This is a genomic window from Priestia sp. TRM10, from assembly GCF_057808375.1.
This window is the reverse complement of record NZ_JBJZOT010000013.1, coordinates 633,605-691,275: the sequence shown is the minus strand read 5'-3', so window position 1 is coordinate 691,275 and position 57,671 is coordinate 633,605. Positions and strand designations below refer to the sequence as shown.

Here is a 57,671-nt window from a genome sequence, read left to right as displayed (position 1 = left end):
AGCAGGTTTAAATTCTTCCGCTGCTTCAATTTTAATTCCTTCCACCCCATAAGCCTTTGCGATAGCTGCATAGTCAGGAGAGTAAGGGTTTCCATCTCTTTCAAACAACGTACCAAGAGTTGTTCCATAATGGGCTTTTTGCAATCCTGCAATCGTACCAAACGCATAATTATTCATGATAATCCACACAACTGGGATATTTTCTTCAGCCGCTGTTGCAAGTAAGGCAGGATTCTGTCCAAAACCGCCGTCGCCTACCAACGAAACAACTACTTTGTCCGGTTGAGCAATTTTTGCTCCTAGAGCCGCTGGAGCACCAAACCCCATTGTAGCGAAACCTCCAGGTGTTAAAATACTGCCTGCTTCATATATTGGAAACTGCTGTCCTACTCCATTTTTATTCCAGCCTACATCTGTTGTAATGTACGCATCTTTCGGAAGGACTTCGCGAACTTCTTCTAAGATGCGCTGAGGCTGCATTGGAAAAGAATTATCTGTAATAAATTTTTGATTACTTTTTTTGAATTCTTCTCGATAAGAAGCAATTTCTTGTTTAAGCTCCTCATTTTGTAATCCTTGTGGAACTAATTCTTTTGCCACACGATTTAGCACAGTTAACGCTTGTTTTAAATCTGCTACCGCTCCAATTTCTACTGGGTAGTTCCGGCCAATTTCGCTTGGATCAATGTCAATTTGAATCAATTTCGTAGGCGGGAAATTAAAGGTATATTCTGATTCCCATGAACTGCTATCCGCTTCAGCAAAACGAGTTCCTAAGGCAAAAATATAATCCGCTTCTTTACATTTATCATTAATAAACTTCGTTCCCCAGAAGCCTGTCATCCCTAATGTAAATGGATGGTCATCGGAAACAGCGCCTTTACCCATAAGAGAATGAGCAACTGGAATATTCAAATGGTCGACTAGTTCTCTCAGTTCCTGAGCTGCATCTGCTAGCAAAATCCCTCCACCAACATACAAGAGAGGATTTTGGGCATTTACAAGAGTTTCGATGATCTTTCTCGCTGTAACCTCATCAATTGAAGGCTTATTAAGCATTTTCGTATTATGGTTTAACTTCTCAAATAACGCCGGATCCACTTCTTTCGAGAAAATATCCATTGGTACTGATACTAAGACAGGACCCGGATTTCCGCTTTCCGCCAATTGAAAAGCCTTCTCCATAATTTCAGGAAATAAATCAGGACGATCTACACGCCATGCACGCTTAACAAACGGACGATAAATTTCATATTGTGAAGCATCAGCATGTAAGTTAACTTCCTGATGAGGATGTTTACCATAGTAGTGACTTGGAACATCTCCGGCGATCACGACCATTGGAATCGAATCTAAAGCTGCGTTAGCAACTCCTGTAGCAGCATTCGTTAAGCCAGGTCCTAAATGGCTTAATAAAACAGCCGCTTGTTTTTTTACTCTCGCATACCCATCAGCCATATGAGCAGATATTTGTTCATGTCTAACATTGACGAATTTGATTGAACTATTTTCCAAAGCTGTTAAAACCGCGATATTTGTATGTCCGCAAAGACCAAAGATATGTTCGACTCCTCTATCTTCTAAATACTTGACTAATTGATGAGAGATGAGATTGTTCATTGTTTTGGTTCCCCCTTAAAATTCATAATCATTTTTCCATGTTTTTCTGAAACAGCCTCTTCAAAGGCCTGTTTATACTCCGTGAAAGGAAGAATCATAGAAGCAATTAATTACTGACGCCCTTCATTATCCTTCCCCTACCCTTGTTAACGCTTACAACACACTACCTAATGTTTACTATTCGTTAATAGGAAGCTGTAATACTATCATTTTTGTTTCTGTCATATCCTCAATTGCGTAACGAGGACCTTCACGCCCGATTCCACTATTCTTCACACCGCCATAAGGCCAATGATCTAGTCTGAAATTTGACGTCCCATTAATCACGACACCACCAACTTCTAGTGAGTGGGCAACTTTATAAGCCAAATCCATTTTATTTGTAAACAGTCCTGTCTGGAGTCCAAAGGAGGAATCATTAGTCTCTGCAATGGCATCTTCAATAGTTTCGTAAGGAATAATACTTACTATCGGTCCAAACACTTCCTGACAAACGACTTTACTATGTTTAGGAGGATTTAATAAAATCGTTGGTTCTACTGTTGCACCATGTTGTTTGCCTCCGCATACAACAGTCGCTCCTAGCTGAACAGATTCATTGATCCAATTCATCACCCGTTTCGCTGCATTTTCATCAACTAAGCAGCCAACATCTGTATCTGGTAATGAAGGATCTCCAATTTTAAGTTTTAATACCTCTTCTTTTAACAGGTCCGTAAATGTTGGAATAATTGATTGATGTACATAAATTCGTTGGACAGAAATACAGCTTTGTCCTGAATTACTGAAACCTGTTCTTGCGCACAAAGTGGCAGCACGCTTTAAATCCGCATCTTCATGGACAATAGTAGAAGCGTTTCCACCAAGCTCAAGAAGTACTTTTTTCATATTAGCTAATTCACATATATTCCTAGCAGCCACTACCCCGCCTGTAAAAGAAATCACATTAATGCGGTCATCTTTTACAACTTGTTGTCCAATTTCCACTCCGCCAAGCACCATATTGATAGCGTTTTTAGGAAACCCAGCCTCTAATAATAACTTTAATAATTCAGTCGCGATCAGCGCTGTTTGAGGAGCCGGCTTCAAAATCACACTATTTCCTGCTGCAAATGCTGGGCCAACCTTATGGCAAACAAGATTTAGAGGAGCATTAAATGGTGTAATAGCAGCAACGACCCCAACAGGTACCCGAAAAGTAGAAGCAATCGCTTTTGTTCCTCTTTCAGAAGCATCACCAGGCAATGTTTCTCCTATTAAACGTTTCGCCTCTTCACCTGATAATTCTAATGTTTCAATAGAACGAGATACTTCATCAAGCGTGTTTTTTAAAGGTTTTCCTAATTCAAGAGAAATAAGTTCAGCAAATCTCTTTTTCTCTTGTTCTAGTAAGCTAGCTGCCCGCTTTAAAATTTTGGATCGTTCATGAGAAGGAATATTAGCAATTTGTTTTTTTGATGCGTAAGCAGAGGCCAAAGCATTCTCTACATCTTCCTGTGTTGCGAGTACTTGCTCACCAACTACGTCTCCGGAGTAAGGACTTTTAATTAAAACACTTTCACGATTTGTTTCAACCCATTTCCCGTTAATATAAGGATGTGCTTTTTTTACAGTCGTTTTTATCATCTTTTATCACCTATCTTTCTAAATGATAGTTTGTCAATTATTTTGGATTTAAATAAAAACAGTATAAACGCTTTCATTTTTGTTTTTTTTCGACAACTAATTACAGATAATTGATGGTCTCCCCTTTTTTGTTTATTTATACTCATCAAACTTCGCATCAAAATTCCACTGAGTGGAATTTGATTACACTGTATGAAACTTTAAAGTGATTGTATATCAATTTTTTTATTTTTTCAATAGTTTATTAATATAAAATTTTCAAAAAATTATCTATAAAGTTCTTAATTATTGAGTTATAGTCACTTTTAATGGGGAAAGGGATGACACCTAAAAAAACTTGATTGCAAATAAAATTCAGTGTAGGATGTAAACAAGTTCCAACTAGTGGAATTCATTTTAATCAACAAACCATTTTATTAAACATAAAAGGATGATGAAAAGATGCCATTAGAAAAAGAAAATGGAGGACAAGGAATACGAACCGTTCAAAGAGCGTTGGATATTCTCGCTTGCTTTGATGAAGAACAACCCCAATTAAATTTAACTCAAATTTCAGAAAAGATAGGATTAGCTAAATCTACCACAACTAGACTTTTGGCAACCCTAGAACAAAATGGATATGTAGAAAAAGATTTATCAACACTTAAATATAAACTTGGTAAACAAATTTATTATTTAGGTCATATAGCTGGTAAATCCATTGAGTTAAAAACTATTGCAAAACCTATTATGGAAAAATTACGAGATGAAACAAAAGAAACCATTAACTTACATACTTTAGAAGGAATCTATAGAGTATGTATTGAGCAATCTCTAGGCCTTAATACTATAAGTCATAGTATTAAAATTGGAGTAAAGCACCCTTTATGGGCAGGTGCTGGAGGAAAGGCAATACTTGCTTTTCAAAATGAGGAGTTCACCCAAACGGTTTTAGAAACTGCAGTTAATCCTAGACCACAGTTAATGAGCGAATTGGAAGAAATAAAAACAGTCTATTTTTGTAGTAGTATTGATGAAGAAGAAGTCGGCTCTTCAGCTGTTTCAGCACCCATTTTTGATATAAACGGAGTGGTCAAGGCCTCTCTTTCGATTTCTGGACCAACAAGTAGATTTTCTCAGGAAAACATAACAAATTACCAAAAACTCGTTAAAGATGCTGCTTTTTTAATTTCTTCTAAAATGGGTTACATTCATCAAGAAAAAGTCCTATAAGTGTATTCTAAAAAACTTCTTAACCAATCGTTATTTTCTAGAAAATCTACATCTAAATGACCTGCCAAATTACAGATAATAATAGGACCACGTTGACAATCCCACAGCTTTGAGCAGTGGGGTTATTTTCCATAAATTTATAATGTTTATCTTTTACAAGAAAGTGACTATATTTTAGATGTACCTTATTTAATAAGAAAATGGAGAAGGCTATATGTATTAAATAAACACCCTTAAAATAAAAAGGTATTAAAAATGGACATATGTTTACTCCTAGGTACAATTAACTAAAGATGATATTTATTTAATATAAGGATCCTTTAGAACATAGGAAAGACTTTAGACTCTCATAAATAATAGTCATGGCCATAGCAAAAGCCGCCTCATATCCATTGGTATATAAGGCGGTCTTACGTATATATGATTTATAGCTAATTAGTCGTTTACATAAAACGCATAGCTTATCTGTTCTAAATTTTCTCTTATACATTAATATAAATAGGTTCTCTCTAATATGTATGAAAGGTAGGTAGCTACCTTATTACTTATTAAGGGAGGAAAACAATGAATAGTAGTTATACTCAAAATGCAATTTTTGAACATACATTTTGGATTCAAGTTTTAAAAGACCATTCACAATTTATCTTAGATTCTTTAGCAGAAAAAGAGAAGGAAGAAATACAAATAGCTAAAACGTTCATTCAATCGTTTAGTACTTTGTTAGACAGCGTCAAGAGTCCACCTCATCATATAGAAAAGCTTACAATGGAGGCTAAAGCCCAAGCATTAGCACTTAAAGAATTTAAATTATCCTTATTAAAAAAGCACTTAACAACTGACTTTACTATTCATCTTACACCTACTTTCCTAAACCATATGGTCAATGAACTTAATGAGTATTTATTAATTCTTAGCTACTTAGAAAAGAAACAAGTTCCACCTATATTTCATGAACTTCACCATCATTTACTATGGACTTTAGATGCTGCAGGGCATGCTGGAGCTATTTCCGATAGTCTTGACGCAGTAGAAAAGAAGCTAAAGCAAAAGAGTATGCAGTTCTCTACCCACTTTGAACATTTTTATCTGAAAGCTGTAGAGTTGACCGGATATTTAAGAACAAATCTCGAATCCTTTCCCGCATTAAAGAAAATGAACAAAGACGTTAGGTTAGAAATAGAATTATTTCAAGTATTTCTTCATGAGATCGAAGAATTGGAACTATCAAACGAAATGCTCAGTACATTTTCTGCTCTAATGGCAGATCACATGATGAGAGAAGAATGCTACTATTTAACGAAATTAGCTCAATCAACGAATACAGAAAATCCATCTTGTAGCCCTACCTCCTCTAACTATAAGTAGGTATGAACTTTCTCCTTTGCATTTCTAAGATTTTAAGTAACCTATAATTATACAAATAACATTAAGATAAAACTTTATTTGTTAAATAATCTAATCTATTCCGTTATATAGAAGAAACGATAAATATCGTATGGTGTTTTAGTCACCATAATGTAGGTTATCGGTATATGAATTAAAGAAAGCCACGTCCTATCATAAGTAGGACATGGCTTTTACACTATATTGAATCATTATCTGTATCGTCTAAATGAGAAAAACTGAATGATATGAACTTATCATACATAGTCCCATCCTAAAGACAAAGAATAAACGATAACGCTAGAAGTTAATTTTTCACCGGATTCTCTATAATCATAAAGAATTGCCTAACTATCATATTAAAAAATAATACAAAACATAACGTGACATATTTTGAGAAGGAGATAGTAGAATGAACAAAAATCAACAAAGAAAATCATCAAAATCTGTTCATCCTAAATTGAATACCATTCATACAACGTTTAAACAAGCTTTTATAATAAAAAAGAACCCTTTCCCCTGGATAAAAGCTTTAAATGCTGGAGTAGCTGCTGCTTTACCTATAGTTATTGGATTTTCTTTGGGATATCTAGAGTATGGTTTGCTAGCTAGTATTGGAGCGTTCACCTATCTTTATGTATTTAACCAACCCTATGCACAAAGAGCTAAAAGGATTTTTTGTGTAACGCTAGGGATGTCTTTATCTATGGTCCTTGGCTCCCTTTTAGCTCCCTATCCGCTCGGAACTGCTATAGTTATGGGACTCATTGGAGCCATAGCCATATTTATTTTTGGGGCTTTAAAGATTACCGGGCCCTCTGCTCTATTTTTTGTCTTAAGTTTTGCAATGGCTACTGGTATGCCTAACGATCCATCACTTGCTCTTTTGCGTGGGGGATTTGTCTTTTTAGGAGGTGGACTATCTTGGATAATTTGTATGGCGGGTTGGTTTATATCTCCTCATGGACCTGAGACAGCTGCCATAAAAAGAGTATACGTAGAATTAGCCTATTTCTTAGATTCAATTGATAAAGCAAATTTTAATACTGCAAGACATCAAACAGTTTTAGTGATGAAACAAGCAGAAAATATGCTATTAGCAGGTTATTCTTCTAAAAGAAAGACAGACACATTTACAAAGTTGTTTCTGTTAAATGAACAGGCTAACCGAATATTTTTAGAGGCTCTCGATTTATCCGTGGTGAAAAATCTCACAATCCCGCCTGAATTAGCACAATCCCTCCGAAATTTAGCTCACGCTATCGAATCTAAAAAGCAAAAGACAGTTAACATTTCAAAGTTACATGGAGTGGATAAAGAAATAGAAAACTTGTCCGTGAAAATTTATAATGTCAGCAGGATACTAAATGAACCTATTGATAAAATACAACAAGAAGTAAGAATTTCAAAGCCTTCTCTCAAAACCATTTTTCTAAATGCTTTTGATAAAAATTCAATCGTGTTTCTCTCTGCTATAAAATTTGGAATCATCCTTATGCTTACTGCTATTATTGCCTATTCGCTCGGTTTTGATCGCTCATACTGGGTCCCTTTATCTTGTGCTGCGGTCATGTCTGGACCAACAGTTATAGCAACATTTCACCGTGCTGTTCAACGAACTTTTGGAACCATTATTGGCGTACTATTAGCAAGTGTAATTCTTGTATCCGTACACAATGGATACATGGTTGCTTTTATTATTTTGTGTTTAACGTTTCTTACAGAGCTTTTTATTGTTCGAAATTATGGAATAGCTGCTATGTTTTTTACTCCATCAGCTTTGGTTATGGCAGAATACTCAACTAAAGTATATGATTTCTCCTTCTTTGCTACTGTAAGAATTACAGATATTATAGTAGGTATTATTATTGGACTTATTGGCATATTTTTATTTGGAAGAAAATCAGCTTCTAGTGTGCTTAATCATTTTACTGCTGCTACAATTCGAAGCCAAGGACAGTTTTTATTGAGTTTATTCTCAAAAAATAATCAAAGTCTACATTTGGAAGAGTACAGAGAAAGAGACAGAATGCAAACAAATTTAGTTAATTTATTAACAATCTATGATACAGCTTTAGGTGAACTATTTAGTAATAAGGCCAAATTAGAATCGCTATGGCCTGTTATATTTTCAGTAAACCAAATAGGATATTATCTTGAATCTAGCTTCAAATATTATGAGAGACCAACTCTTCCAGATAAGGACCTTGCTCAATTGCTTTATGTTTTTGAAACAATGGCTCTTGCTGTAGAGAACAATCAATACCCAACTGAGAAACATGTACCTGAAATAGAAGGATTCTCAAATATTCAAAATCAAATCCTCAATCTTCAGAAAGCTCTTCGATTTGAGAAATCGTTTTAATTGATGAATGAACTTCACTTAATTTTGGACAAACTGGTTCTTAAAACCTGTTGTGCTTTTGTAAGAATATGTATCGTTTCTATTCCCGAAATAAAAGAGAGAGATTAGTTCCTCTACCTTTGATCATCTAATTTAAAATCATGTAAAGGATCAACATATGGGGCTATATAATTTGCCACTTTGTTAGGAGTGACTATGAAAGATTAAAGTTCATTTACTTCATTCTTTTATATATCATACTCTAAATCCAAAGAAGTGAAAAAAAGCGCAAATTCATTGAACAGCAATGAGTTTGCGCTTTTCCTTTCCTTTCAAGTATACTTAATAGCCCAGCGATAGGGTTTCTATCATAGACCGCAAAGTAACAGTATGATGTAAATGATTCTCCTAATTTGAATAATCTTTTCCTCTAATCCGAATCAAAAATATTGATTCGGATTGGAGGAAAAACTTATGAAGCAAAATTGGAATCCAGATGAGTTTTGGGATTAGTTCCAGTTGAAAAACACCTTATTGGAAATGAAACAGGATCAAGTCAATTAGAGATGTATTCAGCAATTACAATATTTCGATATAGCCATCTGTTCCATTTATTCGAATACGTTGCCCATCTTTTATCAGCTTGGTGGCATTTTCAACACCGACAACAGCTGGCAAGCCATATTCACGTGCAATAACCGTTCCATGGGTCATCAGTCCGCCAACTTCGGTGACGAGACCTTTTATCGATACAAACAATGGTGTCCAGCTAGGGTCAGTAAAGGTAGTGACTAAGATATCTCCATCTTCTAGATCAGCATCTTCCATGTTTAAGATGACACGCGCTTTTCCTTCGATAACTCCGGAAGAAACCGGTAGACCTACAATAGCTTCGGATGGGAGATTTTCTCGTTTGTACTCACCTATAATGATTTCACCATCAGACGTGATCACACGTGGGAGAGTTAGTTTTTCATATAATTTGTACTCGTCTTTTCGTTTGCTGATGATTCCATAATCTAGTTTATTTGTGCGTACGACTTCGTGAAATTCTTCAAAAGTGAGATAGTATATATCTTCTTTTTTATGAATAACGCCCTCTTGTACGAGTTGTTCGGCTTCTTTCAGTAAAGCCTGCTTATAAACGAAGTAGCGATTAACCATACCGTATTTTGGATATTCTCGATATCCGATGAAATTCCGGATTAGATCAATCATTCGTTTTGTTTCTTTAGCTTTTTGTTCACCATCCGGTAATTGCTTCAATTGATCTAATAACTCTTGTTCTTTTTTAAAAGCAACACGCCGCCCTTGCTCAAATTTCCTATAGCTAGCATTAGGCTCAAAGTTTTTAATATTATTGAGAATCATGGGGACAAGTGTAATTGGTTTTTCACTCCAACGAGTTTTAGTAATATCGATTTCTCCAGCACATCGCATTCCGTATTTGTTGAGATAAGCCATTATTGCGTCTTGGGTTTCCTGTCCCCCATCAATCTTAACCAATTTATCCAAAAAGTTATCATCTTTTACATGTTGTAAATAATCTATTACTTCTGGATAAGGACGAATCACATCTGCAACATCCAATAGCGCTAGACCCATTTCTGAAGTAATATTATTTGGCACAGATTGAGAAAGCGTATCTGCTACGTTTTTTTCACCTAACCACTCATTCATTTTTTCATTGATCCATGATGAAGCATCCATAGCAGCCCTAAAAACACTCGAACTTTGTGGATTAAATAAAATCTTTTTTAATTCCTGGATATCTTCTAGAATAAAATTAAATAAATCCGGTCCTGATTTCATTTGGATGTTTTGTCTTAACATTTCTATCGATGTTTCGCTACTCTTAATCAAATCAGAAACAATTGTCGGATTGTTTTCGATTTGTGCTTGAAAATCCGCTGTCGGCATACCTTTTTTACTTATACTGGAACTCTGTTCTTTCTCATCATTTGATAACGGTTTTATGAAATCCCTTCGCTCTATTATGGTCATTAATGCATTTTTTAAGAGTGGATCGTGTTTTTCCATGCCATTTAATAAAATTTCTCTGCTGGCAGGTGAAGTCAGATTTTGTGTAACATCAACAAACAACCTTCCACCAGCTTTACGCATGGGGGCAGGAGTCGTTAACAGCCAAAAAGATAATCCCAATGGTTTCATGGGGTCAGTCATCATTTGTTGATGACCGACAGATACGTAAACGTGATTTTCTTCATCATTTGCTTCAGGTATCGGATATAAAGTCGTGATTGGCCGACTTTGGACAATATAAAATGTATCATCAACCAAACACCATTCGATATCTTGTGGGTAACCAAAATAAGCTTCGATCTGTCTTCCTATGCGTGCTAGTTGTAAAATTTGTTGTTCAGTAAGCGTTTGAGTCTTTTGCTGATCAGGATCAATCTGCTTTGTCTCTGTTCCGCCTTTTTTCCGTCCATAGATAGCCAATTTTTTGGTTGCTATCCTCTTATCGACAATTTCTTCTTCCTGCACTTTGTAACAATCGGCAGATACCAGGCCAGAGACTAGTGCTTCTCCAAGTCCAAAACTGGCATCGATTGATAGCAACTTTCGATTGGAAGTAATCGGATCTGCGGTAAATAAAATTCCTGAAGCCTGTGGGAACACCATCCTTTGGATGACAACGGATAAATACACTTGGCTGTGATCAAATCCATTTTGCATACGGTAGATTACCGCACGATCCGTAAATAGGGAAGCCCAACATTTGCTGATATGCTGCAAAATGGCTTCTTTTCCGATGATATTTAAATAGGTGTCTTGTTGACCGGCAAAAGAGGCATGTGGTAAATCTTCAGCTGTGGCACTAGAACGCACTGCATAAGCATGTTCATCGCCAAACTGGGAGAGATAGTGAGCAACAGCTTTCACAACGTCGGAAGGAATCTCTACTTCCATAATGATTTTCCGAATCTTCCTGCTGATTTCACGAACTTGAACTCGATCCTCTACTTTTAGCAGTGTTAATTGATCCAACAATGCGTGAAACGCTTCGTTTTGTTCGAGGGCTTTTTGATAGGCTTCTGTTGTAACACAAAAGCCTTCTGGTACTTGTATTCTATGAACCTGCGATAGTTTCCCTAAATTTAACCCTTTTCCTCCGACAAGTAAAAGCTGTGTTTTATCAATCTCCTGAAAATTGAGAACATAAGAACCCATTTCAACTCTCCCCTTCTTTTAAACTTTATATGTCACAATCCCACCTTTGATAATTTGGAGCATACCTCTAATTTTATGGAGTGTGTCTTCATTAGAGTTGGTTCGATACCTTTGCAAGTTGCAAAGCCTATGCATAAATCAGATCAATGACATATGTATAAATTCTAGAACTTAACTCTAAACATAAACAGTCTATATTTTATCTTATTTATGTTTTATAATTAAACTGGGAGAGATATATTTATTTTCGTTTTCTAGGTTTTTATTGTTGAAGGAGAGGAAAAACTCTGCATCAACCTTTAGTACACAAATAAAAAAACAAGTGCATCAAGTATAGAGTTTTCAGTTTTAAAAACCCTATATATCAACGTTTTTCATATATATTATAAATGTTGTAACATAACATCCTTCTGGTACTTGTAGGCTCCTGTATTCCTTGAATTTTTAATAATCCCTAATCCCTCTAAATTTAACTCTTTTCCACCAGCGAGCAAAAACTGTGTTTTTTCCGTCATGTTTTCTTATTGATGAATATCATAGCTAAAATGGTTAAAAAATTTACTGAATCTCTAATTAAACTCTGCTTTTTCATTTAAAATTCCCAGTCCTCTTAACCGCTCTTCTACATCTAACCTAACCCTTTACTTCAAAAAAGCCTCCTCCATCTTGAAGAACACTTTTACACCTTATTATAGAAATATATGTTACATACTCTTTAAAACATCGTGTAACTCCTCAGCAAATTTCTTATGTTTCCATAACACAAATTATTATCACTAGCATTTTAAAAGGTAAAAACAATATAGTTAATATTGAAAAAACATTGTTATGATATAGATCTTCATTATGAATGATCTTGTTGATTTTCACCTACTTTTCATTTTTTTTAGATAGAGTATAAATTAAAGCAAGTTTATCGTTTTAACTAACTTAATCTTTATTTATATTGGAGGAAATTTTATTATGACAAGTGCAATTGTGTTAGCAGCTGGAAAAGGCACAAGAATGAAATCAGAACTACCAAAAGTTCTCCACCCTGTTTGCGAAAAACCTATGATTATGCATATACTCGAAAAGCTAGAGAGATCTAGAATTCAGGATAAGATAGTTGTAATTGGGCATAAAGGTGAAATGGTAAGAGAAACAATAGGAAATGGTGTCAAATATGCGTATCAATTGGAGCAAAAAGGAACTGGTCATGCGGTAATGCAAGCAATTCCTCAACTTAGAGATGAAGGCAATACGTTGATTATCACAGGTGATACCCCTCTTATTCAAAAAAAAACGATATTATCTTTATTAGAAAAACACCAACAAGCTAATAATGAGGGGACAGTATTAATCACAAAATTTGAAGATCCTACAGGTTACGGCCGAATTATTCGTAACAGAGATGGAGAAGTAATTGATATAATCGAGGAAAAAGACGCCAATCATGAACAGAGGAAAATTCAAGAAGTGAATACAGGAATTTTTGTTTTTAAAAATAAAGCGTTAATAGAAGGTCTACCACTTGTTGAAAATAATAATGTACAAAATGAATACTATTTAACTGATATGGTATCTATTTTAAATAAACAAAACAAAAAGTTTGGCTCCTATTTATTGTTTGATAACGCACAAGTGCTGGGTATTAATGATCGAAAACAGTTAGAGCAAGCAGAGGGTATTATGAGGAAGTACAATAATAGATTGGGGAGCAAAAAATAATTGTCTAGAAACAGACAAGTTGATTTAACTTTTATTTTCTAATTTATGAAGTGATTTCAAATAGTTGATGTATAAATTCTATTTTATTTTGTATAGACTTCACTTCTTAGCGAGCTTATTTCTTTTTAAACATATACATTGCTTCTATGGCTACAGAGTAAGCTGGATTCTTATCGACTTTCGTGAACTAATATAAAAAAATACATTTTTTACGGACAAATAAGCCTCCCATGTTTAGAGATAAATATGGGAGGTTTATTATCTTAAATCATAATGAACATAACACGACTTCTTGGCGATAAAAAGAGTATCGAATGGAATAATGAAATGTCCTTTAATTTCCTCTCTATCTAATTTTCATCATTTTTTCACCATTGGATAGTAACATAGCAAAGGTAAGGGATATCCATTGGATTTGGTCCCCTACTAATCCAATGAAGGAGGAATGAGTAGAATGAAGAAAAAGAAGTTAGTAGGATATATCATGACCGGAGCTTTATCTGTAGGAGTGATAGGCGGGGCAGGAATGTCAGCTTTCGCAGCAAGTGATACAACCGAATCAACTACACAAAGTACTACTGCCCTACCAGGAGGAGGTTTTCCTCAATCGGAACCCAAAGATTCTATCCTTGACGTGCTTAATCAAGTAACAGAAAGTAAGGGAACACAACAAGGAGCAAACGAGGTGAAATTGGCCAATAAATTTTTATCAACTTTGACAGAGGAGCAAAAAAGTACCGTTCAATATGAATTTACAGAAGAAAATGCTGAACATTGGACAAACTTACCTGCAAATTCACAAAATCGAAATGGAGTAGCACTAGGTGATTTATCTGATGAAAGTGTAGAGGCTGCTTTAAAACTCGCAAAGGCTTCTCTGAGTAAGCAAGGATATGAGACATTAACTGAAATTATTAAGGCAGATGAGTTTCTAACAACCGATACAGGTCGAACAGAGTGGGGATCAGGTTTGTATTATATTGCAATATTAGGTACACCTTCTGAAAATGGTGAATGGATGTTGCAAATTAGTGGCCATCATTTAGCTGAAAATATCGTATTTAAGGGGAAAGAAGAAGTAAGTGCTACGCCTCAATTTACAGGTTCTGAACCTCAAACTTTTGAATTAGATGGCACAACTTATTCTCCTATTGAAACACGTCGAGATGGAATGTACTCTATCCTCGAATCACTTACAACAAATCAGCTTAATGAAGCAAAAATTTCAGAAACATTTCGAGATGTAGTAGTAGGAGCAGACAAAGATGGACAGTTCCCAGAAGAAAGCGAAGGGATTTTATATACAGATTTAACTAAAAATCAACAAAAATTAGTTCAAAAAGCTATTAAAGCTTGGGTAAAAGATGCAGACTCCAAAACAGCTAATAAACTTTTAAAAGCTTATTTATCTAAAGAGGCATTGGCTAAAACTTATATTGGATGGTCAGGATCAACAGACTACAATGAAGTGGGTTCATATGTACGAATTGATGGGCCTCGTCTATGGTTAGAAATAGCTTCCCAAGAAGGTGTTGCCTACCAAGATGATGTTTCAGATGATGCTCATTTCCACACTGTATGGCGTGATAAACTAATGGATTATGCTGGAGAATTTACAGAGTAAACAATTAAACATTAGATTTTGCATTAAAAGCTATTGAAATTTTTAATTTCAATAGCTTTTTTCAATTTGTTGAGAAACTACATCCTAGCAGCCCGCTCCATTCTATCAATATTACATTTGTGTTCCTATCTTATAAAAAATGTGGTTTGTTAACCTACAATAAATAATGCTATGTAGTATATCCTATATAAACTATAATTTATAGTTCACATAATGAGCATTCTAGGTCATAAAATGAAAAGAAATATGATTATGTAAAATTCAATACTTCCTACGTTAAATAATGAATAAAATGAATTTAGATGATGAGATCAGTGACTGTTCTCCATAAAAATAAGCTTTTTTCACTCCCTGTTTATTAATTATTTAGAATGGTAATATAATATGGAACAGATTCAGCAGCTATCTCTACACCCCTTTCTAACTCATAAAATTCTTATATGGAAATCATCTTTTACATCGTTACTAATCCCCCACCATCAATTTACCATTTATTTAAACTTGCTTTATTAACCATAATTCGTCAAAATTAATAATAATCTTAATATATAGTATTTTTAGTTATATTTAACAAAATAGATAGTAATTTTCATCTTATAGTAGTCCTAAGATTATTAGAGTTTTTCCTGAGAATATTCACTTGATGACTAATTTAAAAAAATTTTAAACTGTAAAAGATCAATCATTTATTTCCGAAGAGAAAGGACGACGAGATCATTTATGTATAGGAGTAAATGGAGAAAAAAATTTTTCAAACAGCTAGCATCATTCATGGACTATCACCAACTTCACTGGATTCTAACTCATGACTATCCCCAATGGGAAAAAGAGATAGTGAAACAACAATTAGAAAAAAGATTCCATGAGAAGGTTTCCTAGAGCTATTCATTCTACAAGGAAATCGCAATGTATGAAGATTTAAGGTTTTCTAATCAAAAAAACTAGGACAGTAAAACCGTTTTAAAAACGATTTTACTGTCCTAGTTCATTTTACATACATTTAAATATCTTTTTATTTTTCCGATGATACATTTAATGACTGTTCAAAATAATCCCATGTTTGAGCAGTTTCCTTACCTAAATTCCATATTCCTGCACCTTTTAAGTTGTATTTTTGGATTAATTGAAGCTTTGCTTTAATAGATTGTTCATTTTCATACCAAAGTGTATAAGTTCCAGGCGTAAGTTTTGTTCCATTTATCGTACTTGGCTCATCAGTTGATTTAACTGTAAAGGTAGCCTTAACTGACTGATACTCTTCATCATAAACAATCTCTCCATCATACCTTTCGATAAGAGCATCTACGTTTTTCATTGGAATATCGATTCCGAGAATTGTTCCATCATCATTCCAAATCCTTCCATAAAAAGGTATTCCTAAAACAATTTTCTCAGATGGCACGTTCTGTGATAAAGCATATTTGATTGTTTTTTCTACAAAAGAAAAACTTGCTACTGGTCCAGAAGTCTCGTGATCAACCGAATGCTCATCATATGCCATCAACATTAGATAATCACTGTATTGAGCTAATGTAGAATAATCATAAGCTCCTTGCCACCCTGTATTCCACCCATTAGGATTTGCTGCCACTGCGACTGAAACCGTCTTTTCGTCAGGCAGTTTCTCCTTTAGAAGTTTTACAAACTCGCTATAATCTTCCCTTTCTTCTGCTGTAACATTCTCGATATCAACATTGATTCCATCAAGGTTATATTGTTCGATTGTACTAGCAATCTGAGAAGTTAACTCTTCTTTATTTTCTAGGGCAGCTTTAGCCTTATCCTCGTCCCAATGATCACTCAAAAATGGGACAACCGCAACCGATTGTTCATGCATTTCTTCTATGAATGAGGAGTTAATACTTTTGGTTTCCTGAAGTGTGCCATCATCATTCAAGTTAAAGTAGGGAGGGGAGACATCGTCTAAAGCCCCCTGTGTCCTTTTAACATTTTGAAGATAGTCACTCGTATTTCCTTCATATAGGTAAGACATGATAAACTTTTTATCCTTATCCTCATCCGGAGCTGCATTTACTTCGTAAAAAATAAAGGCACCTACTGCAATGACTATAAGTAAAAGATATACTTTTATTTTCCGCATTTGATTTTTTCCTCATCTCCTGACTAACTTCCAAAAATATATGTCGTAATGATTTATCTTTACGCTCCTTTCTCTATCTCTTTGTCAGGCAACTTAACATTTCCTGAACGTTTTAGCTTATTCCAGCCTACTATAATCCCTTTGAAAGCAGATATAATGGATTTCCAGACTGTATAAGTTAAGAAGTAACGATAAACAATACGCTGGACAAACAATAATAAAAGAGGTTTCACATTTGCTTTTTCTAATCTAAACGAATAGAGCGAAGCTAAGAGATCAACAACTAGAAATCCAGCATAGAAAGTAAGAATTTTAGTTGTGTCTCCAAACAAGCCAACCACAAAAATTAAGTCAGCTAAAGGTGCCAATGCTTGTAGAACATACTGTAACCACATATTTGGAAGGCCAACAAATCCTAACGTTTTTTGTTTTGGATTAAATAAAGCTCCTCGATGTTTCCATAAACATTGCAAGATGCCATAAGACCATCTGACACGTTGTTTTATAAAGCTTTTTAGATTTTCCGGTGCTTCAGTATAAGCATAAGCATTCGGTTCATAAGTGATCCGATATCCTTTACGCAACAGTTTTAAGGTAACATCTGTATCTTCTGCTAATGTATCGTCTTCAAAACACCCTACCTCGACAACAGCTTTTTTACGCCAAGCTCCGATAGCACCCGGTACAACCGTGATGCAATTCAGTTCATCAAAAGAACGCCTTTCAAGGTTACAACCTGTTACATACTCAACATGTTGCCATAAGGTTAAGAGATTTCGGACATTTCCTATTTTGACGTTACCTGCGACAGCTGCGATTTGCTCATCACTAAAATTATCAACTAGTAATGATATAGCATTATGGGCAATGGAAGTATCAGCATCAAAAATAACGATGATTTCTCCATTAGAGTCGTTAAATCCTCTATTAATAGCTGATGATTTCCCACCATTTTTTTTCGTAATAAGACGCACTCTTTCATCATGGTGAAATCGATCAGAAACGATCTTAGCTGTCTGATCAGTAGAACCATCATCTACAACAATAAGCTCGAAATTAGAGTAGTCACTTTTTAGAATAGAATGAATCGTATTTTCGATTACATTTTCCTCATTGTAAGCTGGTAAAATAACACTGACAGATGGATTAAACCCTTCTTTTCTTTGTCTATTCCTATAATTCTTTTTATGTTTAAAACTAAAGAACACTAAGAATAACAAACGAGTAATCCCAATAATAATAGCGAGCGCGAAGAATAAAGTTCCAAACTTTGATAAGAAGATATATACAGTATCCGCTATTTTATAAAACACCATATATAAATTTGAACTTTCCTCCACTGTAGGCATGACATCGTTACGATCTTTCCCTATTAACTCATTAGGTGTAACAAATGTGTAGCCCTTCTCACGCAAAGTATCTATGATTTCAGGAAGAGCCTCGATAGTAGTAGAACGGTCTCCTCCAGCATCATGGAGAAGGATGATATTACCGTTACCGAGATTTGTCTCTGTTACTCGTTTGACAATCTCATCACTCGATTCAGATTCCCAGTCCCTACTGTCAATTAAAGACCCAACCATGGTATAACCCATTTCTTGAAACTCAAATACAGACGGAAGTTCATCTACCGAATAATCAGCATCTGTCGTATAAGGCGGACGTAACAGATTTGTAGAATGACCTGTGATTTGTTCGATAAGTCGTTGAGTAGAATTTAATTCTGCTTTTAATGTCAAAGAACTATCTTCTGTTATATCTGAGTGACTAAACGTATGACTTCCTATTGTGTGCCCCTCTCTATATATTCGTTCTACTACTTCAGGATAAAGGGCGGCCTGTTTTCCTAAAACAAAAAACGTCCCTTTTACATTTTTTTCACTTAAAATATCAAGTATTTGTGGTGTGAAAGTTGAATCAGGTCCATCATCAAAGGTCAAAGCTACCTTTTTGCTTTCCGTACCTCCAAACCGTTCAATATAATAAGGAACAGGGTATTTTTTATACGTTTCGAGACTAATAAGCCCCTCTCTATCTAATTTAATACTCCTTAATCCTTCCTCAGAATCTGAAGAAATTTTGATAATATCCCCATCTCCTGTGAATTGGATCGGTGTTACATTTTCTATCGTTTTCAGCTTACTAACATTATCCTCTATAGAAGTTGTGTCATCTAAAATATCCCAAAAACTACTCTCCTCATAACCAAGGTTTTGGATAGCAACTCCTTTTATCCCATGTTCCATAGCTAATTTTAATTGGTTATAGGATGTTACTGCATCTAAAAACCAAATGATATGCTCTTGATAATCTTCTGTATATCTTACGTAAGGCGTTCTACTGTCTTGATCCCACTGGACTTTCAAGTCTGAATCAGATACTTTTTCCATAATTTCTGAATATGTTAAATATTCCCCTTGTTTTTCACTATCTACAGTCCAATCATATCCGAAGTTCGCTAAGGAAACGATTAGCTTATCGGAGGAAACAGGGAACTCATCCAATATTTGTTGAGACCAATTAGCAGAAGCTACAGATCCTGGCTCACTTGCTTCGTAATGTTCATCAAAAAGCATCAAAATCATACGATCTACGGTTTCTGAAAGGGAAGAATAATCATAGGCTCCATCATCTGGTGGCACAGTTAAGATAACCTGTAGATTATGGCTATGAAATAGATCATACAACTCAGACATAAACGTTGTAAAAAGTTCTCTATCATCCTCATTCAACCCTGTAAAATCAATATTAATTCCAGCGTACTTATCCTCTTTCACTTGTTCGTATAAAGAGTTAATGAATGCTGTACGTGATTTAGATGAATGAAGTAACTCATGTAATGTTTCTTGATCTGATGTACTTTCTAAACTTAGTCGAGGTATTACTTTTACATTATTTTTTTTAGCTAACGCATCAATTTCGTCTTCTATGGATTTTGTAATTGTTTGATTAGAGGTTAAATTATACCAGTCAGGCATGACGACGCCGAGGGACTCAATATTTTCTACTAACGAAGATTTACTAGTATCATCGTCTTTTTGATAGAAAGCATATATTTCATCTTCACTTACTTCAGAAACAGCGTTTTGATTATTCAAACTTACTTGGAATGAATCCTCACTTGAAGATGTAATTGATTCATTAATTGATGTAATATTGCTTTCCTCTTCTAATTCTAATGCCGATAAATTTGGATTTTTGAACAAACTTACACCAATCACTGAACTAACGACAACAGTAAATAGCATAAGTATAATTGTTGCTATCCTAATTGTTGACCATCGTTTTCCAGATAAATCCTGAAAGATAAAACTTGTTCCCTCTGTTTTTTTCGATTTTCTTGACAATCTATAGTCACGCAACTTCAAAAGAATTTTCTTAAACAGAATTACCACTCCTTGATTCTATAAACAAAACAGTTTCAACTTTTAAATATATCTACAAATCTCTTAAGAAGTTTTAGTACAGATATGTAGACTACAATCTACAGTCAATTAAGGACTTATTCTCTATAAACGGTACCTATCTAACTTGTCCATGTTCATCAAGTCATCGTTTAAAGTGAAATAGTCATCTATATGACAAATTGTAAAAGTTCTATGCTTCTAGTCATCTTTTTTATAGTTTAATTAGCAATTTTTTATTTTTAACTTCCATTTTATGACTTCGGTACTTTTATTCCTAACATGTTCATAACTGCAAAGTCTGATCCAGTTTCTTGATATAACGTATCTATTAATTCTTTAAGTTCTAAAGGCGCTTTATCATAAAGTGCAGCTATATCTGTTGCCGCTTCAACGGAATAAGACTTGATAAAATGTTTATAGTCATCCTCCTCAGCATTTTTATTTAAATATTTGAATAAAGTTTTTATATCCTGCCTTTCGGTTTGTTGGTTTGCAGAGTAGTCATATATTATTCCTAAACGTGCAGATGAATCTCTGGACATTACATAGCCAAATATTTTTTTCTTTATCATATGAAGACCTCCTAAGGTGAAATATTAATTGTTGTGAGTTATACATGTAACTTTACTTCTTAAAAGTGAAAAAACGGTGAAAACAAAATAGTTTTTAGCAAAATAAAAAAGCTCAGATTTTACCAATCTGAGCTTTCTATACTTTCTAACAGTAAAGACATATATTCATTTTCTTTCTTATATTAATACTTGATTTACGGAACAAGTTTTTTTGCTACAGGAATTTTTTTCATAATGAAAACGGTGATGGAACTAATACATACTACGATTAATATACTGATAGGTATTGCAATGAAAGCATGTAAATTCAAGAATAACTTCATAATGACAGAATCATAGAGAACTCTTATTACCAGAATGTGAATTAAGTAGATTCCAAAACTTGATGTATTTATAAGTTGAGCAAGATAAGGAATCTTCATCTCTCTGTTTGTAAGTTGATATCTAAAGAAGATAAATAAACCAATGGATACTAAAAGCACATTAGGAGATTGATCCTCATACCAAAATTCATTCAAAACTCCTTTGGTTTGCATAGTAGCAAAATAAGTCCCAACGAATGTAGTAAATACCCCAATCACTATCCCGATATAACTAATCCTTCTCCACTTTATTGGAATCTCATAATGTGATAAATAATAGCCTAGAATAAAGTATCCTATATAATTTGCGGTATAGTTAAGCTCAATGTAGAAACTAAGTTCAAAGTATTGATTTAAAGTTCTAAGCAGTACGGCTACAAGGAACCATAATGATAAACAATATAGTATATCTTTCTTAGAAGCATGCTTTACAAAAATCTTTACTAGGGGGGTAACGATGTACATGGCCAATATCATATACATAAACCAAAGATGAACACTAATGCTATTCGATAAGATTAATTCGCTAAACGCAGATATCGAAAGTTGAAAATTCCCCTCATAAACTTCGTATACATAATAAATAGTACTCCACCCTATAAAAGGAATGAGTACTTTATTAAAACGCCTCTGAAAAAAGAATTTATACGTTAACTCCCTCTTATCGTTTAATAATAAAGCACCACTAATCATTACAAAAATAGGAACAGCAAAACGAGACATTGAATCAAATAAATTTCCAGTTAACCAATTGGATAAAGGCTGATTATGCAAATTAACAGCTAAAGTTTCATAAGCTAGATGAATCGTAACAACGGCTATCGTAGCAAGAATACGAAGCCAGTCTATGTATAATGATCGGTTCATTCTATCTCTCCTAATTATTTCTATTATTAAATATCGTATTTTTAAGGTTCTCTTTCCTTTCTTTCAATCTCATTCTAAAAGAGAATGGTGAAAGAATAGTGAAAATCAAAGCAGGTGTTAAATTAAAATAGATGCTACATAAAATATCAGTTTATACGTTTTTTTATCAAACTTTATTTTAAAATCATAATAACCCCACCCAAAGCTTAAGGTTAATGAATCTTACCTTCTGCTTTTGGGTGAGGTTTAACTGAAAAAGGAATTTGGACTTTAAAAGTACTCCCTTTATTTAGTTCACTCGAAACAGCAATTGTTCCTTGATGCACGTCTACAATTAATTTTGCAATCGAGAGACCTAGACCATGTCCAGTAATTTGTTTTGAACGTGCTTTATCCTCTCTGTAAAAGCGTGCAAATATTAGTTCATAACTTTCGGGGGCAATACCGATGCCTGTATCTTGAACAATCATTTGAAATATTTGAGGACTAGAGGATTCAATGGATAAAGTCAGGTAAACCTCTCCTCCGTTCGGTGTATACTTCACTGCATTATCCAGTAAAATGTATAACAATTGAGTTAGTCTTTCTGAATCTCCCCGTATCAGCAACTGATTAGGAGCTTGTAAATGAAGCTTGATTTGCTTTCTTTTTGCTAACGTTTCAATAGAATGGACCGTATTTTCAACAGCAGGACGAAAGTCAAATATCTCATCTGTCCGCTCTATTAGGCCTGAATCTGAACGAGCTAATGTCAGTAAAGCACTCACTAGTTTCGTCATCCTTTTGACTTCTTCTTTCATCGTGCCTAATAATTTTTGAGCATAGTCCTTTTCATTTAGGGTTTCGAGCATTTCAATGGCATTAATTGAAGAAAGGAGTACACTTAAAGGGGTTCGCAACTCATGAGAAGCATCAGCCGCAAACTCTTTTTGTCGAGAAAAAGCTCGCGTAATTGGAATCATCGCTTTCTTTGACATTAAGTAGCTAATATATACTGCCACACCAGCGAACAAAATAATGATCCCGATTAAAAGAAGCGGCAACCGTTTAAATGAATCATAAACAAAGGAAATATTTTTTCCCATATACAGCATTCCAATTAATTGATCCTGATAATAAATCGGTTGACCGGTGATCATAAGACGGACTTCTTGAACATTCGTAAAATCAGGCGGTGTATTCTTCAGGATTTCTTTATCTCTCATATCTTTCACCTGAACGACTGCTTGACGTATTTCATTATGTTTTGGAGTCCAATTTTTCACTAAGTCTGTTAATTGATTACGGAGTGGAGGAACCATTTCATCTCCTACAAGTAAATTCCCCTGAGGATCTGTTATATAATAAAAAAACCGATCATAATCCGCAACAATGAGATCTTGACTTTCCCTCTTTTGAAAAGCTTCTCTTCCATTTTCTCTTAAATAATCTTCTACAAGACTTGTTTCTCGTCTAACTAATATTCCAAGTTCGTGTTTTTGACCATTTAAATTAACTGTGTAAAATACTAAATAAACAATTGTCACAATAGCAATAAGAAACAGGATAAGCAGTCCACTGTACAAAAGTGTTAAGCGTGCTTGAGTGCTTTTAAAAAGGTCCCTTTCCCGCCGTTTCCTTACATTGCGTATACGTGAAAGAAAATTAATTTTCACACTTATACCCCACCCCTCTTATACTTTGGATCATATCATGCTTCCCAAATTGACCGAGTTTCTTTCTTAATAGCTTAACTGTTGCATCAATCGTTTTAATAGACACATCTGTATCATATCCCCAAATTCGATCAAGAATGAGTTCACGAGGTAATACTTGTCCCCTATTTTGCAGTAATAAGTCTAACAATTGAAATTCACGCGGACTTAACTGAATCTCTTGGTCATCTTGAAGAACTGTCTGACTTGTGCGATTTAGTACCATATCAAGGAGATGAATTTCTTCTTCCTTGATAGGAGCATAATTTCGACGCGAAAGAGCACGCAACCGAGCAAGTAACTCTTCAATTTCAAATGGTTTAATAAGATAGTCGTCTGCTCCTGAATCAAGTCCTTCTATCCGGTTTTGGACAGTATCCTTTGCTGTTAACATTAAAATCGCTCCAGAATATCCCTTTTTTCTTAAACGACGGCATATTTCTACTCCATCTCCGTTTGGCATCATCCAGTCTAGTATTAAAATTTCATAGTGAGCAGCAAGAGCATAATCATAGGCATCTGCTCCTTCCATTACCCAATCTACTTTATACCCCTCTTTCTTTTTAAGCATAAAACTTATTAATTCACCAAGTTGCAAGTCATCTTCTGCTAAGAGGATATTCATTATTAACAAACTCCTTTTTATTATTTATCTAGTAGTAAATTATTAAAACTCTCGTACTTTTTAAATGGTTCTTATATATATTCAGCACTCTCACGGTCATTTCCAATCCTTATGTCTTATACAACTATTTGAAATAGTTGAGGACTAGAGGATTCAATGAACAAAACCAAGTAAAACTCACCTCCGGTTTAGTATATATTTCACTGTATTGGCTAGTAAATGGTATAACAATTGGGTTAGTCTTTCTTGATCTCCTCGTATGAGCAGCTGACTTGGTCTTGTAAATGAGGCTTAATTTGTTTTTTTGTTGCTGAATTTTCAATAGAATGAACGTTTTTCTTGGCAGAAGGGCGGAAATCGAATCTTTTATCCGGTGGTTCTATTATGCCCGAATCTGAACGTGCTAATGTCAGTAAAGTGCTTACTGATTTCGTCATTTTCTTGACTTCTTTTTTCATCGTTTCTAATAATTTTGAATCATATTCTTTTCTACTTGAATTTTCGTTCATCTCCATCGAATTAATGGAAGATAACAGTATACTTAGAGGAGTTTGCAGTTCACGAGACACATCACCAACAAACTCCTTTTGCCGAGAAAAGGCTTGCGTAATCGGTATCATCGCTTTTTTTGACATTAAGTGGCTAATATATACTGCCACACCACCAAATAAAATAATGATTCCAATTAAAAAAAGCGGCAGCCGTTTAAATGAATCATAAACAAAGGAGATATTCTTTCCCATATAAAGCGTTCCAATTAATTGATCTTGATAATAAATCGATTGACCTGCAATCATAAGCCGTACTTCCTGAACATTTGTAAAATCAGATGATGTATCCTTTAGGATTTCTTTATCTCTCATATCCTTTACCTGAACGACGGCTTGATGTATTTCATTATGTTTTGGAGTCCAATTCTTCACTAAATTTGTTAATTGATTACGCAGTGGAGGAACCATTTCATCTCCTACAAGTAAATTACCTTGAGGATTGGTTATATAGTAAAAAAAGTGATCATGATTCGCGGCAATGAGGCCTTGACTTTCCTCCTCTTGAAAAGTTTCTCCGTCATTCTCTATTAAATAATTTTCTACAAGATTTGCCTCCCGCTTAATTGTAGATTCTAATTCACGTTCTTGGTTATTAAAAATGTTGATGTAAAGTAATAAATAAATCCCTACGATAAAGAGAATAAGAAATAGTACAAGAATCGCACTAAATAAAAAAGTCAAGCTAGTTTGAGTGCTTCTAACTATATCTTTTCTCTTTTTATTTCGTGATTTACGAATATTCAACAAAAAATTAAGCCTCAAATTCATAGCTCCCCCATCTTATATTTCCATGAATTTATTATCTTCTAATACTAACTAAATTGTTTAAAATTGGAGATTATTTCTGACTAACTCCTCTATCTTACTTATTCCATATTATTATTCTTTTTTATATAATCTCGGTTTTATAAAGAAAATAACAAAGATCTTTTAGAAGAAATCGAAAAAAGTTTTAAAAAATTATTTGAGTATCAAGATATTTATACAATAGGTAAGAACAACTTAAACATAAAATATGAATTCCTTAGAAGTGAAAGTGGTTTGGATTTTACAAAGCAAGGAAATTCAAGTTTTTGAGACTCTACAACCCCTCAAATGAGATTGTTTATTATAATTAATTCTCATTTCACTTTCCTACTGCATAAGTAAGGTTATTCATAAAGAAAAATCCAAACAAAAAAGCAGATTTTCATAATATTTAATGAAAAATGATAAATTTAATCAAAAGAGGCTAGGCACATGAAAGATGCCCAACCTCTTTTGTTAGCCGATTTATTCTAATCAATCTTTTTCTGATTCAGAGCTTTCTTTTCCATCCCTCCTCCTTTATAGAAAAATTGAATACATTCTTCTATTGCAGCTGTTCGGCTACACTTCATGTTTCTTGCTAATTCATTTAGTTGTCTCATGGACTCCTGCTTAATTTTCAATGTCATTCTCTGGCGATTATATGATACACGGCATGAATTCATAGATTGATTCATCTTTCTCCTTCTTTCCTATGATTCCACATTCAAAGGAAGAATTTCCTTTTTCTATATTTAAAGTTTGAGATGTTGTTGGATTTCTATCTTGAGAGTACTAAGTGTTTTTCCATCTACTTTAAGACCTAACTTCTTCGCTTGTTTATGAAGATTTTGATATTCTTCAATTTCTTTCTTTAGAGTATCAGGTGTTTTTCCATCTGGCTCAAGACCTAACTTCTTCGCTTGTTTATGGAGGTTTTGACACTCTTCAATTTCTTTCTTTAGAGTATCAGGTGTTTTTCCATCTGGCTCAAGACCTAATTTCTTCGCTTGCTTATGGAGATTTTGACATTCTTCAATTTCTTTCTTTAAAACATCTGCTTTTTTCCCATCCACTTTAATGTTAAGTTTCTTTGCCTCAGTTTGTAGTTTTTTCAACTCTATGTTTACTGTAGTCTTATCATGAGATACAGAAGCTTCCACTCGAGTTGATGAATGGGTTTTACTTGAGCTTTCCTTTTCGGCTGCAAACGTAGAAGTTGCTCCTAACATGTTCAAACCTAAAGCTCCAACCATCACATATCCCAATACCTTTTTCTTATTTATCATTATATTTTTCCTCCTCTATATTTTAACTTAGGGGTCTTCTCGAATGCCTTCTCTTCCTTAAAAGTTGAATCTAGTGCCACTCAATCCATAAAAGGTTCAAGAACTAAGAAGATAGATTAAAAATTGCACCTCCCCTTTCACAATTTATACTCTATCAAGGAAAAGTGAAAATTAAATGAAAACGAATAAGGTTATGTTTAAATATCTTGATAAAGAATCAATTTCATGTCTTTCATACCAATATACAAGGATAGAATGCCTCGATATCTTCGCGATCTTACCTTTTATTAACTTAGTTAATGACGAATATTTGAAACTAGAAGAATTTAAAATTTCTTAGACTAAGTAAACAATCTGATTTATGAGGATATCATTGAACTTCTTTCTTTTATCAATTAAAATCCATTAAAGGTTATATTATGAGGTATGTTATAAATAGTGATGTTGATTAAAGCACGATGTCTTTATCCCTCCAATATTCTCAATAAGTGAAATACCTATAAAAAAATGAATATGGTTATGAACGTATGTCATACCCATATAAATCGGTTAACTCTACAAAACTTTTGTAAGAATACGTAATAGCCACTGGCGTTCCTACTTGAACTTGATCAAAGAGCTTCTCAATAGCTGTATTATCCATTCTAATGCAACCTTGGCTCACGTATTTTCCGATAGAATTCGGATTGTTGTTCCCATGGATAGCATACGTATCACCAGAAGTACCATTCGCATTTATTCCTAACCAACGCTTGCCCAATGGATTTCTTGAATCTCCTCCAGAGATATTACCTGTATAATAGGGGCGGTTTTTAATTTTGTTTACAATTTTAAAAAAACCTACCGGTGTTTTATCCCAACTCATTCCTGTAGCTACAGGTTCCAGCATCTCCAAGTAACCGTTGCGGAAATAAGCAATTTTGTTGTAATACTTATTAACAATAATGAGATCTTGGTCATCTGTTGGGCTAGCTTCTGTTTGTTCACCTGTAACTCCACATAACGAGACCATGAGTAAAGTAAGAATAGTCATTGATTTTAGTAACATGTGTTTCATAATGTATACTCCCCTTTTATTCTTCTACATGAAACCGAAAAAGCACCTAACAAAGTAGGTGCTTCTTTAGTAATCTATACTTTATCTAGAAAAAGTGAAAATTAAGTGAAAATCAATAAAATTATTAATAATTGATACGGATAACATAAAAGTCTGTACAAAACATCCATCACCATAAAAGGCATTATTTTCACATCTGCTATATTTTACAACCCTAATTTTTCACATAACACCCTTATCTATAATAAAAACGCTTAGATAATTAATTATCTAAACGTTTTTAACTAGCAGTATTCTTCTATAGATGATTTTAATTATTTTCTGTTTATCCTTTATTTTAAATAGGCCGCTATATCCTCTATTTTTCATTCTGTCATTAAGTTGTACTTTTTTAAGATATTCAATGTGATATTTTTAGCTTTTGTCCCCGAATCATCAACATTTGTTATGAAGACATAGGAATGATTGTCTACTTTTATAAAACCAACATACCATCCTAGTCCCATATCAGACAGCCTTGTTCCCGTTTTCCCATAAAGTGTATAGTGATCTCCTTCCTCTTGAATCATCATTCGTTTGACCGTTTTCATAACTGGTTTATCAAAGGGAAGCTCTTCTTTGTACAATTTTTCTATAAAGTTAGCTTGTTCAAGGGCACTAATTTTTAGAGAGCTATTTAACCAAAACTGATCAATTCCTCCACTAATATCTTCGTTTCCGTATGAAATGTTCTGTACCCACTCTTTCATACGCGGCTCTCCAATATCTCTAGCCATCTCTTGATAATACCAAATGGCTGATTCACGCATAGCTGATCCAAGAGTATGATCGCGGTTCCAGGTCTCAAATTCCCTCTCTACTCCATCCCAACGTTTTACATCATATTCATCTCGAACAGCTTTAACTTGTAATCCAATTAACGCATTAGGAACCTTAAATGTAGATTCTGGTGTGAGCCTTGTAGTTGCTCTCTTCTTATTATAGACAAAGGTTTTTCCTGTTTTAACATCACTTAATAAAAAAGTTCCATTCTCATTAGCGAAAAATTCATTAACATCTAGTCTGTTAATATGAAGTCTTTCTTTAGAAGCATGTTCTTTAGTTGGTGTTTGAGCTTGAGCTGTATAACTTAAAATTCCTGTAAACAACAAAAAAATAAAAAGGTAAATCAACTTTTTCAATTTCAACACCTCATTTAATTATTTAACAGATATATTCTATTAATATATTTCAGAAAATTCAATTTATATTTTTAAATTTTTTATTGGATACATTATACAAAATCACTATAGTTTCCATTATCAGAACAAAAAAAGAAGTTGGGTACCTAAAGAATGCCCAACCTCTGATGTTTCTAGGAAATAGTTTCTGCACTAGAACCTCCTTCATTAGAAACATTTCCTTTTGAAGATTTAACCGAAGTTTTGGTTCTGGCGCAAAGGTTATATTCATTTTTAAAAAGCATATAGATTCCTAACTGCATCTGTTCTCAAGTAGCAACTCCAAATATTTTACTGAGATAAAAATCAATTGTATTTCCTTCAGAATCCACAGCACGATACAGGTACATCCATTGGCCCTTTGACTTTCACATAGTCCTCATCGACTCGCCAGGAATCATTGGTTGGGTTAAGATGGCGCCGTACTCGCACATCTAACTCGGAACCATATTGATGAACCCAGCGCATAATCGTTGTATGAACCATACATAATCCATGTTCCTCCATTATCTCTACCAAGTCACGAAAACTTAAATTGTACCGTAGATACCATCTAACGGTTAGCAAAATGATATAATGTTGATAATGTTTCCACTTAAATAAGTTTTGCTTTTCCATACTGATCACGACCTTCTTTTAGAATACTAGTATCAGTATGTCCAAAATCGTCAATGAGAAGGTCTGGTCAAAATGAGGTTAAATTCATTCATAAGTTATTCGGAGTAGCTGCTCAACCTCAAAATTAACAGGGTGTCACCCTATATTTCTATTGCATTATTTTCACACCGGAACCTCAATTTCTTTGTCTCTTTTATCGTAAAATTCTTGTAAAGCAAATTTTTCATAACAATTTCCTGCCCATAATAAAAGATCCTCCCTATAATAATCTGCAATAAATTGCATTCCTATTGGAATTCCCTCACTCGTAAGACCTCCAGGAACTGACAATGCTGGATGACCAGTGATATTAAATAAACTTACGTAGCGAATCATACAATCTCCAATAGATTCTGTTTTTCCATTAATCGTCACGTAATCTGCTTTCACATCAGGAGTAGTTATAGGAGTAGTAGGTGTCACCATTATATCTACTTCGCTAAATATATTAGTTAACTTTTTTCTTAACTCCTCTCTTTTTTTTAACGCAGCTATATAGTCCAAAGCACTTATATTTTTACTCCTTGTAAATGTATCTCTTGCATCCTGGCTATACATATTAAGAGAAGCGCTTATACAATCCTTATGAACATATGATGATTCTGATGTACCAAAGACCTTCGCTAGACCAGTGATATCTTCTAAAAACTCTGTATCTACCTCTTTTACAATAGCCCCTAAGCTTGATAGCTGCTGTAAACATTTCTCATAAAGTTTTTTCACTTCATAATCCATATTCTCATTAAGATAATGCTTAGGTAACCCAACTCTTAGCCCTGTTAATTTATTTGCAGAAGTTAAATCATAATGTTTCTTTGTAATCGCTCCCATAATTAAAGCTGTATCCTCAATATTTCTAGCAATGGGCCCTACATGATCAAGAGTCCAAGATAAAGGTGTTATACCATTTATACTAATTAAATCATACGTAGGTTTTAAGCCTACAACTCCACAACAAGCAGCTGGTACGCGGATTGAGCCTCCAGCATCCGTACCGATAGAACCTATAGTAAGATTAGCAGCAACAGCTGCTGCTGAACCACTACTGGATCCTCCTGCCGTTTTATTTACTTTCCAAGGATTAATCACATCACCGAAAAAGGTGTTTTCAGAAGTAATGCCAAATCCATATTCAAACATATTATTTTTGCCCAAGTTAATACTGCCGGCTTCCTCCAATATATTAACTATTTCCGCGTTACTATTAGGAATACGATCCTTATCAACTGCCGATCCACCTGTTGTTAGAATACCCTTCGTATCAATCGAGTCTTTAAAAGAGAGAGGTATACCAATTAAATTATTTGGTACATCAGAGTTTATTTTTTCCTCTGCCTTTTTCGCCTGTTCAATTGCTAGTTTCTCAGTTACAGTAATGTATGAATTAATTTGGGGATCTAACTTTTTAATCCGTTCCATATACCACTTTGTTATTTCAACTGGCGAAAACTCCTTATTTCTATAACCATCTATAAGTTTTCTTATTGTTAAAGTCATCCCATTTCCCCCCTTATGTGCTTATTCCTTATCCATCTTTTAAGATATAATTAATTAACTCTTATCTTTCAATACTCATGTGGAGATAAGACTAACACTACGTATAGACTTCTATAAAATTATATTTATTCTATTTATGTTGCATATTGATAGGGCTACCAAGTTCATGGTCACCATTAATATCATCTATTAGATTAGGATTCTCCTTCGTTTTAATAAAAATTTTCATTAATATACCTGAAATGGCTGAAAGCACACCAATTACTAAAAAGCTAAGGCTTCTTGAAAAGATCTCTGTCAATATGCCCATTAAAACAGGACCAAAGAACATTCCAAACGAAAATAGACTTTGAAAAAGGCCCATTCTTGTAGACTGCTTATGTTCTGGGACATTCATAATACTTAGTGAAAGTAAAACTGTAAAATTTAAAGAAAAGGCAATCCCAGAAAGAGCTTGTAAACAAAACAGGATTATTAGATTGGGAGCAAATGGAGTAAGAATTGCAATAACAAACTGTAGGGAAGCTCCTATAATAGCCGTATTTATCAAACCTATTTTTTTATAAAAGAGGATTCCAGATAAACAAGTTGCTATTCCACCTGCAATTAAAAAAACATTTGATAACCAACTTAGGGTAATTGCATCAGCACCTAAATCACTTGCTATAAGAGGTGTAAATGTAACTCTCATACCAAAAGAGGCCATAAGGGCGATTATAGCCATTAAGGATAAAAACCATAAATTTCTATCCGTAATTTGCTCCAAAATAGTCTTTTTCATTTCATGTTTTACCCTCTGTTTCTCAACCTTTTTCTCTTTTAAGAAGAAAGTTAAAACAAGAGCGATGGAAGCAGCGAAAACCGCCACAAGGAATGAATATGAGTATCCATAGTTATTTGCAACAATTCCTCCTATAAGAGAACCCATTAAGGCCCCAACGTAATCAGCCAAAGCTAAAAAGGCTACAGCCTTGGCGGAATTATCAATACTGAAATAAGAGGCAAACATTACAGTATAAAGAACCCATGTAGCTCCCGTAATCCCATCTAGAAATTTGGCTAAATACAAAGTAGTAGCATTTGGATTAATAAAAGCAATGATCCAACCAACAACTGTAACTAAAAGACCTATTTGAATAAATAGCATTCTTTTATTTAGAAGATCAGAGAATATACCAACCGGAAACCTAATAAACATAGAGGCTAATCCGGTGACCCCCATAATATTTCCTATTACTAAGGGAGAAATTCCTAAGTCTCTGGCATATGAAGAGATAAATGGATCAAAGGCTGAAATGCTGATAAAGAAAAGTACAGTCATTATAAAAAACAATACTATATTTAATCTAAATTGCACATTGCTCACTAGTTCACCTCTTTAATAGTCATAAGATATAAGACATAAGCTTTATACTATCAACGAAATTTTCAACATTAAGAAACAATAATTTACTCAGAAGTTTATTTTCTTTCTATTCCGAAAACTATATTCGTTTTAATTCAGTTACAGATGCATTTGTAATTGATAATTTTTATTATCATTAGTTCCTCTTATAAGAACCTACATAATGAACTTTCTTCTAAGGGTTCTGATGCAAATACCTGAAGAAAATATAATAAAGGAATATATCCCCAGTTATTCTTATACAACTAGCTCAAACAGTTGATGGATAAATTCTTTTCGATTTCGGACAGACTTATGAGTCTGTCCTTTTTTAATCATGTGTATTGTTTAGATTAGTTTCATAAGTCAGTGATTTAAAAGAAATTGACACTTTATGTTTCTAAAAAGTAGTTTTTACACTAGAACCTCGTTCATTGGAAACATTTCCTTTTGAAGATTTAACAGAAGTTTTAATAAGAATAGTAGATACAATTGATAAAGCTCCCATAATTAGGAACCCTGTTGATTTTGAGAACATTTCAATTAAAATCCCAATAAGAACTGGTCCCAAAAACATTCCAGCAGAATATAAACTTTGGAACAATCCCATTCTGGTAGATTGTTTAATTTCAGGTATATTTTCAACAGCCCAGGAAGTGACCACTGTGAAGATTAAACCATATCCAAAACCTTGAATGGCTTGTAAAAGAAAAAGCACTGTTAGACTTTTAGCATAAGGAATAAAGATAATAATAATCCCTTGTAAAATTGCCCCCAAAATCGCTGTATTCACTAAACCGAGCTTTTTATAAAAAAAGCCTCCACATAATGCCGCAGCTAAACCATATATAATGAGGTGCGTATTTGCTAACATACCAATCATTAGTGGATTTGCTCCTAAATCATTAGCAACTAAGGGAGTAAACGTATCTCTTGTCCCAATTGTAACCATCAATGCAATTGTTGCTAAAATAGAAATGACCCATATTTTTTTATCTGTAATTTGTTCTACAAGTATTTTCTTATCATATTTCACTTTGATACTTTTAACACTTAGATCTTTCGTAAAAAATGTTAAAACAAATGCAAGAATGGCCGCGATAACAGCTACTAAAAAACTATACCGATAACCATAACTATTGGCCACTATTCCACCAATGGTTGTTCCAAGTATTGAGCCAAGTGGCGATGCGACACCTAAAATCGCTACAGCTTTTGCTGCTTCTCTTACACCAAAATATGAAGCGAACATAACATTGTAAATCACCCATGTAGAACCAGTTAACCCATCTGAAATTTTCCCAAGATATAAAGTTGTTGCATTCGGTATCAAGAAGGCTAGCGTCCACATGACAATAGTAATAAGCAACCCGAATTGAATAAATAACCTTCGTTTATGCAACATATCTGAAAATACTCCCAATGGAAGTCGTGTAAATAAGGCAACAATCCCTGAAATTCCGATGATACTACCAATTACAACTGAATCAAATCCAAGATCTTTAGCATAGGAGGAGATAAACGGATCAAATGCTGTAATGGTAACAAAGAACAACAAGCTAATAATAAAGAATAAAATAACCTCTTTTTTATTAGTAATTTTATTAGTTTGGTTCACATACTCCACCCTTTCGTTCCCCTCCCTTTCATCCTTAATAGACAGAAAGGTGACGGTATGGACGTTCACTTCATAAAAACGCTTTCATTCCCAAACTCAATAACTTTTCAGATGGACCCATGCTAATAAAGTCTACTAGCTCCCCTATTGATAACCCAGAATATCCTGTTCCTTCATATATGTGTTGTAGTTTCACTCTTCCATCAATATCCATACATTGTGAGCTATATCATTCAATTTTGTTATTACTTACACTTTTAAACCCTCTATTGCTGCCTAAAGGACAGGTAGATTAAAAGAGGCCTAACTTTGCTATATGGTAGATATTAAATCTGCTTTGCATATAAGACCTAACAGGGAGATGATGCTCATTTTTTATGTAGATTCATCAAATCCCATAAACACAGCCCCTGATAAAAAGTAAAAATTAGGTCTTTATTTTATTCTAACTGTTGCAGATAATTTATGTCCCTCTAATCCTTCAATTTCAGATTGATCTTCTGCATGTGACGCTAGAAATTGAATTCCTTGCCCCGTAATCTCCTGGTGGGTCAAAACCTTTACATAACTCCCTACCCATAATCCTCCCGTATACCTCGCCGCTTTTTGAGTTGGCAGCGTATGATTTGTTCCCGAGACTTTATCAGAGAAAACAACAGAACTGCCTTCATCAAGAAACAGTGATCCATAATTGTATAACTTGTCCATTAATTTACGGCTATTTTGGATATGCAAATGCAAATGTTCAATAGCATAATCATTGCAAATATCCAGTCCTTCTTGTAACGTATCCGCATAAATAACTTCTCCTCTTGCTTTCCAGGACTCGTGTGCAGGAGAGGAAGCTGAAAAGGATGCTAAAAAATTTTCCACCTCTTGTAGAGCGGTCTCAGCAACCGTTCGAGAAGTTGTGACAAGAACTGCACGTGCGTATGGATCGTGTTCCGCTTGAGCAAGTAAATCAGCAGCAATTTTCCTTGGTGATGCCGAATCATCAGCAAAAATCATCACCTCACTAGGTCCAGCAATGAGATCAATGCCCACTTTACCGAATACTTGACGTTTTGCTTCTGCTACAAACCGATTTCCTGGTCCTGCAATAACATCTACTTCAGGAATCGATTCAGTCCCATATGCCATTGCAGCAATTGCCTGCGCCCCTCCAATTGCAAAAATATCTGTAGCACCTGAACGAACTAATCCATATAATACTGCTGGATGGATACCACCTTTATAATTGGCTGGGCTGCAAGCAACAATTTGTTTTGCTCCAGCAACCTTTGCTGGGGCAACGACCATAGGTCCTGATGATAATAAAGGGAATCTCCCACCTGGTACATAAGCACCAATCTTTTCAATCGGGATAATTCGGTGACCCATTCTGATACCCTCACCAAAATCTTTTTCAAATGGAGTCAAACAACTCAACTGTGCTTTAGCAAACTCAGATACTCGTTCTACGACACGATCAATTAGTACTTTTACTTCTTTAGGTAGTGTTCTTATACAATATTCAATTTCTTCTTCACTAACCCGTACCGGACGATCAGAATTGCCGAATTTTTTTTCGTATTCCTGTACAGCAATATCACCGCCCGATTTTACAGTAGCAATAATGGACTTTACCGTTTGTTCTACTTCATTTGAAGTAGTCTGTTCATATACGTCTGCTTTCTTTATATATTCCATCTTATTTCCCCCTAATAGTGTTAGTAAATAATCCGCAACTAGCACATCCGTTCCTCTACTTGTTTATGAAACACCGGTAAAATTTCCATCATCAATTAAAGATTCATCATCTTGTTCTAATTCGTTTTCATCAGGTAAGTGTATTTGGCGTAATACTTCCATTCCATCAAATAATAGCCATTCTTCTGAAATTTTCTCATTAACAATTTTATAGTGACTAATTCCCGCAATATCAATGGCTTTACCGCTAGGATTACCAAAGTATCCGGATCCTTCGTGCATCCCTTGAATTCTCCAACGGACAGCCACATCCCAGTCACTGTCAGATCCACGCCTATTACAAGTTACCCGTTCAAGAATAACCTTGGCATTCGGAACAGATGAGAAAAGGCTAATGAACATTCCTTGAATTTCGCTTACTCCAATAACATCCTTATTGCACACATAATGAACAACTGCATTTTCCTCATAATACTCTTTAACGAAATTGAAAGAGCGACGCGCCCAAACTCGATTGAAGACCAGCTGCATAAATTCTCCAATTTCAAACTCATCAGAAGATGGAGTGAAGAGTTTAGGAGGAAGCCCGGTTTCTGCTGTCTCATTTAAACCGAATCGGATGGAGGGAGCGAGCTTTTGAGTACTTTTTGCAATCTTCTTCGCTATAACAACCGGATCCAATCCCAATTGCTGCACAAGATGATAAGTATCCATTACTAGCCATTCCTCATAAATTTTATTATTTAAAATCATACAATCAGCGCTTGTCCTGAAGACCACTTTCTTTCCAGTAGCCGGACCATACAAACTGCTATCTCCTAGATGAGTTGCAACAGAACGCCCCCGATGGGATGTAAAAAAGCCTGTTTCATCGTCCCCGGACCAGATTACACTCCAGCCCAGCCCCTTTCTGTCAGGAAAAGCATGCAGCGTTTGTAACGTACCTGAGATGACTTCATTAATCCCATGACTATTAATCAAACCTTTATGAACAGAAATACTGGTACTATACGTATCATAAATAAGACCTATGTCTTTCTCCTTCCAAATTTGACGTGTGATTTTCACAATATAATCAACGATATTATTGTAAATAGGATCAAACCCATTCATTCTCTGTTTCTTTTGCTTCGTTTCTTCTATATTCATATAATCATAATCATCTTTTGTATCAAGCATATTTACATCATCCGCGTCAGCATAGTAAATGAAGTTTGCTGATTTTTTGATTGGCTGAGTCGTTATTTTAGAATCTATCTTTTTTTCTCTTGAAATAACTTCGACTGAATCTGTCTTTTTTTCTACCATAATAACCATCCTTTTTCGTTTAGAGTAATTATTTTTATAGATGTCTATCCATTTAGCTGTTGTTTACTTAAAAGTTATATTTTCCATCCATCACCTTTTTATCTTCTCTCATAATACTGAACTTCTTGTGAAATCATTTAGAAGATTGAATGGTTTTACTTGCTGAGACAACGTCAGTTAATGTGGATGTAATTAAACTATTTAACACGATACCTACGTATTGGGCTCCTTTGTTAAAAGCACCATTAGCAGCAGCAATATTACCAGCAACTGTACCAATGGGGACAGTTCGCTCTTTCCCTTTAATAAAAAGTTCGTCTATAACCTTTTGCACTTCAGGATGACTTGCCCCCTCTAATGAATATCCCATGCTAACGGATAAATCTGTTGAACCAACAAATGCTAAATCAATCCCGGGAACAGTGGCAATATCTTCAAAATTGTTAGCTGCTTCAGGTGTTTCAATATGAACAATTATCATAATATTTTCATTACATTGATCTAAATAGGGCTTTCCGCTATCTTTTCCATAACGAGCCGGTCTAATCGAATACGAGACCCCTCTATCACCATATGGTGGGAATTTTGCACGTCTAACTACTTCTAGGGCGTCTTCTTTTGTATTGACCATTGGCACCTGTACACCTTTTGCTCCACGATCTAAAGCCTTTTGAATACTAGAACGATCATATGAAACTCGAACAATTGGGACAAGACCAACTGAATCTGCCGTTCGAATAATATTTTCAAGTTCTGAAGGACTAAAAGCACCATGCTCGTCATCAATTACAACAAAATCAAAGCCTGCATAACCGAGCATTTCGACTAAAGGTGCTGAATTTATTCCTAAAAATACACCGAGAACTTGTTCCCCATGTTTTATTTTTTCTTTTACAGCATTCTTCATCGGCTTCACTCTCTTTCTACCATAAAGACTATATTCTCGCTTTCATTGTTTATCTACATTAAGAATTCAACCATCCCCTTAATAAAGCGCTTACTTTTTCAGGCTGTTCTAACGTAATTAAATGACCCGAATAATCTACAATTTCAAGCCTCGCTGTTGGGATGCTTTCTGTTAAAAATTTAGACATATGAACAGGGCATACCATATCTTCCTTTCCTACTAACACAATAGTTGGACATGCAATAGTAGAAAGAATGGAGCGTTGATCCGAACGGGTCATCACTGCCTTTAACTGATTGATATAACCATCTTTACCGATTTGTCTAGCCATATCGATAATCGTTGATACTAATGTTTCATCCTTTTTTCGATCTGGATGAATTAATATCGGTAAAAGATGGGTTATGGTAATATCTAAAAATTGGCCGTTATTTGCCATATTGATGAACCTCTCCCAAGTTGCAATTTGATCAGGATGTGGAGGGTTTGGATTTGTATCAAGCAATGCTAGCTTTATGACCCGTTCTGGTGCAAGGCGCATGATTTCAAGAGAAATAATACCACCTAGTGATAAACCGGCAAGAGCAAATTTTTCTGGTGCCTTTTCAAGTATTGAGTGTGCTAAACTTGATATAGAGTCACCTTTTGTCACCTCGCAGATGTTAACTTCAGCTATATCGGACAAGTACCTGCGTTGGTGCCCCCAAAGTCGATTATCACAAAGGGTACCAGGAATCAAAATAAGAGGTGTTTTAGCCAACTATTTTTCACCCATTTTTAGTTTATCAGCTATTTCCTTCTCAAGATCTTCAAAGTTATCTGGCTTAATCATCTTTCCAAGTTCATCTGCTTTAAAACCATATTTTGCAGCTTCTTTTATCACTTTTGGAGACCAATATGGATCTTTTCCATCAAAGACTTTATGTTGTTCAAGAACTGCAAAAATCCAAGCGTCTTCCTCACTAACATTTTCAAATCCTCTCCATAATCCTGGAGGTAATGAAATTAAATCCCATTGTTCAATTATGGTTTCACCTTCAATTTCATCTGGACCGTTTCCCCAATAAAAACGCCATTTTCCGGTGAGAGGAAGAAAGGCTTCAATATAGTCATGAGTATGATAAGCAGGACCGTTTCCTTTTGGTGCTTTTACCATCCCAATTTGAAAACCATGAGGCTCAGTAATTTCAGGTGTGAAATTATCATTCTCGCTTGCTGTGTCTCCGATTAATGTATAGTTAATACGTTGATGCCCTGGAATAATACTATCAATAAATGTTAACGGTATACCTTTTGGTTTCATTTCGTCAAAACGAACAATCCAGTTATTTTCCATTTCTTCATTTGTTACAACTTTTTTTACTTTAGGTTCTTGTACTGACATTTTAATTTCCCCTTCCAATATTTGTTGATATTTTATTTTTAAATTCATCTCAAAAAGTAAATAGAATTTATATTTTGATTAACTCACATTCTTTCTATCTCTTTTGAATACGTATTCAAAAAACTACCATACAGTCCAATCATCTTCAAACATTGACTTAGTCATCGGTGTCTCGATAAAAGTTGGTGTAATTGCATTAACACTGATTTGATGAGATGCCCACTCGATTGTGAGCGCTTTTGTTAATCGTGTAAGTCCTCCTTTACTAGATGAATATGCAGACCGTTTGTAATAACCGACAAATGCCATTTGCGAAGAAACGTTTATGATCTTACCTTTTTTTGATTAATCATAAATTGCCCTACAGTTTGACTTTACCAATACCTTGACTTCCATCCATAATTATGATCACTTTACCGCTTAAATTAAATAATCGATTGAGCTCCAACATATCACCTTTCTTTACCACGAGGTAGTGATTTTGTATTTTATATGATTTATACATTTTGTAGTAGTAAAAGTAATTTTGAATACGTATTCAAAATTACTTTTACTTATAAACGAATATAAACAATTTTCTGATTATTGTAAAGAGTAAAAATATATTTTTATGAAAAAACAACCGATTTCGTTTTTGGAGTATAAAATAAAAACAATTAAGATCCCAGACAAAATCGGTCTTTGTTACCTTAATCATTTATTGGAGCTGGTCCTGTTGTTTTGCGAACAATTATTTCCGGCTTAAGAAAAACTTGAATTGATGAAGAAGCGGTTTCCTTATTTTCAATAAGATAAATTAATTTTTCTAAGGCCGTTAAAGACATTTTGTCCATTTGTTGAGATATAGTAGTTAATCCAATAAATTCATTAGCAGCTAGTCTAATATTATCAAATCCAACAACAGATAAATCATCAGGAATTTTTAAGTTTAGACTTGAAGCCGCGTCTAAGACTGCAAGAGCCATTTGATCAGATGCAGCTATAATTGCCGTAGGTCTGTCCTTTTTTTTCAGCAATTTTTTTGTAAATGTATAAATCTTGTCATAGGAGTATTCACTATTAAATATTAAATTCTCGTCAATCTTATACCCGTTTGCTCTTAGTTCTTCTTTATAACCTACAGTTCGCTCATAAGTGGCTAAGTATTTTGAAGGCCCAGATATTTTCGCTATTTTTTTATGTCCTAACTCTATTAAATGCTGTACGGCTAGTTTTGCACCTTTTCTATTATCCATCACGATAAAATTAACGTTTTTGATATCTAGGAAACTATTATATAATAGTATCGGAAATCCATTTTCATGTAGTTTTTGTATTTTTTCAGTATAGTTTTTACTAACACTTGTAATGATTATTCCCTCAACGCGTTTACCTATCAATAAATTGATGGCCTGTTCCAAGTTTTTATCTTTATGTCCTGTATTGTATACGATTACATCATATTTTAATTCTTGGGCTCTTTGTATAATAACTTCGGCTGTTTCAGCAAAGAATGGGTTTGAAATGCTTCCTAATATTAAACCTATCGACATGGTTCTTTTTTCAACGAGACTTCTGGCAACTTCATCTCTTGTAAACCCTAACTCTTCAATTACAGCAAGAACCTTATCACGTGTATTTTTTTTAATATATGGATAGTTATTCAAAACTCTAGAAACTGTCGATTGCGAAACGCCTGCTATTCTTGCCACATCCTCTGTCGTCATTCTGTTCATCCTTAATTAATCCTTTCCCTATAAAAATAAATATGTAATTGATACTCTATGATTCATTTACTAGTCAATATTCAATTTTAATTTATAAATTTTATACCTTTATAATATATCATAATATTCGAAATTTTACTTACGGTTAAAAATAATGCTTTTTAAGCACATCCCACTACTAGTTCTGATCTGATGTAAAAACTTTAAAATACTTGCAAGTAATCTTTCAAACTTAGACATCCATGTATTAGTGCTCTAAAGCAGAATGTGATCAGATAAAAAAGGAAAATTCATTTAGTTATAGGGGATTATCACCTATCTTTTTAGATGCTAAAAATGGTTCGAACATAAATGAACCGTCCATTAATTGAACGGTTCACCTACCATTTATTTCGATCACTTTATAGCTAAACTAAATGAATGGTAATCCATGTTTTTTAACAAGAGAGATTAAATATTTAGCTATCCCTTTATTATTTATAAAGCTTTACACGATCTTCAAGAGAATTAAATTCTTTCTCACCTGGTTCTGTAGTTGGATTTCCAAAAGGCATTTGAGCAATTAATCTCCAATTAGAAGGGATATTCCATTCTTTTTTCACTTCATCATCAATAAGGGGGTTATAGTGTTGCAAAGACGCTCCTAGTCCTTCTGCTTCTAATGCAGACCATACTACTAATTGGTGCATACCTGATGCTTGATGTGACCAAAGAGGAAAGTTGTCAGCATACGAAGCGAACTGTTCCTGAAGACCTTCAATCACCTTTTCATCTTCGAAGAATAATACTGTTCCATATCCTGCTTTAAATGAGTCCATTTTCTGTTGGGTTCTAGTAAAATCTCTATCTCCCATAACTTTTCTTAAAGTCTCGGTTGTAATATTCCATAGTTTATCATGAGCTTCTCCTGTTAATACAACAAGACGTGCTGTTTGAGAGTTAAAAGCAGACGGAGTATATTTTACAGCAAATTCTACTATTTCTTTAATTCTCTCATCGGATACTTGAACATCTTTATTAATTTCATAATACGAGCGTCTTTCTTTTAAGACTGAATAAAAATCTTTTGTCATCAGATTTTTCCCCCTGGTATCATTTATTCTAAAATAAAATATCTTTAATTCAATATAATTCTATATATTGGCTGATTTAATGTCAAACATTTTTTGTAATTATTTGGTCTTAAATGTAAAAAATGAAAATTCAACATGATTAAAAGTGATTCTTAAAGACTACTTTCTTCTGCTAAAAAACATTGTGTGTAGGGCGGATTGATGAACAAATGGCTACTTTCCATACTTTTCAGAGTCATTCCGTAAACTGTTAGTTGTAGGTAGAAAATATACTTTATTTACATACCATACCTTTGAAAAAGTAAAAAAGCACAAACCCATTGAGTAGCAATGAGTTTGCGCTCTTTCTATTTCCTCAAATCTACTTTTACGGACAATTAAGCTATCATCAAAACTAAAATGAACATCCTAACTGCCCGCAAAGCTTCTATAATTTAATATGTTGTTATAATATTTTTTAGCTTTTAACTATATCGATATTCCCTGAGATCTTTCAAAATAGAAATTTCCTGTAATAATTCTCTTCCGACGTTGGTTTCTATAACTTTTTTTCGCTCTAGCTCTTTGTCCACCAATCTTTTTACTGACAAAACATCCATTCCGTTTAAAAGGATATCTTTTTTTGAATTAAAATGTTTATGAGCAACAAGCTGCATCCCATAGGAGTTATATAATAAAGTGTATCCAGCTATACCTGTTGTAGATTGATATGCTTTTGAAAAACCACCATCTATAACAATCATCTTTCCGTTCGCTTTAACTGGGTTTTCTCCTTCAATTTCTTTAACAGGTGTATGACCATTTATAATATGACCATGATCCGGATTAAGGTTAAATTCAGCTAGGATTTTCCGGCAGACTTCTTCATTTTCACGCAAATAGTAATATGGATTTTTCTTCTCTTTGTGCGTTTTCTTATCTTTAATAAAGTATCTCTCGAAAGTTGTCATCGCTCTCTTTCCAAAGAGTGATGAATATTCTCCTGTCCATAAATACCATATCATATCTGTTGCAAGGTCATCTGTCTCTTGAGGATGTGCAAAAGCATGTCGTAAATAGCGTTCAAACACATCAAGTAAATTACGTCCTGAATACGTTTTATTCTCAATCGCCATTTTTTCCATATTTCCTTCTTCATCTAAAGGAATGCAGCCGTGTATTAGTAAATTTCCGTTATATTTCAAATAAAGGCTGCCCTTCTTCATCAGAAAATTCATATGTCTGGCCAACTTTTCTGAATGCTGAACAGAAAATAATAACCCTTCTATCACTTGCTCTTCTTCCTCTAATAATTGATCCGGCTGTAGCGGATTAACCGTTACAAAACAGCCATTTTCTAGTGAATACGTTTCCCCATATATCGTTATTTCATTTTTGTCATAGTCGATTTTCTCAAGCAAAAGCCTTTCTGACATATTAAAATAAGGGCGTCTTTTAATAATAGGAGCTTCTAGTTTAAACTGAATCATCGCAATAGCTTGATGAATTTTCGTAATTTGTGATAGCTCCTGATGGGATAGTTTTTTCTCTGACTGTACTTTTGGCCTAAAGGCTGGATTGTCATCATAGTATTTATCCGCAAGATTTAATAGGGGTCTAAGATTGATTCCATATACATTTTCAATAATATCTAAATTATCGTATCTAGCACAAATACGAATAATATTAGCAAGACAAACTTTTGAACCTGCAAAAGCCCCTAGCCATAGTACATCATGATTCCCCCACTGGATATCAACGGAATGGTAATTGATTAACGTTTCCATAATTTTATCCGGTTCAGGTCCCCGATCATAAATATCCCCTACTACATGCAGATGATCCACAACCAATCTCTGTGTTGTATAAGCAAGACCTATAATAAGCTTGTCAGCTTGTTTTAAAGAAATAATTTGCTGGATAATTTTTGTATAATATTCTTCTTTATTTGCCAACTCATTTTTCTTATACAGCAGCTCTTCTATAATGTAAACAAACTGATCTGGCAATGCTTTACGTAGTTTAGAGCGCGTATATTTAGAAGAAGCATACGAAACTAGATTAATCATACGGTCAATGATTTCCGTATACCATTGATATAATTCTTCTTTATTTCTAAAGTTAGCCTTCATTAACGGTAATTTTTCTTCAGGATAATAAACTAATGTAGCAAATTCATCGATTTCTTTTTCAGATAAAACATTTTTAAAGAGGTCTTTGATTTTCTCTTTTACATTCCCCGAACCATTTCTTAACACATGTTGAAAAGCTTGATACTCTCCATGTAAATCACTGACAAAATGTTCTGTCCCCTTTGGAAGATTAAGAATAGCTTCAAGGTTAATAATTTCAGTTACTACTTTTTCTTCACAATCATACTTTTGTGCAAGTAAATCTAGATATTTTGTGTTCAAGACTATGTATCCCCTTTCAAAACTCACCATTTATTTTCTGCCTAATAGATTGAGGCTAAGTACTGATCTTATAAGATTAACTTAAGCAAAAATTATACAGTATTACTATTCTTATTGTCGTTACTTACAATAGAACCAAGAAAAAAATGTAGGATTTATTACTTCATACCTCCGAAAAAAGAGATCTATTGTCACTTGTACTTAAAGTGTATAATGAACACCGCTAAACAAAAAATATCATGCTACTATGATGACTGGATACTCCACTCTTTCCTTGAAACTTGCTCGGGAAATAAGGGGAGACTGTTTAATAATTTTATCATGAAAGGTTTAAAAAGTGCCTCCTTCGCAAATTCTTTCAACTCCTTTAATTTTAACGTTCACTCGATGAAAATCCCACTGCTTTAAAAAATATAAAAGAAAACCCTTATATTAGTTGAGTTCTTTTTATTATTTATTAGTCTTTTCAAGATTATAAACCTGATGAATATAGGACATATCTAACGTATTTCAGTAAAATATATTTTCCCTATCAAGCATAGTCTAGAAAAAGGACTCCTTTGGCTTTATAAAGGATTAATAATAATAATAAAAAACAGAGCACTAAAAAGAAAGGTTTTTATTTTGTTTTTATGCTTTTTTCAAAATAGCCCCCCCATCCCCCTATCATAAACAACTTTATCGTACTTTTATCCGGATTCAATTTATGAAATATATCTTTTCGAATCGTCCTTTCTTCTCTTCTCCTTTTTCTCTCTATCAAAAGCAAGGTACAAGTAGAGCTTGTCAGATGGCCTTTTAACCTGATTTTATACGCCATCGTTTTCTCTCCTTATCTACTCTTCTAGTATTCATACCCTAAGGATACATTATAGTGTAATAAAAATAAGAGAATACAAAATAATTATAAAGCTATAAGATGAAATGTATAATAGAAAACAAATACATAATTCAGGAGAACAAGCTATGAGAAAATATTGGAAATGGATCATACTTATTTTATTTACCTGTATTCTCATTGTATGGGGGTATGAGCGTGCAGGTCTCATTCAGTTTGGTGTGCCTTCATACGAACCATTGATGAATAACCCAAAGCCAGTTGAGAACAAAGATGATCAAGCTTTTGCGGTAAGTGCTAATCACCCACTCGCTGTTGAAGCAGGTATGGATGTGTTAAAGAAAGGAGGAAACGCTGCAGATGCAGCTGTAGCTGTTTCCTATGTACTCGCTGTTGTCGAGCCTTTTGGTTCAGGGCTTGGTGGTGGAGGTGCAGCTATTGTTTTACAAGATGAAAAAGCAATGTCTTATGATTATAAAGAAATTGCTCCATATTCCGGAGAAACTCCAGAAATTCAAGCAGGTATTCCTGGTTTTGTGAAGGGTATTGAAAAGCTTCATGAAGACTATGGCTCACTTGAGATGGACGAGCTAATGGAACCAGCCATTAAGTTAGCAAAAGAAGGTTTTGAAGCTGATCAATACTTGGTTGACCGTCTCCAAGCTGCATCTTATCGTATTTCAAAATCATCAGCATCCCCATTTTTCAATGGAGATGCTGTTATAAAAGTTGGTGAAACGATCAAGCAGCCAGAGCTTGCTGAAACGTTAGAAAAAGTAAAAGAAAACGGAGCAAAAGATTTTTACGAAGGTGAGATGGCAACCGAGTTAGCTCAAGCGCTAGGCGTGAAAAAAAGGGATTTTCGCAAATATGAGGTGGAAAAAGAACCTCCTGTAGAATCAACGGTGTTTGGGTACCGGGTTTTGAGTTCACCGCCACCTTTAGGAGGAACAACTCTTGAGCAAATTTTAAAATTAGCTGAGGCGTTTGATTTCAACAATATCGAACCAGATCAGGCTGATTTCCCTCATGCTTTAGGAGAATTTATCAAAGTAGCCTATGAGAAACGATTAGATACGGTTGCAGATCCACGTTATTTTTCAGAAGATATGGACAAACTTGTGAGGGATTCATACATTGAATCCTTAGAAGAAGAGCTTGATCTTTCTGATTTGCCAAGTGATGTTTTATTGGAAGATTCAACAGCAGATAAAGAAGGCTATGATAATACAACTCACTTCGTCATTACTGACCGAGAAGGCACAATGATTTCAGCTACACACTCACTTGGAAACTTTTTTGGTTCAGGTACAATGATTAATGGAATGTTTATAAACAATTCGCTTAGCCATTTTTCAACAAATGAAAACTCCCTAAACAAAAAAGAACCAGGCAAACGTCCAAGAAGTCATTCGGCTCCAATGATTTTAGCCAGTGATGAGAAGATAATTGGCATTGGTTCACCAGGAGGAAAACGAATTCCGATGATTTTATCTCAAGTATTACTTCGTCACATTGTTTATGGGGAAGATCTACAGGAAGCAATTGATGCACCGAGATTTATTATAGAAGGAAACAAAATATATGTTGAAGAAACAATGTCAGATGATAGCATCGGGGAACTTTCACAAAGAGGCTATGATGTGTATATAAAAGACAATCCATTTTTTTATGGAGGCGTCCAAGCACTTGTTGTTGATGAAGAAAATAACCAAATTTACGGAGGTGCAGATAGGAGAAGAATCGGAACATGGGATGCTAAAAATGAACATTAATAAATGAATTATACGTATTGTTTTTTATTATTAGTTGGTGTAGGATTAGTCTCTTATTTAGGCATACTCGGTTTAAAAAGCACTTATGACACTTTACTACTGAATCTTCTGTTTTCAAACGATTAGGGCAAGTTGAAGACATTACAGATGTAGCCGCGTTTCTTGCTTCTTCGGATAACCGCTGGTTAAAAGGACAAGTGTGAGATGTTTATGATAGTTGTAGAGGTAGAAATCTAATTTATATAATTTTAATTATCGAATTTAAGGGTTAACTCCCCTTCTTATATTTAATAACTTGTTATCGTATAAATAATTAATTTTAAAGAATAAAAAGTGAACTTTCCTAAACGGAGAAGTTCACTTTTTTAATTCTGTCTTACAGAATTGTAAGACAGCTGTCATCTAGATAGATAGGTAGGAATTAGTTTATCTTCTACAATTGAATTAACCGCAAGATAATAAATGATTTAGTTATTATAGAAGTTTTGAGTGATGAAACAAAAGCGGTATATGGATTGAGTCATTTAAATGAAAAGAAACATTTCATTTAAATTGAATGCTTTCAATATAAAAACCCAAAAGGAGATTTAAGAAATGAAAAGATTATTAAGTGTTTGTGCTACAGCCATTGTTGTAGGATCATTAATGACTGGGTGTAGTGCTGCCAAAGATGCGTTTCAAAAGGCTAACGGAGTAATTGTATATGGAAATCAACAGCAAATTAGCGATGCTTTAAATCAAGATAAGAAAGATATTAAGGAAAAGGATGAATATACAATTAAGGTTGCTGAAGATGGAAAGCAAGATATGATGATTTTAGATAAAACAACTGCAAAAGCTCTCGTCGAAAAAAAACTACTTAAAGAAGTAACAAAAGATAATGATACTGAAGCTATTACATCATTACCGAAAGTGACAAAGGATACCAGTGCACTTTTTGCAAAACAAGAAGTTAAAGAAATGAATCTTGCTGGCCAAAACTCAAAAATAATATATGAAGGGAATAAAATTATAGGAGACGGAAGAAGCTACGTTGATGAGTTTTTAATTGTAGATGACTCTCAGTTTGCTGCAATTAAGGGAACGGAAAAGAAAATGGCTGTTATAAAATATGATAAAAATCCTGATAAAAAACTAAGCGAATTCGATGTGGATGAAGTTCAACTAGTTAAAGTAGGAGAATAAAAATGTTCAGGTCTGCCCTATAAAACGAGCAGGCCTGTTTTCTCTTTCAGCAGTTAGAATAGAAAAACATTTAAGTATAGTATACTAAACCTAAATTAATACGTAGGAAGGCGGAGAACAAGTTGGAGGTTATTCGATTAGAGAATGTTAGCAAAGTATATGGAAAAGGAAAAAATGCGGTTACGGCTTTAAATACAATCAATTTAAACGTTCAGTCAGGAGAGTTTGTTGCAATTGTTGGTTCATCAGGTTCTGGGAAAAGTACCCTACTTCATACAATTGGTGGTCTTAATGCCCCTACAGAAGGCAAAGTTAAAATAGAAGGTGAATTCATGTACTCTTTATCAGATGAAGCCCTTTCTATTCTACGCCGTCGAAAAATTGGTTTTATCTTTCAATCCTTTAACCTCGTACCTATTCTGAATGTTGAAGAAAATATACAGTTACCAGTGTTGCTTGATCATCAGAAAGTGGATCATGCTTATTATGATGAGATTATCAATTATTTAGGTATAAAAGATAAAATTTATGCATCACCACCAAATCTTTCTGGAGGACAGCAACAAAGAGTGGCAATTGCTAGAGCTTTAATACATAGACCTTCTTATATATTGGCTGATGAACCTACTGGAAATTTAGATAGTCAGACAAGCAATGATGTGATAAATCTTCTCCAATTAACTGCAAAGAAATATAAACAAACTTTGCTTATCATTACGCACGATATGAAGATAGCTGAAAGAGCTAATCGAATTATACAAATAGAAGATGGTTCTATACAAAAAGATATGTCTTATCATTAAGGGGCTTAATAGAAATGCTAATTCATCAAATGTTAACAAAAAAGTATTTATTGCATCATAAAAAAAGAACCTTACTTACGTTATTAGGAATTATCTTATCTATTGCACTTATTACTTCAATCGGAACATTCTTAATTAGCTATCAGCAATATTCTCTTGAAAAAACGAGAACTGAGTATGGTTCTTATCATATAAAAATAGAGCATGTTAATATTCAAGAGGCTAAACGTTTACAGGCAAACCCACAAGTTGAAAAAGTTGGTTTATCCTCTCAACAAACTCTATTTTTTAACGATAAAAGTAAATTTCAACTTAAATCAATTGACATGCAAGCCTATTCTATGTTGCCTTTCCATACTATTCATAAACAAAAGAATAATGGCCTAATTATGGAAGAATGGGCAGCAGCCAAATATAAAAAGGAAGGAAATATAAAAAAACCTATAAACCTTATGGATGCTTCTGGATTAGAACATTCTTTTTATATACAAGAGATTGTAGAAAATAATCAAATTCTTCGAGAAGATCAAGATTTTCAAGCATTTAATGTTCATAAAGCAATCCAAAAGACCAATGATATGGAAGTTTACGTTAAATTAGACCAACAGGCAAACTTTCATGAAGTATACAACCATGTTTTAACTTATATTCCTAAAAAAAATATTGAACTAAATTATCGATTAATTGATCTTGAATATTGGAATAACACTGGAGATGGAAATGGTAATGCGTTTAAATCTGTAATTTATATTTTGCCAACTGTCATTGTTGTTATTGCAACGATAGCTTTTATTTTCAATACTTTTCAAATTAGTGTTTTAGAACGAATTCGTCATATAGGTTTATTAAAAACAGTAGGTGCTACAAAACGACAAATTCAAAAAATGATTGTATACGAAATGGCTCTTTTTGGGGTAATCGGCATACCGATTGGTCTCCTATTAGGTGTTTTAGGATTTTGGGCTATTTTAAGCGCTTATCAGTTCATTTTTGAAGAAAATGAACTTTCATTATTTTATTTTAAGATTATTTTGTCTCCTACTGTTTTTATTTTAAGTAGTTTGATCGGATTATTATCCCTTATCATTTCAGGATTAATCCCATTAAAAATTGCAAGCAGAATATCTCCATTAGGTACTATAAAATCTCCCATTAATCGTAATACTTTTAAAATTAAAAAGATAAATACATTTATGCAAAAGTGGATAAGTATTGAAACTATTATGGCAGTAAGAAATATTAGACGTAACAAGTTAAGATCTCTTATTATCATATTTTCTCTATCCTTCAGCGTCTTTCTATTTACTACTTTTTCAATTTTTTCTACTGAATTACTCGATATGGAGTTAAAGGAAAAAACAGATGGAGAGTTTCAACTTAATTTTTATGAACCAGAGCGGTTACCTACTTCCCTGTGGAGAGATTTAGAAAATATTTCAGAGATTCAAGAAAAGTACATTCATTATGAAAGTTCCCCTGCTCAAATGTTACTCCCATCGTTGGCTTCAGATAAAACGAAAGTAAAAGGAAATCAGGCTGGAGATTTAGATAGAAAGTCGTTCTCCTCTATAAATTTAACAATTACCCCTCTTACTGATGAAAATAACACGTTTTTGATGAAGAAGCTTATAGATGGTTCATTAAATAAGAAAAAGTTAATTCAAGAGCAAGGAGTCATTTACATTCAAGCAGATAATAGTAAATATTCAGTTCAAGTTGGGGATGAAGTTTACGTTCGACTTCAAACTAATGACACAGATCGTTTAAGTGATGTGAAAAAGGTAAAAATATCAGGAATAGTTAAGCTCAATCAATTCGAGAACAAAATTATGGCTTATCCTGAAGTCCTTTCTTTTATAAATAATCAAAAGGTAAATCGCATTTCACTTTTCTTAAATAGTAATAACAATGAAAAAAAGGTGGAAAAAAGATTAAATAAATTAGCAGTTCAATATCCTAATATCGATATTATTAATGAATTGAAAATTCAGCGCAATTTATCATCTTTGTATTTACAGATACAAATATTGCTCTATGGATTCCTCATTGTAATTGGCTTTATAGCAGTATTAAATGTCTTTAACACTACCTTTATGAATATCATTCTGCGTAAAAGTGAATATGCGACTTTACAAGCCATCGGAATGTCTATAAAAAGCATGAGAAGGATGATTACAACAGAAGGAGTACTCTATGGGATTATAAGCGTTATGATAGGGAGTACTGTAGCAAAAGTTGCAGAAATTTTACTGTTTTTAAGTAGTGGAAATCCACAAGAGACAGGACATTTAAAACTATATATTACTTCTTCGTTTGGGATTTTAATCATTTGTTATATCTCAGCAAGAGTTTCGTCACGAATACTCAAAAAGATCCCATGGAAGGATACATTGCGAAATGAATAAGAAACGGAGAGAGAAATATGACACGAATACTATTATTAGAAGATGATGCCTCACTCGCATTGGGGCTGGATTTTTCATTAAATGAAGAAGGATATGATGTTACGCATGTAGAGTTGGTTCAAGAGTGTAAGGAAGTCTTTGAGAAAGAGGAGTCATTCGATTTAGCTCTTCTTGATGTTACACTTCCAGATGGAAATGGTTATGAAATGTGTAAATATATTCGGGAGCAGTCTGATATCCCTATCATCTTTCTTACCGCGATGGATGATGAAGTAAATGTTGTACTTGGTCTAGATATTGGAGGCGATGATTATATTACAAAGCCTTTTAGAGTACGAGAACTACTTTCACGTATTCGAGCCGTACTAAGAAGAAAAGGAAAAACTGATTCTGGTCATCTTTTAAAAAGCGGTTCAATTACTCTTGATATAGAACGTGCGCTATTGAAAAAAGATCGCGAAGAAATTCCCCTTTCCGCTCAAGAGTATAAGTTATTGCTAATATTGATGAACAACCCAGAAAAAATATTAAGTAGGGAAAAAATCTTTGATTTACTTCTAGAAGGCGGAGGAGGATTTTTCGAAAATAATACATTATCGGTTTATATTAAAAGATTACGTGAGAAAATTGAGGACGAGATTGCTTATCCAGAGTATATTTTGACACATCGGGGGCTCGGGTATAAATGGAACAAACGAGTAATAAGAGAATAAGTTTCTTTGATTTATGGCAAAATCCTGAGATCAAAAGTATGCGGAGGTTTTTCCTTATTTTTTCCCTTCTGTTTACTGTCATTATTGGGTATGGAACCTACTTTTTTGGCCAGCAGTTTAAAAATGAATATGTAGAGTCAAACGCTGCTATTACAGGTGCACTATTGAAACAACATCCAGAGCTTCAAGAAGATTTAATGGTCCTCCTTACGAAAGATGTGAGCGAGGATGACAAAAGGATAGGAATGAATATTCTACACGAACACGGAATTTCATCCGATCTTCCCATAGTTTTCTTCCCAAAATTAAATGAGTTTTTTAACACGCTCATGATTTGTGCTATTTTCATTTTCCTATTATTTTTTGGTTGTTTAATAGGGATACACTACTGGTTCTCAAAAAGAATATATACTAAAATTCGCGGGCTAACAACCTATGCTGATCAAGTATTAGAAGGAAAATCTATTTCATCACTTCCTGAAATTCGAGAAGGCGACATTTCAAAACTTTTACATAGTTTTAATCGGATGCGTGTCGTAATCCAAGAAAACATTGCTGAGTTGAAGAAGGAAAAACGTTTTCTTGTAAATTTAATGTCAGATATTTCTCACCAATTGAAGACCCCTTTGGCCGCTTTAACAATGTATAACGACATTATGACCGAAAAAGAGCTGTCAAAAGATCAGCAATCTATGTTTTTAGAACAAGGAAAGCAACAGCTAGAACGAATGAATTGGCTTATACAGAGCCTTTTAAAGCTCGCCAAGTTAGATGTCGGTGCTATTCAATTTCAGAAAAAGAATGACTCCCTTGTTCGCACAATTGAAGGAAGTGTAAACATTTTAAAAGAACTTGCAATACAAAAAGGAGTTCAAGTAACAGTTTTAGAAGCACAAGATTATAATTTGAAACACGACTCAGATTGGATGACCGAAGCATTAGTGAATGTCATTAAAAATGCTATCGAGCATACTCCAACAGGTAAAAATGTTTCAATTATGTTAGAAGAGAGTGATACTTTATGTAAGATACATATCCGTGATCAAGGAAACGGCATAGAACGGGATGAAATACGAAATATTTTCAAAAGGTTTTATCAAGGAAAGAAAAATAAAAAATCTGGATCTGTGGGCATTGGTCTCTCGTTAAGCAAGGCAATCGTTGAAGGACATAATGGAATTATTCAAGTTCAAAGTCAAATAGGTGTAGGAACAACTTTCACGTTTGTTTTTTCGAAAACCTAAAACTTGTCGTAAACAAGAACAAAAGGAAACAGAAAAAAGCAGGGATAACAAATAAGATTAATTTATCCCTGCTTTTAATTTAATGAAGCTAATTAGCCCATTTCATTCTTCAATTCTCTTCGGAAGAACAATCCCTTTATATAATTGAACAGTAATCAAGTAATATACAGCATATATAATTAGGAAAATAACAATTGGAAGCCAAACATGGAAGTAAGGATTAATTAAAATAAACGAGAAAATATTCATTCCAATCAATACATGTGCAATTCCAATAAGAGCTGGAAATAAGAAAACTAAAAATATCTCCCTATATATGGACTTCGTTAACAATTCCTGGCGCACTCCGATTTTTCGAAGCATTTGATAACGCATAATATCTTTTGATGCACCTGAAAGAATCTTAAACATTAAACAGCTTGCCATCATGGCTAAGAAGGCAATTCCTAAAAAGAAACCCATAAACACTGTCCCACTTGAAACGCCATAAAACATCTCATAAGTTGAGTATTTACTTCTCAGTTGCTCAGCATCTATATTTTGATATTTATGGAGTTGTAAATCATCAAGTTTCTTCCATTGTTCTTTATAAGATTCAAAATCTCCTGTATTTCCGATGAAAACACTACCTTCTTTTCCTTGAATCTTTCTATAAATGTTCTCATCTACGATTTTAATGTTGTGATCTGGATGTACATAATAAGGTTCAATCCCATTGAGAGCTTCTTGCCATTTGGTTGGAATTTGGACAGAACTGTTACTCTTTTCAATACTATCTTCTAACACCGACCTTGCTGGAAGGTTTTCAGAAACCGGCTTAAATTCATTAAAACCTTCTCTACCTTCCTTGCTATGCACTAAAGGACGATTGTTTTCTAAATCTTCTTTTAGATAATAGACATACTTATCATCTGTTTTATAACGATATTGATTCTTTTGTTTAAATGTAATCTGACTTAAAATTTTATTTTCTTGTGCTGTTGGGTTATGTGTGACAACATCATATATTTCCGAACCATTTGCCATAAGCAAAACATTATTTTTAAATGCCAGCCCAGCCGAAATCGCTCCCGCTCCAAGAGCAACTAACATGGCTACAGTTGCTAATACTTTTGTTAAACTATTAATACGAAAATTCAGCTGAGCAAATGTAAAAGTATTTATCCCCTTTTCTCTTAGCTTTTTATTGTTCTTCAGCTTTTTAACAATGAAAGGAAGAAGGGAGATAAAAAGCAAATACGTTCCCGAAGTAGTAGCAATTAATGCAATGATGATTCCCATTTCTTTAAGTACATCCATCTTAATCATAGAAGTGTAACCAATAGCTAATAAAATAAATGCTAGAAATGATCCAATAGCATTCTTCTTTCCTTTCATATAAACACGTTCTACTTGCATTTCTGAATGAACAAGTTGGAGTACAGTTACACGTGAAAGTTTTATACTATTCATCATAGCTGATAAGGTAAACATGATAAGGAAAAAGATACTTGTTATAGTCATAGATGGGATATAAAATGCATGATATCCCCCTCCGGTAAATTCCAGCTGTTTCATGAGTAGTTGACCAATTCCTTGTGCAAGACCAATGCCTAAGACAATTCCAATGAGAAGAGAGACAACTCCTAAAACGATGGTTTCAATAAACATAAGTATTGTAATTTTATATTTTTTGGCCCCTAACATCATATACATTCCAAACTCCTTTTGCCGTAACGACAGCAAGAATGAGTTGGCGTATAAAATATAGAAGAACGTAATAACTGCTAATAAAAATGAGCCGGCATGAAAAACGAATCCAATAGACTGAATGATAGAATTCCCTTCAATAAAAGCTTTATTCAATGCTAATGTTTGAAATAAATAAAATATCGAAATAGACATTACAAGTCCAGCTAGTAACACAATGTAATCTTTTAGTTTACTTTTCGTCCCGGACATGGAAAGCTTAAATAACATGTTTGAACCTTCTTTCTTATGCTTTGTGTGTTCCTATATTAGCTAACACATCTAAAATTTCTTTATAGAATACTTCACGTGAAGCAGTCCGATGGATTTCTTTATACAATTCACCATCTTGTATAAACAAAATACGTTTACAGTAACTTGCACTAAACGGATCATGTGTAACCATCAAAATGGAAACGTCTTGATCTTCATTTAAATTTGCCATTGCTTCTAATAAACTCGTGGCATTTTTAGAGTCAAGGGCTCCAGTTGGCTCATCTCCTAGGATGAGAGCTGGTTCATGAACAAGTGCCCTTGCAGCTGCAGCACGCTGTTTTTGTCCACCAGAAATCTCTGAAGGATACTTTTTTAAAATTACTGAAATCCCTAGCATTTCAGCAACTTTTTCGACTTTAGGGCCAATGTGACGAGAAGCAACACCTTGTAAAGAAAGAGGCAATGCAATATTTTCATATATAGATAGATTATCTAATAGATTAAAGTCTTGAAAAATAAATCCGAGTCTTTGAGAGCGGAAATCAGATAGCTCCCCTTGCTTCATTTGTGTAATATCTTTTCCTTCGATTTGAATACTGCCATCTGTAACTTGATCCAATGTCGAGATTACATTTAACAATGTAGTTTTTCCAGAACCAGAAGGACCCATAATTCCAACAAATTCACCTTCTTGAATCGAGAATGACACGCCTTTTAAGGCTTGGAATTGATTTTCACCTTTTTTACCATATACTTTTTTGGCATTTTTCACGTCTACAACTGATGCTTTCATTTTTTATCCTCCGATTTTCCTTTTTATTTAGCTATCCTTCATTTTTTAATGAGGAAAGGTCCGATTTTCCAATATGTCACAATTCTCCAAATCCACTCAAGAGGCCCCATTCTAAATAATCGTAGCCAAATGAGACTGAAAACGATTTGAATTACGTAAATAGCTAAACATATATATAGTGATTGCATATACGTAATAGCTGAGGCGGACTTGAATAATAAGTTTCCTGCTAGTAAAATAAATGCTGTTTGTCCAAGATAATTGGTTAACGCCATACGGCCGTAATATTTGAGTGGTGATAGCAATATTCTTACCATTTTTGTTTGCAACAAGAGCAGTAGTAATCCCACGTAAAAAGCTGAAATGATGGGCCCGACTGTCACACCTATTTTTAAAAATTTACTAGCTTGATCCATTGACCCATCTTCAGAATATAAAATCATATTTTGAAAAGGATATTGGGGAATTAAACTATATTGGACCACTAACCCAAACAAACTTAGGAAGAATGTAACTACTGTAAAGACAAAGACTTTCTTTGTTTTTTGGGATAAGTTTTCAAATACTCTGTACTGTCCAGCAGAAAGACCTAATAAAATAAATGGAAGAGTTAATAGTAATTTCTCTCCCATAACTCCGAACCAAATTAACAAAGTTATACCTATAGCTAAATTAATATGCTTATTTACTTTATAGAAAGGCATCACAATAAAACCGCAAATTGCATAATACTTTAATGCTTCTCCTGGCTGGAATATAGAATGTATGGCTCCAAAGGCCAATAATATAATAATTCTGCGCAAAAATAGAATATAGCCATTTTTCCCTTTTTCCTTTGCGCGAGTAATAAAAATGTAGAACCCTACTCCAAATAGAAATGAAAACATGGAATAAAAGCGACCTTCTACAAATAAGTATAAAAATCGTTGATAGCCTACATCAGGTGTATGTGGTGCTGGAATATTTATATCAAGAAGAGCAAGAATATTGACTAAAATAATGCCCAGCAATGCAAAACCTCGAATATAATCAAGTGACTCAATTCTTGGGTTTATAGTATTTCTTTCCATGCAACAACGCTCCTTATCAGTATTTCCTTTACTGATCTTA

Annotated in this window: 40 protein-coding genes and 2 pseudogenes (1 of these 42 cut by a window edge); 11 read left to right on the top strand and 31 right to left on the bottom strand. The window is 34.1% G+C overall.

Annotated elements, in window-relative coordinates:
• Window positions 1–1,620, bottom strand: partial view of a thiamine pyrophosphate-binding protein gene (locus ACK3CR_RS14725; RefSeq protein ID WP_328122925.1) — the 5' portion only. 138 nt of this gene lie to the left of the window's left edge; 1,620 of the gene's 1,758 nt are visible here — the first part of the coding sequence; it begins with the start codon at window positions 1,618–1,620; its stop codon lies beyond the left edge, outside the window.
• A 177-nt stretch (window positions 1,621–1,797) separates the two neighbouring features.
• Entirely contained in the window at window positions 1,798–3,246 is a 1,449-nt protein-coding gene (locus ACK3CR_RS14720; protein WP_328122923.1) for an aldehyde dehydrogenase family protein, read from the bottom strand.
• 441 nt (window positions 3,247–3,687) lie between these two features.
• Here ACK3CR_RS14720 and ACK3CR_RS14715 point away from each other — a divergent pair, with 441 nt between their 5' ends.
• The 3 genes from ACK3CR_RS14715 (at window position 3,688) to ACK3CR_RS14705 (ending at window position 8,206) form a co-directional block, all read left to right on the top strand.
• Window positions 3,688–4,458 carry an IclR family transcriptional regulator gene (locus ACK3CR_RS14715; protein WP_243512471.1) on the top strand — a complete coding sequence of 257 codons (771 nt, stop codon included), beginning with the start codon at window positions 3,688–3,690 and terminating at the stop codon, window positions 4,456–4,458.
• A gap of 564 nt (window positions 4,459–5,022) precedes the next feature.
• Window positions 5,023–5,823, top strand: coding sequence for a DUF2935 domain-containing protein (locus tag ACK3CR_RS14710; RefSeq protein ID WP_488975661.1), 801 nt, complete (start codon window positions 5,023–5,025; stop codon window positions 5,821–5,823).
• Window positions 5,824–6,253: 430 nt separating this feature from the next.
• Window positions 6,254–8,206: an FUSC family protein gene (locus ACK3CR_RS14705; RefSeq protein ID WP_488975660.1), complete on the top strand. Its 1,953-nt coding sequence runs from the start codon at window positions 6,254–6,256 to the stop codon at window positions 8,204–8,206.
• A gap of 558 nt (window positions 8,207–8,764) precedes the next feature.
• Here ACK3CR_RS14705 and ppsA read toward each other — a convergent pair.
• Entirely contained in the window at window positions 8,765–11,380 is a 2,616-nt protein-coding gene (gene ppsA / locus ACK3CR_RS14700; protein ID WP_488975659.1) for a phosphoenolpyruvate synthase, read from the bottom strand.
• A 963-nt stretch (window positions 11,381–12,343) separates the two neighbouring features.
• Here ppsA and ACK3CR_RS14695 point away from each other — a divergent pair.
• Both ACK3CR_RS14695 and ACK3CR_RS14690 read left to right on the top strand, forming a co-directional pair.
• A complete protein-coding gene (locus tag ACK3CR_RS14695) occupies window positions 12,344–13,090 on the top strand; it encodes a sugar phosphate nucleotidyltransferase (protein ID WP_488975658.1) in 747 nt (248 codons plus the stop codon).
• A 454-nt stretch (window positions 13,091–13,544) separates the two neighbouring features.
• Window positions 13,545–14,714: a DUF3500 domain-containing protein gene (locus ACK3CR_RS14690; RefSeq protein WP_243512483.1), complete on the top strand. Its 1,170-nt coding sequence runs from the start codon at window positions 13,545–13,547 to the stop codon at window positions 14,712–14,714.
• A gap of 1,012 nt (window positions 14,715–15,726) precedes the next feature.
• Here ACK3CR_RS14690 and ACK3CR_RS14685 read toward each other — a convergent pair.
• The 25 genes and pseudogenes from ACK3CR_RS14685 to fbp all read right to left on the bottom strand — a co-directional run bounded on the left by ACK3CR_RS14685 (window position 15,727) and on the right by fbp (window position 44,861).
• Window positions 15,727–16,815, bottom strand: a complete 1,089-nt coding sequence (locus tag ACK3CR_RS14685; protein ID WP_488975657.1) for a glycosyl hydrolase family 18 protein — start codon at window positions 16,813–16,815, stop codon at window positions 15,727–15,729.
• Window positions 16,816–16,874: 59 nt separating this feature from the next.
• Window positions 16,875–20,162, bottom strand: a complete 3,288-nt coding sequence (locus ACK3CR_RS14680; protein WP_488975656.1) for a trifunctional glycoside hydrolase family 18/polysaccharide deacetylase/glycosyltransferase family 2 protein — start codon at window positions 20,160–20,162, stop codon at window positions 16,875–16,877.
• Window positions 20,163–20,473: 311 nt separating this feature from the next.
• Window positions 20,474–20,794, bottom strand: coding sequence for a hypothetical protein (locus ACK3CR_RS14675; protein ID WP_243512490.1), 321 nt, complete (start codon window positions 20,792–20,794; stop codon window positions 20,474–20,476).
• Window positions 20,795–20,988: 194 nt separating this feature from the next.
• A complete protein-coding gene (locus ACK3CR_RS14670; protein ID WP_488975655.1) occupies window positions 20,989–22,023 on the bottom strand; it encodes an acyltransferase in 1,035 nt (344 codons plus the stop codon).
• 212 nt (window positions 22,024–22,235) lie between these two features.
• The gene (locus tag ACK3CR_RS14665) at window positions 22,236–23,678 is read right to left on the bottom strand and encodes a sensor histidine kinase (RefSeq protein WP_488975654.1); all 1,443 of its coding nucleotides are present in this window, start codon (window positions 23,676–23,678) and stop codon (window positions 22,236–22,238) included.
• Window positions 23,668–24,342 carry a response regulator transcription factor gene (locus tag ACK3CR_RS14660; RefSeq protein WP_243512511.1) on the bottom strand — a complete coding sequence of 225 codons (675 nt, stop codon included), beginning with the start codon at window positions 24,340–24,342 and terminating at the stop codon, window positions 23,668–23,670. Before ACK3CR_RS14660 ends, ACK3CR_RS14665 begins: the two co-directional genes overlap by 11 nt.
• Window positions 24,343–24,578: 236 nt before the next feature.
• The gene (locus tag ACK3CR_RS14655; protein ID WP_488975653.1) at window positions 24,579–25,661 is read right to left on the bottom strand and encodes a sensor histidine kinase; all 1,083 of its coding nucleotides are present in this window, start codon (window positions 25,659–25,661) and stop codon (window positions 24,579–24,581) included.
• A 509-nt stretch (window positions 25,662–26,170) separates the two neighbouring features.
• Window positions 26,171–26,377: a ribbon-helix-helix domain-containing protein gene (locus ACK3CR_RS14650; RefSeq protein ID WP_243512527.1), complete on the bottom strand. Its 207-nt coding sequence runs from the start codon at window positions 26,375–26,377 to the stop codon at window positions 26,171–26,173.
• 57 nt (window positions 26,378–26,434) lie between these two features.
• Window positions 26,435–26,968, bottom strand: coding sequence for a hypothetical protein (locus ACK3CR_RS14645; RefSeq protein WP_243512530.1), 534 nt, complete (start codon window positions 26,966–26,968; stop codon window positions 26,435–26,437).
• A 517-nt stretch (window positions 26,969–27,485) separates the two neighbouring features.
• A complete protein-coding gene (locus ACK3CR_RS14640) occupies window positions 27,486–28,025 on the bottom strand; it encodes a L,D-transpeptidase (RefSeq protein WP_243512533.1) in 540 nt (179 codons plus the stop codon).
• Between the two features lie 365 nt (window positions 28,026–28,390).
• Window positions 28,391–29,206 carry a class D beta-lactamase gene (gene blaOXA, locus ACK3CR_RS14635; protein WP_488975652.1) on the bottom strand — a complete coding sequence of 272 codons (816 nt, stop codon included), beginning with the start codon at window positions 29,204–29,206 and terminating at the stop codon, window positions 28,391–28,393.
• 329 nt (window positions 29,207–29,535) lie between these two features.
• Window positions 29,536–29,863 (bottom strand): annotated as a pseudogene (locus ACK3CR_RS14630) (IS6 family transposase); the annotation flags it as partial.
• A 162-nt stretch (window positions 29,864–30,025) separates the two neighbouring features.
• Window positions 30,026–31,399, bottom strand: coding sequence for an amidase (locus ACK3CR_RS14625; RefSeq protein ID WP_488975651.1), 1,374 nt, complete (start codon window positions 31,397–31,399; stop codon window positions 30,026–30,028).
• Window positions 31,400–31,529: 130 nt separating this feature from the next.
• Window positions 31,530–32,765 carry an MFS transporter gene (locus ACK3CR_RS14620; RefSeq protein ID WP_488975650.1) on the bottom strand — a complete coding sequence of 412 codons (1,236 nt, stop codon included), beginning with the start codon at window positions 32,763–32,765 and terminating at the stop codon, window positions 31,530–31,532.
• A gap of 276 nt (window positions 32,766–33,041) precedes the next feature.
• A pseudogene (locus tag ACK3CR_RS14615) lies at window positions 33,042–33,128 on the bottom strand (IS6 family transposase); the annotation flags it as partial.
• 55 nt (window positions 33,129–33,183) lie between these two features.
• Complete coding sequence (locus tag ACK3CR_RS14610) at window positions 33,184–34,410, bottom strand: MFS transporter (protein ID WP_488975648.1); 1,227 nt, start codon at window positions 34,408–34,410, stop codon at window positions 33,184–33,186.
• Window positions 34,411–34,836: 426 nt separating this feature from the next.
• Window positions 34,837–36,090 (bottom strand): histidinol dehydrogenase, encoded by a 1,254-nt coding sequence (hisD, locus tag ACK3CR_RS14605; protein WP_488975647.1) that lies wholly within the window; start codon window positions 36,088–36,090, stop codon window positions 34,837–34,839.
• Window positions 36,091–36,153: 63 nt separating this feature from the next.
• A complete protein-coding gene (locus ACK3CR_RS14600; RefSeq protein WP_488975645.1) occupies window positions 36,154–37,398 on the bottom strand; it encodes an ester cyclase in 1,245 nt (414 codons plus the stop codon).
• A 133-nt stretch (window positions 37,399–37,531) separates the two neighbouring features.
• Entirely contained in the window at window positions 37,532–38,305 is a 774-nt protein-coding gene (locus tag ACK3CR_RS14595) for an HpcH/HpaI aldolase family protein (RefSeq protein ID WP_328122882.1), read from the bottom strand.
• A 58-nt stretch (window positions 38,306–38,363) separates the two neighbouring features.
• Complete coding sequence (locus ACK3CR_RS14590) at window positions 38,364–39,065, bottom strand: alpha/beta fold hydrolase (RefSeq protein ID WP_488975644.1); 702 nt, start codon at window positions 39,063–39,065, stop codon at window positions 38,364–38,366.
• Window positions 39,066–39,689 (bottom strand): cupin domain-containing protein, encoded by a 624-nt coding sequence (locus ACK3CR_RS14585; RefSeq protein WP_124052087.1) that lies wholly within the window; start codon window positions 39,687–39,689, stop codon window positions 39,066–39,068.
• Between the two features lie 123 nt (window positions 39,690–39,812).
• Complete coding sequence (locus tag ACK3CR_RS14580; RefSeq protein WP_328122874.1) at window positions 39,813–39,998, bottom strand: SDR family NAD(P)-dependent oxidoreductase; 186 nt, start codon at window positions 39,996–39,998, stop codon at window positions 39,813–39,815.
• 380 nt (window positions 39,999–40,378) lie between these two features.
• Window positions 40,379–41,395 (bottom strand): LacI family DNA-binding transcriptional regulator, encoded by a 1,017-nt coding sequence (locus ACK3CR_RS14575; protein ID WP_488975643.1) that lies wholly within the window; start codon window positions 41,393–41,395, stop codon window positions 40,379–40,381.
• Window positions 41,396–41,868: 473 nt separating this feature from the next.
• On the bottom strand, window positions 41,869–42,468 hold the full coding sequence (locus ACK3CR_RS14570; RefSeq protein ID WP_488975642.1) for a nitroreductase family protein: 600 nt from the start codon (window positions 42,466–42,468) through the stop codon (window positions 41,869–41,871).
• A gap of 464 nt (window positions 42,469–42,932) precedes the next feature.
• Window positions 42,933–44,861, bottom strand: coding sequence for a fructose-1,6-bisphosphatase (gene fbp / locus ACK3CR_RS14565; protein WP_488975641.1), 1,929 nt, complete (start codon window positions 44,859–44,861; stop codon window positions 42,933–42,935).
• Between the two features lie 966 nt (window positions 44,862–45,827).
• Here fbp and ACK3CR_RS14560 point away from each other — a divergent pair.
• From ACK3CR_RS14560 to ACK3CR_RS14535, 6 genes are all read left to right on the top strand, one after another.
• On the top strand, window positions 45,828–47,474 hold the full coding sequence (locus ACK3CR_RS14560) for a gamma-glutamyltransferase family protein (RefSeq protein ID WP_430239154.1): 1,647 nt from the start codon (window positions 45,828–45,830) through the stop codon (window positions 47,472–47,474).
• A 594-nt stretch (window positions 47,475–48,068) separates the two neighbouring features.
• The gene (locus tag ACK3CR_RS14555; RefSeq protein ID WP_328122867.1) at window positions 48,069–48,659 is read left to right on the top strand and encodes a lipoprotein BA_5634 family protein; all 591 of its coding nucleotides are present in this window, start codon (window positions 48,069–48,071) and stop codon (window positions 48,657–48,659) included.
• Window positions 48,660–48,781: 122 nt separating this feature from the next.
• A complete protein-coding gene (locus ACK3CR_RS14550) occupies window positions 48,782–49,462 on the top strand; it encodes an ABC transporter ATP-binding protein (RefSeq protein WP_328122866.1) in 681 nt (226 codons plus the stop codon).
• 14 nt (window positions 49,463–49,476) lie between these two features.
• A complete protein-coding gene (locus ACK3CR_RS14545) occupies window positions 49,477–51,867 on the top strand; it encodes an ABC transporter permease (RefSeq protein WP_488975640.1) in 2,391 nt (796 codons plus the stop codon).
• A gap of 17 nt (window positions 51,868–51,884) precedes the next feature.
• Window positions 51,885–52,580 (top strand): response regulator transcription factor, encoded by a 696-nt coding sequence (locus tag ACK3CR_RS14540; RefSeq protein WP_410915090.1) that lies wholly within the window; start codon window positions 51,885–51,887, stop codon window positions 52,578–52,580.
• Window positions 52,553–53,824, top strand: coding sequence for a sensor histidine kinase (locus ACK3CR_RS14535; RefSeq protein WP_410915091.1), 1,272 nt, complete (start codon window positions 52,553–52,555; stop codon window positions 53,822–53,824). The genes ACK3CR_RS14540 and ACK3CR_RS14535 overlap by 28 nt, the downstream gene beginning before the upstream one ends.
• Before the next feature lie 102 nt (window positions 53,825–53,926).
• Here the strand turns inward: ACK3CR_RS14535 and ACK3CR_RS14530 are convergent, their stop codons facing one another.
• The 3 genes from ACK3CR_RS14530 to ACK3CR_RS14520 are packed head-to-tail and all read right to left on the bottom strand — an operon-like array spanning window position 53,927 to window position 57,631.
• On the bottom strand, window positions 53,927–55,783 hold the full coding sequence (locus ACK3CR_RS14530; protein WP_488975637.1) for an FtsX-like permease family protein: 1,857 nt from the start codon (window positions 55,781–55,783) through the stop codon (window positions 53,927–53,929).
• 16 nt (window positions 55,784–55,799) lie between these two features.
• Entirely contained in the window at window positions 55,800–56,561 is a 762-nt protein-coding gene (locus ACK3CR_RS14525; RefSeq protein WP_328122854.1) for an ABC transporter ATP-binding protein, read from the bottom strand.
• A 38-nt stretch (window positions 56,562–56,599) separates the two neighbouring features.
• On the bottom strand, window positions 56,600–57,631 hold the full coding sequence (locus ACK3CR_RS14520; RefSeq protein WP_328122853.1) for a DUF418 domain-containing protein: 1,032 nt from the start codon (window positions 57,629–57,631) through the stop codon (window positions 56,600–56,602).
• Window positions 57,632–57,671: the final 40 nt, after the last annotated feature.

What these genes read in the sequence shown, in the direction of transcription:
- ACK3CR_RS14720 (WP_328122923.1), bottom strand. Translation starts at nt 3,246, where the DNA reads ATGATAAAAACGACTGTAAAAAAAGCACATCCTTATATTAACGGGAAA.
- ACK3CR_RS14715 (WP_243512471.1), top strand. Translation starts at nt 3,688, where the DNA reads ATGCCATTAGAAAAAGAAAATGGAGGACAAGGAATACGAACCGTTCAA.
- ACK3CR_RS14710 (WP_488975661.1), top strand. Translation starts at nt 5,023, where the DNA reads ATGAATAGTAGTTATACTCAAAATGCAATTTTTGAACATACATTTTGG.
- ACK3CR_RS14705 (WP_488975660.1), top strand. Translation starts at nt 6,254, where the DNA reads ATGAACAAAAATCAACAAAGAAAATCATCAAAATCTGTTCATCCTAAA.
- ppsA (WP_488975659.1), bottom strand. Translation starts at nt 11,380, where the DNA reads ATGGGTTCTTATGTTCTCAATTTTCAGGAGATTGATAAAACACAGCTT.
- ACK3CR_RS14695 (WP_488975658.1), top strand. Translation starts at nt 12,344, where the DNA reads ATGACAAGTGCAATTGTGTTAGCAGCTGGAAAAGGCACAAGAATGAAA.
- ACK3CR_RS14690 (WP_243512483.1), top strand. Translation starts at nt 13,545, where the DNA reads ATGAAGAAAAAGAAGTTAGTAGGATATATCATGACCGGAGCTTTATCT.
- ACK3CR_RS14685 (WP_488975657.1), bottom strand. Translation starts at nt 16,815, where the DNA reads ATGCGGAAAATAAAAGTATATCTTTTACTTATAGTCATTGCAGTAGGT.
- ACK3CR_RS14675 (WP_243512490.1), bottom strand. Translation starts at nt 20,794, where the DNA reads ATGATAAAGAAAAAAATATTTGGCTATGTAATGTCCAGAGATTCATCT.
- ACK3CR_RS14670 (WP_488975655.1), bottom strand. Translation starts at nt 22,023, where the DNA reads ATGAACCGATCATTATACATAGACTGGCTTCGTATTCTTGCTACGATA.
- ACK3CR_RS14660 (WP_243512511.1), bottom strand. Translation starts at nt 24,342, where the DNA reads ATGAATATCCTCTTAGCAGAAGATGACTTGCAACTTGGTGAATTAATA.
- ACK3CR_RS14655 (WP_488975653.1), bottom strand. Translation starts at nt 25,661, where the DNA reads ATGAATTTGAGGCTTAATTTTTTGTTGAATATTCGTAAATCACGAAAT.
- ACK3CR_RS14650 (WP_243512527.1), bottom strand. Translation starts at nt 26,377, where the DNA reads ATGAATCAATCTATGAATTCATGCCGTGTATCATATAATCGCCAGAGA.
- ACK3CR_RS14645 (WP_243512530.1), bottom strand. Translation starts at nt 26,968, where the DNA reads ATGATAAATAAGAAAAAGGTATTGGGATATGTGATGGTTGGAGCTTTA.
- ACK3CR_RS14640 (WP_243512533.1), bottom strand. Translation starts at nt 28,025, where the DNA reads ATGAAACACATGTTACTAAAATCAATGACTATTCTTACTTTACTCATG.
- ACK3CR_RS14625 (WP_488975651.1), bottom strand. Translation starts at nt 31,399, where the DNA reads ATGACTTTAACAATAAGAAAACTTATAGATGGTTATAGAAATAAGGAG.
- hisD (WP_488975647.1), bottom strand. Translation starts at nt 36,090, where the DNA reads ATGGAATATATAAAGAAAGCAGACGTATATGAACAGACTACTTCAAAT.
- ACK3CR_RS14600 (WP_488975645.1), bottom strand. Translation starts at nt 37,398, where the DNA reads ATGGTAGAAAAAAAGACAGATTCAGTCGAAGTTATTTCAAGAGAAAAA.
- ACK3CR_RS14595 (WP_328122882.1), bottom strand. Translation starts at nt 38,305, where the DNA reads ATGAAGAATGCTGTAAAAGAAAAAATAAAACATGGGGAACAAGTTCTC.
- ACK3CR_RS14585 (WP_124052087.1), bottom strand. Translation starts at nt 39,689, where the DNA reads ATGTCAGTACAAGAACCTAAAGTAAAAAAAGTTGTAACAAATGAAGAA.
- ACK3CR_RS14580 (WP_328122874.1), bottom strand. Translation starts at nt 39,998, where the DNA reads ATGGCATTTGTCGGTTATTACAAACGGTCTGCATATTCATCTAGTAAA.
- ACK3CR_RS14575 (WP_488975643.1), bottom strand. Translation starts at nt 41,395, where the DNA reads ATGACGACAGAGGATGTGGCAAGAATAGCAGGCGTTTCGCAATCGACA.
- ACK3CR_RS14570 (WP_488975642.1), bottom strand. Translation starts at nt 42,468, where the DNA reads ATGACAAAAGATTTTTATTCAGTCTTAAAAGAAAGACGCTCGTATTAT.
- ACK3CR_RS14560 (WP_430239154.1), top strand. Translation starts at nt 45,828, where the DNA reads ATGAGAAAATATTGGAAATGGATCATACTTATTTTATTTACCTGTATT.
- ACK3CR_RS14555 (WP_328122867.1), top strand. Translation starts at nt 48,069, where the DNA reads ATGAAAAGATTATTAAGTGTTTGTGCTACAGCCATTGTTGTAGGATCA.
- ACK3CR_RS14545 (WP_488975640.1), top strand. Translation starts at nt 49,477, where the DNA reads ATGCTAATTCATCAAATGTTAACAAAAAAGTATTTATTGCATCATAAA.
- ACK3CR_RS14540 (WP_410915090.1), top strand. Translation starts at nt 51,885, where the DNA reads ATGACACGAATACTATTATTAGAAGATGATGCCTCACTCGCATTGGGG.
- ACK3CR_RS14535 (WP_410915091.1), top strand. Translation starts at nt 52,553, where the DNA reads ATGGAACAAACGAGTAATAAGAGAATAAGTTTCTTTGATTTATGGCAA.
- ACK3CR_RS14530 (WP_488975637.1), bottom strand. Translation starts at nt 55,783, where the DNA reads ATGTTATTTAAGCTTTCCATGTCCGGGACGAAAAGTAAACTAAAAGAT.
- ACK3CR_RS14525 (WP_328122854.1), bottom strand. Translation starts at nt 56,561, where the DNA reads ATGAAAGCATCAGTTGTAGACGTGAAAAATGCCAAAAAAGTATATGGT.
- ACK3CR_RS14520 (WP_328122853.1), bottom strand. Translation starts at nt 57,631, where the DNA reads ATGGAAAGAAATACTATAAACCCAAGAATTGAGTCACTTGATTATATT.